47 protein-coding genes are annotated in these 57671 nt (G+C 65.2%); 25 read left to right on the forward strand and 22 right to left on the reverse strand.

Going from position 1 to position 57671, the window contains the following annotated elements; all coding sequences use genetic code 11:
* Nucleotides 1-1446 (reverse strand): wax ester/triacylglycerol synthase family O-acyltransferase (locus VN634_20705; GenBank protein HXC53318.1); only part of this gene is annotated, 1446 nt, incomplete at its 3' end.
* 256 nt (nucleotides 1447-1702) lie between these two features.
* Between VN634_20705 and VN634_20710 the strand changes: the two genes are divergently transcribed.
* The 6 genes from VN634_20710 (at nucleotide 1703) to VN634_20735 (ending at nucleotide 7216) form a co-directional block, all read left to right on the forward strand.
* Nucleotides 1703-2071 (forward strand): DUF4345 family protein, encoded by a 369-nt coding sequence (locus tag VN634_20710; protein ID HXC53319.1) that lies wholly within the window; start codon nucleotides 1703-1705, stop codon nucleotides 2069-2071.
* Between the two features lie 153 nt (nucleotides 2072-2224).
* Nucleotides 2225-3562 carry a hypothetical protein gene (locus tag VN634_20715; GenBank protein HXC53320.1) on the forward strand — a complete coding sequence of 446 codons (1338 nt, stop codon included), beginning with the start codon at nucleotides 2225-2227 and terminating at the stop codon, nucleotides 3560-3562.
* A 164-nt stretch (nucleotides 3563-3726) separates the two neighbouring features.
* A complete protein-coding gene (locus tag VN634_20720; protein HXC53321.1) occupies nucleotides 3727-4632 on the forward strand; it encodes a PhzF family phenazine biosynthesis protein in 906 nt (301 codons plus the stop codon).
* Nucleotides 4629-4841 (forward strand): DUF2905 domain-containing protein, encoded by a 213-nt coding sequence (locus tag VN634_20725; protein HXC53322.1) that lies wholly within the window; start codon nucleotides 4629-4631, stop codon nucleotides 4839-4841. Before VN634_20720 ends, VN634_20725 begins: the two co-directional genes overlap by 4 nt.
* Nucleotides 4831-5781, forward strand: a complete 951-nt coding sequence (locus VN634_20730) for a DMT family transporter (protein HXC53323.1) — start codon at nucleotides 4831-4833, stop codon at nucleotides 5779-5781. The genes VN634_20725 and VN634_20730 overlap by 11 nt, the downstream gene beginning before the upstream one ends.
* Before the next feature lie 133 nt (nucleotides 5782-5914).
* Nucleotides 5915-7216, forward strand: a complete 1302-nt coding sequence (locus tag VN634_20735) for a cytochrome c peroxidase (GenBank protein ID HXC53324.1) — start codon at nucleotides 5915-5917, stop codon at nucleotides 7214-7216.
* Nucleotides 7217-7231: 15 nt separating this feature from the next.
* On the opposite strand, the gene VN634_20740 is transcribed toward VN634_20735, so the two are convergent.
* Complete coding sequence (locus tag VN634_20740) at nucleotides 7232-8401, reverse strand: PatB family C-S lyase (protein HXC53325.1); 1170 nt, start codon at nucleotides 8399-8401, stop codon at nucleotides 7232-7234.
* 144 nt (nucleotides 8402-8545) lie between these two features.
* Between VN634_20740 and folP the strand changes: the two genes are divergently transcribed.
* The 3 genes from folP (at nucleotide 8546) to VN634_20755 (ending at nucleotide 10509) form a co-directional block, all read left to right on the forward strand.
* Nucleotides 8546-9415 (forward strand): dihydropteroate synthase, encoded by an 870-nt coding sequence (folP, locus tag VN634_20745; GenBank protein HXC53326.1) that lies wholly within the window; start codon nucleotides 8546-8548, stop codon nucleotides 9413-9415.
* Nucleotides 9416-9698: 283 nt separating this feature from the next.
* The gene (locus VN634_20750; GenBank protein HXC53327.1) at nucleotides 9699-9932 is read left to right on the forward strand and encodes a hypothetical protein; all 234 of its coding nucleotides are present in this window, start codon (nucleotides 9699-9701) and stop codon (nucleotides 9930-9932) included.
* Between the two features lie 178 nt (nucleotides 9933-10110).
* Nucleotides 10111-10509, forward strand: coding sequence for a hypothetical protein (locus VN634_20755; GenBank protein ID HXC53328.1), 399 nt, complete (start codon nucleotides 10111-10113; stop codon nucleotides 10507-10509).
* Nucleotides 10510-10520: 11 nt separating this feature from the next.
* On the opposite strand, the gene VN634_20760 is transcribed toward VN634_20755, so the two are convergent.
* Nucleotides 10521-11609, reverse strand: coding sequence for a saccharopine dehydrogenase NADP-binding domain-containing protein (locus tag VN634_20760; GenBank protein ID HXC53329.1), 1089 nt, complete (start codon nucleotides 11607-11609; stop codon nucleotides 10521-10523).
* 52 nt (nucleotides 11610-11661) lie between these two features.
* Nucleotides 11662-12222: a YqgE/AlgH family protein gene (locus tag VN634_20765; protein HXC53330.1), complete on the reverse strand. Its 561-nt coding sequence runs from the start codon at nucleotides 12220-12222 to the stop codon at nucleotides 11662-11664.
* Nucleotides 12223-12351: 129 nt separating this feature from the next.
* Here VN634_20765 and VN634_20770 point away from each other — a divergent pair, with 129 nt between their 5' ends.
* The 3 genes from VN634_20770 to VN634_20780 all read left to right on the forward strand — a co-directional run bounded on the left by VN634_20770 (nucleotide 12352) and on the right by VN634_20780 (nucleotide 15476).
* Entirely contained in the window at nucleotides 12352-13326 is a 975-nt protein-coding gene (locus VN634_20770; GenBank protein HXC53331.1) for an LLM class F420-dependent oxidoreductase, read from the forward strand.
* A gap of 31 nt (nucleotides 13327-13357) precedes the next feature.
* Nucleotides 13358-13723 (forward strand): DUF2237 domain-containing protein, encoded by a 366-nt coding sequence (locus VN634_20775; protein HXC53332.1) that lies wholly within the window; start codon nucleotides 13358-13360, stop codon nucleotides 13721-13723.
* Nucleotides 13724-13865: 142 nt separating this feature from the next.
* Nucleotides 13866-15476, forward strand: coding sequence for a hypothetical protein (locus VN634_20780; protein HXC53333.1), 1611 nt, complete (start codon nucleotides 13866-13868; stop codon nucleotides 15474-15476).
* Between the two features lie 99 nt (nucleotides 15477-15575).
* Here VN634_20780 and VN634_20785 read toward each other — a convergent pair whose 3' ends face one another.
* The 4 genes from VN634_20785 to hemE form a co-directional block, all read right to left on the reverse strand.
* Nucleotides 15576-16226: an SUMF1/EgtB/PvdO family nonheme iron enzyme gene (locus tag VN634_20785; protein HXC53334.1), complete on the reverse strand. Its 651-nt coding sequence runs from the start codon at nucleotides 16224-16226 to the stop codon at nucleotides 15576-15578.
* 305 nt (nucleotides 16227-16531) lie between these two features.
* Nucleotides 16532-17560, reverse strand: a complete 1029-nt coding sequence (locus VN634_20790; GenBank protein ID HXC53335.1) for a hypothetical protein — start codon at nucleotides 17558-17560, stop codon at nucleotides 16532-16534.
* A 444-nt stretch (nucleotides 17561-18004) separates the two neighbouring features.
* Nucleotides 18005-19438, reverse strand: a complete 1434-nt coding sequence (hemG, locus tag VN634_20795) for a protoporphyrinogen oxidase (protein HXC53336.1) — start codon at nucleotides 19436-19438, stop codon at nucleotides 18005-18007.
* A 42-nt stretch (nucleotides 19439-19480) separates the two neighbouring features.
* Nucleotides 19481-21484, reverse strand: coding sequence for a uroporphyrinogen decarboxylase (hemE, locus tag VN634_20800; GenBank protein HXC53337.1), 2004 nt, complete (start codon nucleotides 21482-21484; stop codon nucleotides 19481-19483).
* 87 nt (nucleotides 21485-21571) lie between these two features.
* Here hemE and VN634_20805 point away from each other — a divergent pair, with 87 nt between their 5' ends.
* Both VN634_20805 and VN634_20810 read left to right on the forward strand, forming a co-directional pair.
* Entirely contained in the window at nucleotides 21572-22282 is a 711-nt protein-coding gene (locus VN634_20805) for a CBS domain-containing protein (GenBank protein ID HXC53338.1), read from the forward strand.
* Between the two features lie 135 nt (nucleotides 22283-22417).
* A complete protein-coding gene (locus VN634_20810; protein ID HXC53339.1) occupies nucleotides 22418-24226 on the forward strand; it encodes a DUF255 domain-containing protein in 1809 nt (602 codons plus the stop codon).
* Here VN634_20810 and arsS read toward each other — a convergent pair.
* Both arsS and VN634_20820 read right to left on the reverse strand, forming a co-directional pair.
* Nucleotides 24148-25146 carry an arsenosugar biosynthesis radical SAM (seleno)protein ArsS gene (gene arsS / locus VN634_20815; protein ID HXC53340.1) on the reverse strand — a complete coding sequence of 333 codons (999 nt, stop codon included), beginning with the start codon at nucleotides 25144-25146 and terminating at the stop codon, nucleotides 24148-24150. The two genes, VN634_20810 and arsS, sit on opposite strands and share 79 nt — an antisense overlap.
* The gene (locus tag VN634_20820) at nucleotides 25143-25703 is read right to left on the reverse strand and encodes an FxLYD domain-containing protein (protein HXC53341.1); all 561 of its coding nucleotides are present in this window, start codon (nucleotides 25701-25703) and stop codon (nucleotides 25143-25145) included. The genes arsS and VN634_20820 overlap by 4 nt, the downstream gene beginning before the upstream one ends.
* A gap of 202 nt (nucleotides 25704-25905) precedes the next feature.
* Between VN634_20820 and VN634_20825 the strand changes: the two genes are divergently transcribed.
* The 3 genes from VN634_20825 to VN634_20835 all read left to right on the forward strand — a co-directional run bounded on the left by VN634_20825 (nucleotide 25906) and on the right by VN634_20835 (nucleotide 31261).
* Nucleotides 25906-26544, forward strand: a complete 639-nt coding sequence (locus VN634_20825; GenBank protein ID HXC53342.1) for a hypothetical protein — start codon at nucleotides 25906-25908, stop codon at nucleotides 26542-26544.
* Complete coding sequence (locus VN634_20830; GenBank protein ID HXC53343.1) at nucleotides 26541-28700, forward strand: hypothetical protein; 2160 nt, start codon at nucleotides 26541-26543, stop codon at nucleotides 28698-28700. The genes VN634_20825 and VN634_20830 overlap by 4 nt, the downstream gene beginning before the upstream one ends.
* 68 nt (nucleotides 28701-28768) lie before the next feature.
* Nucleotides 28769-31261, forward strand: coding sequence for an ATP-binding protein (locus VN634_20835; protein HXC53344.1), 2493 nt, complete (start codon nucleotides 28769-28771; stop codon nucleotides 31259-31261).
* Here VN634_20835 and VN634_20840 read toward each other — a convergent pair.
* From VN634_20840 to VN634_20850, 3 genes are read right to left on the reverse strand one after another with little or no spacing between them, the layout of a single operon-like run.
* On the reverse strand, nucleotides 31243-33507 hold the full coding sequence (locus VN634_20840; GenBank protein HXC53345.1) for a YfhO family protein: 2265 nt from the start codon (nucleotides 33505-33507) through the stop codon (nucleotides 31243-31245). The genes VN634_20835 and VN634_20840 overlap by 19 nt on opposite strands.
* Nucleotides 33504-34904 carry a sulfatase gene (locus VN634_20845; GenBank protein ID HXC53346.1) on the reverse strand — a complete coding sequence of 467 codons (1401 nt, stop codon included), beginning with the start codon at nucleotides 34902-34904 and terminating at the stop codon, nucleotides 33504-33506. Before VN634_20845 ends, VN634_20840 begins: the two co-directional genes overlap by 4 nt.
* On the reverse strand, nucleotides 34895-36055 hold the full coding sequence (locus tag VN634_20850) for an acyltransferase (protein ID HXC53347.1): 1161 nt from the start codon (nucleotides 36053-36055) through the stop codon (nucleotides 34895-34897). Before VN634_20850 ends, VN634_20845 begins: the two co-directional genes overlap by 10 nt.
* 148 nt (nucleotides 36056-36203) lie before the next feature.
* Between VN634_20850 and VN634_20855 the strand changes: the two genes are divergently transcribed.
* The 3 genes from VN634_20855 to VN634_20865 are packed head-to-tail and all read left to right on the forward strand — an operon-like array spanning nucleotide 36204 to nucleotide 39430.
* Nucleotides 36204-36944, forward strand: coding sequence for a glycosyltransferase family 2 protein (locus VN634_20855; GenBank protein HXC53348.1), 741 nt, complete (start codon nucleotides 36204-36206; stop codon nucleotides 36942-36944).
* Nucleotides 36941-37330, forward strand: coding sequence for a DUF2304 domain-containing protein (locus VN634_20860; protein ID HXC53349.1), 390 nt, complete (start codon nucleotides 36941-36943; stop codon nucleotides 37328-37330). Before VN634_20855 ends, VN634_20860 begins: the two co-directional genes overlap by 4 nt.
* Nucleotides 37331-37345: 15 nt before the next feature.
* Nucleotides 37346-39430, forward strand: coding sequence for a hypothetical protein (locus VN634_20865; GenBank protein ID HXC53350.1), 2085 nt, complete (start codon nucleotides 37346-37348; stop codon nucleotides 39428-39430).
* Nucleotides 39431-39448: 18 nt separating this feature from the next.
* Here the strand turns inward: VN634_20865 and VN634_20870 are convergent, their stop codons facing one another.
* Nucleotides 39449-40927: a sigma-54 dependent transcriptional regulator gene (locus VN634_20870; protein ID HXC53351.1), complete on the reverse strand. Its 1479-nt coding sequence runs from the start codon at nucleotides 40925-40927 to the stop codon at nucleotides 39449-39451.
* Nucleotides 40928-41133: 206 nt separating this feature from the next.
* Between VN634_20870 and VN634_20875 the strand changes: the two genes are divergently transcribed.
* Nucleotides 41134-41952 carry a TetR/AcrR family transcriptional regulator gene (locus VN634_20875; GenBank protein ID HXC53352.1) on the forward strand — a complete coding sequence of 273 codons (819 nt, stop codon included), beginning with the start codon at nucleotides 41134-41136 and terminating at the stop codon, nucleotides 41950-41952.
* Entirely contained in the window at nucleotides 41949-42095 is a 147-nt protein-coding gene (locus tag VN634_20880; protein ID HXC53353.1) for a hypothetical protein, read from the forward strand. The genes VN634_20875 and VN634_20880 overlap by 4 nt, the downstream gene beginning before the upstream one ends.
* 219 nt (nucleotides 42096-42314) lie before the next feature.
* Here VN634_20880 and VN634_20885 read toward each other — a convergent pair whose 3' ends face one another.
* Together VN634_20885 and VN634_20890 are read right to left on the reverse strand one after the other, a co-directional pair.
* Nucleotides 42315-43286 carry a DUF1566 domain-containing protein gene (locus VN634_20885; protein ID HXC53354.1) on the reverse strand — a complete coding sequence of 324 codons (972 nt, stop codon included), beginning with the start codon at nucleotides 43284-43286 and terminating at the stop codon, nucleotides 42315-42317.
* A 155-nt stretch (nucleotides 43287-43441) separates the two neighbouring features.
* Complete coding sequence (locus VN634_20890) at nucleotides 43442-45949, reverse strand: hypothetical protein (GenBank protein HXC53355.1); 2508 nt, start codon at nucleotides 45947-45949, stop codon at nucleotides 43442-43444.
* A 218-nt stretch (nucleotides 45950-46167) separates the two neighbouring features.
* Here VN634_20890 and VN634_20895 point away from each other — a divergent pair, with 218 nt between their 5' ends.
* On the forward strand, nucleotides 46168-47682 hold the full coding sequence (locus VN634_20895; GenBank protein HXC53356.1) for an alkaline phosphatase family protein: 1515 nt from the start codon (nucleotides 46168-46170) through the stop codon (nucleotides 47680-47682).
* 247 nt (nucleotides 47683-47929) lie between these two features.
* Here VN634_20895 and VN634_20900 read toward each other — a convergent pair whose 3' ends face one another.
* Nucleotides 47930-50140: an alpha/beta fold hydrolase gene (locus VN634_20900; GenBank protein HXC53357.1), complete on the reverse strand. Its 2211-nt coding sequence runs from the start codon at nucleotides 50138-50140 to the stop codon at nucleotides 47930-47932.
* 584 nt (nucleotides 50141-50724) lie between these two features.
* A complete protein-coding gene (locus tag VN634_20905) occupies nucleotides 50725-51105 on the reverse strand; it encodes a DoxX family membrane protein (GenBank protein HXC53358.1) in 381 nt (126 codons plus the stop codon).
* Between the two features lie 145 nt (nucleotides 51106-51250).
* Between VN634_20905 and VN634_20910 the strand changes: the two genes are divergently transcribed.
* Nucleotides 51251-52918, forward strand: a complete 1668-nt coding sequence (locus VN634_20910; GenBank protein HXC53359.1) for a class I adenylate-forming enzyme family protein — start codon at nucleotides 51251-51253, stop codon at nucleotides 52916-52918.
* Here VN634_20910 and VN634_20915 read toward each other — a convergent pair.
* The 3 genes from VN634_20915 to pdxH are packed head-to-tail and all read right to left on the reverse strand — an operon-like array spanning nucleotide 52905 to nucleotide 55065.
* Nucleotides 52905-53642, reverse strand: coding sequence for an ATP-binding cassette domain-containing protein (locus VN634_20915; GenBank protein HXC53360.1), 738 nt, complete (start codon nucleotides 53640-53642; stop codon nucleotides 52905-52907). The two genes, VN634_20910 and VN634_20915, sit on opposite strands and share 14 nt — an antisense overlap.
* The gene (locus tag VN634_20920) at nucleotides 53639-54481 is read right to left on the reverse strand and encodes a hypothetical protein (GenBank protein ID HXC53361.1); all 843 of its coding nucleotides are present in this window, start codon (nucleotides 54479-54481) and stop codon (nucleotides 53639-53641) included. The genes VN634_20915 and VN634_20920 overlap by 4 nt, the downstream gene beginning before the upstream one ends.
* Nucleotides 54478-55065 (reverse strand): pyridoxamine 5'-phosphate oxidase, encoded by a 588-nt coding sequence (gene pdxH, locus VN634_20925; protein ID HXC53362.1) that lies wholly within the window; start codon nucleotides 55063-55065, stop codon nucleotides 54478-54480. Before pdxH ends, VN634_20920 begins: the two co-directional genes overlap by 4 nt.
* Nucleotides 55066-55391: 326 nt before the next feature.
* On the opposite strand from pdxH, the gene VN634_20930 reads away from it, so the two are divergent.
* A complete protein-coding gene (locus VN634_20930) occupies nucleotides 55392-56819 on the forward strand; it encodes a carotenoid oxygenase family protein (protein HXC53363.1) in 1428 nt (475 codons plus the stop codon).
* A gap of 96 nt (nucleotides 56820-56915) precedes the next feature.
* On the opposite strand, the gene VN634_20935 is transcribed toward VN634_20930, so the two are convergent.
* Entirely contained in the window at nucleotides 56916-57671 is a 756-nt protein-coding gene (locus VN634_20935) for a hypothetical protein (GenBank protein HXC53364.1), read from the reverse strand.

Consider the following 57671-nt stretch of genomic DNA (forward strand, 5'->3'; position numbering starts at 1 on the left):
CGCATCGTCGCTCTTCGCGGCCGCGGCCGGCGCCTGCATCCGGCCTGCGATGGCCTGCAGCTCCTCGAATGCCTCGCGCGTGGCTTTGACGTAAGCCGCGAGGTCGGGGACGAGGTCGTAGTCCGCGTTGAAACCCCAGCAGAGCTTCCCGTCGTAGCTGAGCAGCGCGATGCCGAGCCCGAGATTGTCGATCAGCGGAACGTTCGGAAATGTCTCGAGCAGCTTGGAACCGAGCATGTACATCGGGAACTGCGGGCCCGGCACGTTGGTGACCACCATGTTGAACGGAAGCAGGCGCGTGATGTTGCGCCCGGCCAGCGACAGCAGCGTCGACGGCGTCCACTCGGCAACCTGGGTCAGCACTTCGGCGCCCACGGCGCGTTTGGACGCCTTGAGCTCGGCGGTGGTGCGCCGGATCGCCTCGAGCTGGCGGCGAGGGTCCTCTTCGCCGACCGGGAGATCGACCGTCCACGCCGACACGCGATTTCCGAACGATCCGCGCTCGTCCTCGGTGCGGACGCTGACCGGCGTCATCACGCGGAAATCGATCCGGCGCGGATCGACGAGCCGACGCTGCAGGAAGCGCCGGACCGCGCCGGTCACGACCGTCAGCACGATGTCGTTGAGCGATCCGCCGAGCCCGCGCCGGATCGCCTTGATGTCGGCGAGGCTCATCGTGAGCCAGTCGAAGCGCCGGTGCGGACCGATCTCGCCGTTGAGCGGTGTCGCCGAAGCCGTGCGGAACGATGCGCCGAGCGTTTCGGCGACGGCACGACCGCGCGTCAGCAGATCGCGCTGCGTGTCCTGAGCGGCGGCGATCAGGCTGCCGACGCCGCGCGCGGCTTCGAGTGGCAGCCGCGCCCAGTGCGCCGCTTCGTCGACCAGCAGCTCGACGCCGGACGGTGACGGCCGCGGAATGAACTGCGGAGTTTCGTGCAGGTCCTGCGTCTCGAACGGGCTCAGCAGGATCTTGAGCATGTCGACGCCGGAGACGCCGTCGATCATGCAGTGATGGACTTTCGAGATCAGCGCGAAGCGCCCGCCGGACAGGCCCTCGACGATCCACAGCTCCCACAGCGGCCGCTGGCGATCGAGATGCTGCTGCATGATGCGGCTCGAGAGCCGCTTGAGCTGAAGCTCCGAGCCCGGGCGCGGAAGCGCCGAGTGGCGGATGTGGAAATCGAGGTTGAAGCGGTCGTCGTCCACCCACACCGGCTGGTTCGTGAACGGTACGTACGCGAGCTTCTGGCGATAGCGCGGGATCAGATGAAGCGAGGATGCGAAGACGTCTTTGATCGACTCGGCATCGATTCCGCCTTCGGGCGTGGCCAGCGGGCCGGCCTCGAAGATCATCGTCGATGCCACGTGCATGTAGGCGTTCGGCTTCTCGAGGATGAGAAACGAGTTGTCGAGGGCGGTCAGGCGATCGTACGCGTATCGGGCCATGGTTTGCTCCTTCGCTGCCGCCAGCGACGCCGTCCGAAGGCGGCCCGGCGCCGCCGGAATCTGCCCGGACGCACTGCGGCACGCGCGGCCGGCCAGCTATCGCGCGGTTCATTGCCGGTCACAACCGATGGACAGGCCCGTTTCCGCCACCCGCAAGTCCTCGATAAACGGTGGCGATCGCGGATGGCAGCGGGAGAAGCTCGCGCAAAGCGGCACGTGGTCTGGCCTGCCCGACGAAAAAGGGGAGCACAAGCAGATGGATCTTCCGGTCAGCGTCAACACAGTAGGCTCGCTCATCACGCTCGGTCTTGGAATCTTCGGCCTGTTCTGGCCGCTCGCGGCTGCGCGGCTCGTCGGAATCGAGCCCGATGGCGAACGCGGCATTTCGGAGATTCGCGCCACGTACGGGGGAATTTTTCTCGCGATCGGATTGTTCGCCACCATCAATCAGACGAACGAGGTTTTTCGCGCGCTCGGAGTCGGATGGCTCGGCGCCGGCGCAGCGAGATCTTTTTCGTACGTGCACGACCAGAGCCGGTCGGTGGGCAACCTTGCGGCTATCGTGATCGAGATTGCCGTCGGGCTGTCGATGCTCGTGCCGTGGGACAGATTTGCCGGCACCTGACGTGCGGACGTCCGCGGACCTCTGAATACAGCTTCAATTCCGGCAGCTTTCCGATCTTCTTTCGCGATCGGGGGGCTTTGCGGGGAACACCCATTGTCGGATGCGCCGGGCCGGTGCGACAATCGGTGAATCCGGGGGGATGAGGAGTTGTTCATGAAGAATCCGATCCAGACCTTTCACACGAGAACGATCACCGCTGCTTTTGTCGCTGCGGCCTTGATGGCGCCGCTTGGCGCGTCGGCCGACACGATCAGCGGCACGGTCACGTTCTCGGGAACAGTCTCGTTTGCCGCACCGATTGCCGGCATCACGCTCGATGATCTGACCGTCTCGTCCGGGCCCGGTATCCAGGCGACCGGCAACGGAGAGCACTGCACGATCACATCCAACGGCAGCGCCGGTGTAGACGGCACCGGCAACTATCCGGAGGCGGGATCGCTCGCCGTCGGAATCGACATTACGAAGAACGGCAACGGCCAGTCGCCCGACGGGACGTGCCTTGTCCAGTTGCAAGCGAACGGCAACGACGGCGCCAGCGTGAGCGCACACGGCACCGTGACCGTGGAGGTCACCCTTGCCGACATCAGCGGCAATGCAGCGGTCGTGGCCGATGAGATCGTGGTGCGTCAGTCGAAGACGGTTGCAGGAGTGGACAGCGACTGCCTCAAGTATCTCAAGAAGCAGACCAAGTTCCGCGGCAAGTGCAATTACGCGTTGTGGAAGCTCGGTCCGGTGGACGGCGCGCTCAAGTGCAAGGACGAACCCGAACCGCCGGGCTGCGATCCTGCCGATTATGTTGCGGCAGTGCTCGCCCTGTCGTTCGGTGACATGAACCAGCAGACCTCGCCCGGTACTGCGTCCGCGGTCAACACCGACGCTCTCGCGGATCAGTCGAAGTGCCAGCGGTACATCGGAAAGGCTGCCGCGAATTTCTTCGCGATACGCAACAAGCTCGTCGAGAAACGATGTGTCGAGGCGCTGGCCGACAGCGTGTCGTGTCGCGACCAGGCGACGAGCGATGCGAGGGCGAAGCTCTCGCTGATCGACAACTGCGTCACGACGCAGGCGGTCGACGTCGGTTCGGGTCTGCAGATCGCGGACCTCGGCGAGCCTTGCAAGTCTGCGGCGCTGGCGGGCCTGACGCTCGACCGCAAGGCGCTCAAAGACTGCTTCGAGCTCGAGCTGACGTCCTTGTCGGACGGCGTTGTCGGTGACGTTCCGGTCTGCGGCAACGGCGTCGAGCAGGCAGGCGAAGGCTGCGACGACGGCAACGTCGCGAGCGGCGACTGCTGCAGCGCAGTCTGCGCGGTCGAGCCCACCACGACGGACACCTGCGGTGTCGGCGCGTGTCAGGCGAACGCGATCTGCACGGCCGGCGCAGAGTCGTGCACGCCGGGATCGCCAGGCATCGAAGCCGGCAACTGCGCCGACACCATCGACAACGACTGCGATGGACTGACGGACGCGGCCGATACGATCGACTGCCCGTAACGTCCTGACGTTCGGATAGAAGCCGCGAGCCTCGGACCCCTGGGTCCGGGGCTCGCGTGTTTTCGGCGCCCGGCATCGCGCCGCACTTCTGAACTGAGCACTGGCTCCTTCCGTCGATTGCCGTCGCTGTTGGCAGCGAACGCGGCCTCCGTCAGGATGCCGCGATGTCCGATCCCGATTCGAAACCGAAACTGTTTCTCGTCGACGTGTTCGCCGAGCGGCCATATGCCGGCAACCAGCTGGCGGTCGTCGTTGGCGCACCGCTACCCGAGTGGCCGACCGAGCGCATGCAGGCGTTCGCCCGTGAGATGAACTTCTCGGAGACGACGTTCGCATCGCCGTCTCCGGCCGAAGGCGCATTCGACGTGCGCATCTTCACGCCCGCCGAAGAGCTGCCGTTCGCCGGCCATCCGACGCTCGGCACAGCCTGGGTGCTGCGAAACTTTTTCTGCGGGCAAAGCTCCACAGGCGAGCTGCCGGGCAATCTCGTGCTACGGCTCGGCGTCGGCGAAGTACCGGTCGAGTTCGACGAAACGAGCTACGGCGAGCTCGTCCGCATGCGGCCGCGGCCGCCCGAGCTGCGCGAGGTGGTCGACGGCGATTCGATCGCATCGCATCTCGGCATCCCGCGCTCGGCGCTGGACCCGCGGCATCCGTGCCGGCGGGTAAGCATCGGGGTCGAGTTCGTCATCGCGCCGCTCGTCGACCTCGCATCGCTTCGCTCTGCCCGCCCGAAGTCATTGCCGGCCGGAGAGCCCGGCCAGATGCTCGGTGTGCTGGCGTTTGCGCCCGAAGCGTACGAGCCGGGCGCCGACCTGTCGGCGCGCATGTTCTTCGAAGCATTCGGCATCCGCGAAGATCCGGCGACCGGATCGGCCAATGCGTGCCTGGCGGCGTATCTTTCATCCGAGCAGTACTTCGGAACCGGCCGTGTGCTCGCGCGCGTACAGCAGGGGTATGAAGTCGGCAGGCCTTCGTGCCTGTACATCCGGGCCGAGCCTCACGACGGAACCATCGGCGTCGAAGTGGCCGGCAAGGTCGTGCTGGTGGCCAGCGGAGAGGTTGCTTGAGCGGGATTCCGCGCATTCTCGTCGTTGCGGGTCTCGTCCTCGTCGCCGCAGGGCTTGCATGGCCGCTGCTTGCGAAAATCGGCATCGGCCGTCTGCCGGGCGACCTGCTCATCGAACGCGGCAACTTCCGTTTCTATTTTCCGCTGACGACGATCCTGCTCGTGAACGTCCTGCTGTGGATCGTGATGCGGCTGTTCGGTGGAAAATAGCCCCGGGTTGCCGGCGACGCCGGTGCTTGCGGAGGCAAGCCACCTTGCAGCTGCTCCGTCCGACACGCGCATGCGATGGCGCGTAGGACGCGGAGCAATCTACGTCGTTGCGGGCGCATTCGCGTTCAGCATCATGACGTCGTTCGTCAAGATCGCCGGCCAGCGGCTGCCGAGTCAGGAAGTCGTGGCGGCGCGTGCCGTCGTAAGCCTCGTGCTGAGCTGGCTGCTGGTGCGCCGCCAGGGAATCTCTCCGTGGGGCACGCATCGCCGCCTGCTGTTCATGCGCGGGTTCCTCGGTTATCTCGCGCTTTCGTGCGTGTTCCATTCGGTGGCGGTCATGCCGCTCGCCGACGCCACGGTGATCCAGTACCTGTATCCGCTGTTCACCGCCGTGCTCGCGACCATGTTTCTCGGCGAGAGGCCGACCCTTCGTATTGCCGTCGCCGGCGTGGCAAGCATCGCTGGCATCGCGCTGGTCGCCAAGCCGTCGTTCCTGTTCGGAGTGCTGCCGTCGGCTCCGTCGGCTCTCGACGTGCTGATCGCGGTCGCGGGCGCTTTCCTTACGGCGCTCGCGTACGTCGGCGTCAAGCGGCTGACCGAAGTCGAGCATCCTCTCGTCATCGTGTTCTACTTTCCGCTCGTCACGCTGCCGGCAACGCTGCCCGCGCTCGTGCACTCGGCCGTGATGCCGCGTGGCGTGGAATGGCTGGTGCTGATCGGCGTCGGCGTGGCAACGCAGGCCGGGCAGGTCTGGTTCACTCGCGGACTCCAGTACGAAACGGCGACCACCGCGACGGCCCTGACGTACATGCAGGTCGTGTTCGCAACCATCTGGGGCTCGCTGTTCTTTGGCGAGATCCCCGATTCGCGCACGATCTTCGGGGCGATTCTCGTCGTCAGCGGCGCGTTTCTACTCGGGGTCACGCGCCGTCGTGCGTGAACACGTCTCGAGCCATTCGGACATGAAAATGCGGGAATCGGCAGCACGACACTCCTCGGGTGACGTATCGATTCCGGATCGTTTCGGCCGATGCCGTTGACAATCGCGCCGTCCGGCCGCCTCGATGGCTCGCATGATCATTGCGCGCCTTTTCACACTGATGAGCATTGCCATGGTTGCGCTACCGGCCGACGCCGCCACGTACGAGCTCACGGCTGAGCAACGCCTCGGCAAGCAGCTCTATCGCGACCGCGACCTCTCGCTGAACCGCAACCAGGCGTGCGCGAGCTGTCACCGCCTGCGGCGCACCCGCGATACGGATGGCGAACGGCAGGCCACGCCCGGCTTCGTGGATGCGCGCAACACCCGAGATGGAAGCGCCGTATCCCCGGGTTCGGTGCCCGGCCATTTCGGACACCTGAATTCTCCAAGCTCGGCGTATGCGGCGTTCAGCCCGATCTTTCACTGGGACCCCGAAGAGGAACTGTACGTCGGCGGCCAGTTCTGGAACGGCCGCGCACACGATCTTGCCGAGCAGGCCACGCTTCCGTTCGTCAATCCCGACGAGATGGCCATGCCGAGCCACTGGGCGGTGGTGACGCGGCTGAAAGAAAAAAGTCGATATGCGAGCGAATTCTCCGAAGTCTACGACATCGATCTCGACGCGATTCCCGCGAAGGAAGGCGCCTTGCCGGGCGATCCGCCGCCGTCCGGCGTCGAAGATGCGTACGACCGCATGACCCGCGCGATTGCAGCGTTCGAAAGAATCCGCCGGCTCAACCGCTTCACGTCCAAGTTCGATTTCTACCTTGCGGGCCAGACCGAGCTTACCGAAACCGAAGCCAAAGGCCTCGAGGTCTTCGAGAGCGAGACGAAGGGCAACTGTGCGGCGTGCCATCCGAGCACGATGACGATGGGCGAGGGCACAGCGATGATTCCGCCGCTCTTCACCGACTTCACGTACGACAACATCGGCCTTCCGCGCAACGTGAACATTCCGGGAAATCCTCTGCCGGATCCGGGTCTCGGAGGACGCGGCGACATCGCAGCCGAAGATCCCGACGGTCTCGAGCGCGGCAAGCACAAAGTGATGGGTCTGCGCAACATCGCGGTAACCGCGCCGTACGGGCACAACGGTGTGTTCGCGACGCTCGAGCAGATCGTCCACTTCTACAACACGCGCGACACGCTCGGACCGGTGCCGGACAACAACGATCCGGGCTTCGCCGTCAGCGGCTGGCCGGCGCCGGAGATCGCGGAGAACGTCAACGTCGACGAGCTCGGCGATCTCGGCCTTACCGCGGAGGAAGAAGCGCAGCTCGTCGCGTTTCTTCGAACGCTTACCGACAATTATCCGAAGTGGGGCGGCGATCCGCTGGTGCCGCCCGGTACGCCGTCGCCGTTTGCCGACAGCGCGTTGCCGCCGTTCCCGTAGGCTTCGCGCCAGATTTCATCGCGACGTTCTGCTGCGGAGGGCGGCGTTCATGCGCTCGAGGATCTCGATGAGGATTGCGCGCGACGTCGCGAAATTCAGACGCGCGTAGCCGCGCCCGGAATCGCCGAAGTCCTCTCCGGCGGCAAGTCGCACGCGCGCATGATCGATGAAAAATTCCTGCGGCGTCGGTTCGAGTGCAAGCGAGCGGAAATCCAGCCACGAAAGATACGTTGCCTGCGGGGGGAAATGCGTGACCTCCGGCCAGTTGCTGCGAACGTATCCGGCCACGAAGTCGCGATTGGCCTCGAGATATTGCAGCACGTCGTCCTGCCACGGCTGGCATTCGGTCCACGCCGCGGCCGTGGCGGCAAGTCCGAACGAATTCAGTCCGCCGCGAACGTGCCGGTCGATGCGCGCAAAGCGCCGCTGCAGCTCCGCGCTGCCGAAAACCGCGACGGCGCAGCGAAGTCCCGCGATGTTGAACGCCTTGGTTGCCGACGTGAGCGTGACCGTGCGCGCCGCGACCTCGCTTCCGAGCCTGGCGATCGGAACATGCGCCGAGCCCGGGTAGACGAGGTCGGCATGGATCTCGTCGGAGACGACGATGAGGTCGCGCTCGATCGCGAGCGCGGCCAGCGCCTCGAGCTCGTCCGCGGTGTGCACGCGTCCGGTCGGATTGTGCGGATTGCACAGAAGCAGCATGCGCGTGCCATCGGTCAGCTCGGCGCGAGCTCGCTCGACATCGAAGCGGTAGCCTTCTTCCGTCGCCCTGTATCGCAGCCAGACCGGCACGCGCCGGGTTGCGCGAAGCGCTTCGAGAAACGGCGGATAGATCGGATTCGGCGTGATCAGCTGAGCGCCCGTTTCGCTGAACGCCGCGATCGCAAGATGCAGGCCCTGCACGACGTCGGTCAGCACTTCGACGCGCTCCGGATCGACGTGCCAGCCGAAGCGCTCCTGCATGCGTCCTGCGAAAATCGACGGAAGCCCTTCGGGAACCGGAGTGGGCGGATAGCCGAGGTCGGATGCCGAAAGCATCGACGCGAGCGTGCGCACGATCGGCTCGGGCGCCGTGAAGTCCATGTCCGCGACCGATGCGGACAGCATGTCGCCGCTCGCGCCGGCCCACTTTGCGCAGCGACGCCGGCGCAGCGCCTCGGCGTCGATCCGATCGAAGTCCGGCATCGGTGCAGTGTAGCGCGATGCCGCGGCTCCGCCAGACGGTCGCCGACGGGCTAAACCGATCCTGTCCATAAGCAGCTACGGGTGTCCGGTCCGTCTGCGGATCTCCCGCTTGAGTCTCCGCGCAGCCTGCGGCGGAGTGGCCGCGTGCCCACCGCCGGCGTGACGATCTTCGGAATCCTCAACGTGACCCGCGATTCGTTTTCGGACGGCGGGCGCTTTCTGGATCCGCGTGCCGCGATCGACCATGCGCTCGAGCTGCGTGCGGGCGGAGCCGACGTGATCGACATCGGCGCGGCCTCGAGCCATCCCGAAGCCGAAGACGTCTCGTCGGACGAGGAAATCCGCCGGCTCGAGCCTGTGGTCGCCGAGCTCGTCTCGCGCGGGATAGCAGTCAGCATCGACAGCTGGCAGACGCCGGTGCAGCGCTACGCCATTTCTGCCGGCGCATCGTGGATCAACGACATCCGGGGATTCGCCGATCGCACCTTCTATTCGGAGCTTGCGGCTTCGACCGCGGGTCTCGTCGTGATGCATTCGATCGCAGGCGGCCCGCGGGCGACCCGCGACGAGGCGGACGCAGAGGAAGTCTATCGCGGCGTTCTCGAGTTCTTTGACCGCCGCGTTGCCGAGCTGACTGCGGCCGGCATTGCACGCGAGCGCCTGGTGCTCGATCCCGGCATGGGGCTTTTTCTGGGCGCGAACATGCAGCCGTCGCTGACTGTGCTGCAGCGGCTCGGGAAGCTTCGCGAACGCTACGGCCTGCCGCTGTTCATTTCGGTGTCGCGCAAGTCGATCGTCGGCCGGTTGGTGGAACGGGGCATCGCTGACGGCTCGGCCGAAGAGGATACCCGGCGTTCTGCTGCCGGACGCGACGTCGCGCGCCGCGACGCCGCATCGCTCGCGGCCGAGCTCTACGCCGTCGAAAAGGGCGCAACGTACATCCGCACGCACGACCCCACGCTGCTGCGAGATGCGCTTTCGGTCATGAATGCACTGAGAGACCGCCAGGATTGACGGCGATGGCATTGGCACGCGACTGATCGCGGTTCATCTCGGGCTGCGTGCAGTTCGAGTTGTTGTGTTCACCGATCCTGGTGGAGCGAATCGCGATCGGCAGTCGGGTCCGTGACATACGAAGGTTGCGCCAGGTCTGGGGCCCGGGGCGGTGGCGTAAGCTGAAAGGACAGGCCCGTGTCCGGCTTCCCGACTCCACAGTTTTCTGGGCTGAGGTCCACTGGTATGAAGCAGACGGCATCGGACGCCGGGAAATGAAGATCAAGCAGCTGCTGTTCGAAGAATGATGACACCCGCGAATCATACGCCCTGTTACGTCATGTGCATCGCGAATGGCGACTACCCGGCTTCGCTGGAGGTGCGCAAGGTCTATCGCTGTGTACCCGATGCAGAGGCGAACGAGCACGGGCTGTTCCGCGTCATAGATGATTCGGGTGAGGACTATCTTTACCCCGAGGATCTCTTCGAGCCGATCACCCTGTCGGCCGCTGCCGCAAAGCTCTTCGAGAAGCACTGAAGACCTGCCGCCTGCGGGCGCGCGATGTGCAGCCGCAGCGTATCCGGGGATTCGAAGGCGGAAGTTCGCGGTGAGCGCTGGCATCAGGTCGTTCACCGTGAAAAGTCACGGTCTCGCGATGCTGGGGGGTCCGGCGAGTCGCGTCCGAAGCAAAAGAAATCCTCCGGGGGAAACTCAGTTGAAGCCCATACGAAACAGCATTCCGCTCGCGATCCTGGCCGCTCTCGCCTGCTCGTCCGTGCCGTGCCTGGCCGGAGAGCTCACCGCCGACTACGGCTTCCCCCAGATCCGGGAAGTCTGGAAGAACGAAGGTGACGCACCGGCAAAAATGGACCTCGAAGTCACGCCGAAAGGGAACGCCATCTGTACGTTCACCGTACATCCGGGCGGATCGTCGCAGAAGTTCGACACCGATACCGGAGCGCCGCAGAAAGCGACGTTCACGGTCCCCGGCAAGGGCGGGATCGAAGTGCGTGCAGAGAAGGGCAGCCCCAAAGCCAAGCCGAAAGCCGGAACCGCCGAAGAGCCGACGAGATGCAGCTATTCGATCTCGGAAGCGCACGATCTCAGCAAGTAGCTTCGCGGGATCTAGCGCAGCTCCCATCTCACGCCGCTCGGTCTCAGGGCGTCGAGGAACTCGACGGCGGGAAGCGCCTTGCCCGTCGTCATCACGCCCGCGTCGCGTGCACGGCCGTCGGCAAGCCACATTGCGGTCTGCGTCGCAACGGCCGCGGAAGTTGCGTACACATCCTGCCCGCTCGCGACGAACAGATGATTTCCCGTCGAAGACTGGCCCTGCACGAAGACTTTCCACGGGGAGGCTGCTCGTTCGGCATCCGGCGGGTCGCGGCGCAGCACGCCGGCCAGAGCCGCGATCCGGTCGATCCGCCTTTCGGTCAGGCGTTTACGCATCGCGGGCTGCGCACGAAGCACGAGCGCGACGACCTGCGCCTGCGTTTTCGAAAGCAGCGCATGCGTGCTCGCCGATTGCAGCGAAGCGATGTCGAGCGGCAGCAGCACGGAATCCCCGCCGGGAATCTCCACCGAATGGAATGTCTCGCGCTCGCCTGCGAACGTAACGTCGCGGGGGCGCGGTGCGGTTGGTAGCGGCACGAGCCGTCCGTCGCGGAATGAAGCCAGCTCTTCGCCGAGCATGGTGAGCGCGCTGCGCACGGTGCCCATGCTCGGACGGAAACTCTCCACGAAATAGCTCGAGCTTATGGCCACGAGCGGTCCGCAGCGCTCATGCAGGACCGCGCCGCCCAGATACCCGAACGACGATTCGAGTGCCGCGCCGGTAATCACGGTCGAGCCGGTGCTGACTGCCTTGCGATGCAGCTTTTCGTACACCTGCATCTGGAAAGTCTGCTCGCCGCTGGTGTCCACATAGTGGACTCCGAGATCGACGGCCGCAGCTGCCAGCGGCATTCCGAGACGTGAAAACGGTCCGACCGTTGTGATCACGCTCTTGATGCCGCCGAGCGCCGCGAGCAGCGCCGGCCGGTCGAGGGCGTCGGCCACGCGCACTCCGGGACGCGACGACAGCGACGCGGACAACCGCTCGAGAGCCGGGCGATCACGGCCCGCAATGACGAACGGTCGAGCGGTGTTCTCGAGCGCGCGGACTACGAGACGTCCGGTATGGCCGGTCGCACCAAAGACAAGGATCGGTTCCATCGTGGCAGCAGCACTGGCGTGCGCGCGGCGCGCCGCGCTGGACGGACCGGAGTTAGTGGATGCCGTGCGCCGGAGCCAGCGCCGCCGGCGAAATATGCATGCGCTTGAGTGCTTCTTCCCACATCCGCTCGGGCGGAGTGTCGAACAGGAAGTCCGCATCGACGTCGCTGTTGACCCACGTCGTCTCTGTCAGCTCGCGCTCGAGCTGCGCCGGGCCCCATCCCGAATAGCCGAGAAGGAAACGCACGCGCCGCGGCGGATGCTTGGCGAGCTCGCGCAGCGCGTCGGGCGCCGACGTGATGAAAAGACCTGGCAGGATCTCGCGCGTCCCCGGGCCGGCCAGTCCGTCGACTCTTTCGTGCAGGATCCATCCGGTTTCCGGCTGTACCGGACCTCCGGACCACGCGACCTCGTCCGACGTTCCGTGCCAGTCGACGTCGATTGTTTTCAGCAGATCGCCGACCGGCGTCCGTGTCGGCCGGTTGATCACCAGGCCGAAGGAGCCTTCCGTGCGATGCTCGATCATCAGCACGACCGAGCGATCGAAATTTGGATCGCGAAGCTGAGGCATCGCGATGAGAAGTCCCGGGGCGACGTGCAGCTCTTCCACCATGGCTGAATCTGTACACACCAAGTGGTGCTCCGGCAAGAGCCGCTCTGGGCGAAACTGTTGCTTCCGCGGAGAGTGTGCGGATAGCTCCCGGTCCCGGCCGCACTACCCGGCCGACAGGCGGAGGTTCGCATGGAATACGGTGTGCTCGTTCCTCAGGGGTGGCGGCTCGATCTGATGGGCGTCGACGGCGACGCCGCCAAGTGGAAGACGTGCGATCGCGTCATTCGTGGCCTCGATAAGGCAGGATGGAGCTCGCTGTGGGTCTACGACCACTTTCACACGGTTCCGCGCAAGGAGATCGAGGCGACGTTCGAAGCGTGGACGCTGATGTCGCACATGGCTGCGGTGACGAGCCGCGCGCGCATCGGCCAGCTCGTCACGTGCAACGAGTACCGGCACCCGGCCTATCTCGCCAAGATCGCCGCGTGTGTAGACGTGATGAGCGGCGGCCGCCTGGATTTCGGCATCGGCGCGGGCTGGTTCCAGGAAGAATTCGGCGCCTACGGCTATGACTTCCTGCCCATCGGCGACCGCCTGCGCCGTCTTCGCGAGTCGCTGGAGATCTTCTGCCGGATGTGGGGCGACGAGCCGATGGCGAGCTTCGAGGGCAAGCACTTCCAGCTGAAGGATGCCGTCTGCCAGCCGAAGCCGCTGCAGCGCCCGCATCCGCCGATCGTCATCGGCGGCAAAGGCGAGAAGGTGCTGCTCCGCCTGGTCGCACGCTACGCCGACATCTGGAACTACAACGGCGGCCGCGCCGACTTCCCGCGCTATCGCGAGATCCTGAAGAACCACTGCCGCGAGGTCGGGCGCGATTTCGACGAAATCCGGATCACCGCGATGGCGGGCGGGATCTGTTACGAGAACGATGCCGAGAAGGCGGCGTTCTTCGAGAGCATCGCCGCACAGGGGCATCGCGAGGAGAATCTGCTCAACTTCGTCTCGTGCAAAGGTTCGCGCGACGAGTGCGCGGACTTCCTGCGCGAGTACGAGAAGCTCGGCGTCTCGGGCATCGTCTTCTACTTCAACGACATCGCGTCGTTCGGCAGCGGCCGCTCGCAGGCCGAGAGGTTCCAGGCCGAGGTGTTTCCGCTCGTCGGGTGATCCGGCGGCGCGCTTATGTCAGACAGCAGCCATGCCGCGCAACGTTCTTGGTGAACCGCTCGCTACTTGTTCGATGGACCCCGAAACCGGATTTTTCCGCGATGGATGCTGTCGTACGAGCGAGGAAGACGTTGGTCGTCACACGGTGTGCGTCGAGGTCAGCGCCGAGTTTCTGGAATTCTCGCGCTCGCGCGGAAACGACTTGTCGACGCCGCGGCCCGAATTCGGATTCCCGGGCCTCCAGCCCGGAGACCGCTGGTGTCTGTGCGCTCCGCGCTGGCAGGAAGCGCTCGAAGCCGGTGCCGCGCCGCACGTCATCCTGTCGGCCACCGACGAGAACGCTCTTGAAGATGTCGCGCTTGACGATCTGAAGCGGTTCGCCATCGATCTCTGCTAGCGCTGAGCGCGGTCCGAAGGTTCGTTCTGCGCGTGTTCGTCTGCTGTCCTATCGACGGACATGGTTCGAAGTGACCGCTTGAACCTCTTATAAGCAGGCCGTGATAACGCGCATTGGCGAGTCCGCAATCGAGGGGGTGAACATGATGAACCGATGGCTGCGGAACGTGGTCGTGCTGTCGGCCGCGCTGCTCGGTCTGTTCACATGGAATTCCGGGGCCGACGCGGCGGGGATGCTCGAAGAGCCGCCCCAGTACGGCATCTACTACGATCGCTACGAGCCGACGTTCTACACCGGATTCGCCCCGCGCATTCAGGATCCGCACCGGCTTCACCTCGAGATCGGCCGCGGCAACCAGCTGCGCGTGACGGCCGTTCTCGGCGACAACGAGCTGCAGAGCTACGCGAAGGACCTTCTCGCTCGCCAGAAGACGTACCGGACGCTGGTCGACAGCGGCCGCATCGTGCTGACCCAGAACCGCGGGCTCGAGCAGTTCGAGAAGACCCTGAATGAGGCCGGCGTCGCCGACGCCATCGCGCACGAGGAGTGGCACCGCGACAAGACCATGCGCGAGCGCAACCTCGCGCTGATGGAGAAGCTCAATCCGGGGCGGGTATTCCACATTCACCTGGACAGCGAAGATCTGCTTCGCAGCTGGGCGGCCCGCCTCAAGCCCGAAGACAGCGTGAGGATGACCGACCAGCGGCGTGTCGAGCTACTGAACCTCATGCTGCCGACGCGGGTGCACGTGCTCGAAGTGACACCGGCAAACGCCGCCGCCCTCGAGCATCTCGTCAGGCTCTGCGCGGAGGCCAGGGGGACGGAGCCGCGAGGCGCGCGCGACGAATTCCGCGCTCTGCTCGGCCGCGTGTCCGACGGCGTCTACCAGATGGACGACGACAAGGCGGAGTTCATCGAGTTCACCGCGGTCTATCCCGTCGGAACCCTGAACGACACGGTCCCCGTCAAGGGCAAGCGGATTCCGCTCTATCCGACCACGGGTCGCCGCGCGCTGGTGGTGCACCAGAGGACGCGCGTCGTCGATCATATCCCGGAAGATGCAATCTACAGTTACTCTCCGTGGCTCCCGTACATCCACATCGGCACGCGCATGCACGACGCACTGCATACGCTTTTCTGGCGAATGAACCCGCAGCAGACGTCGTTCCTCCCGGCCGCCTGGCGCAGCGCAAAGAACCCCGACGGCAAGCCCTACGAGTATCTCTGGCTGCTCTCGCGCGGTCCGATGTCGCACGGCTGCACGCACGTGAACGCGGGTCATCTCGCCGAGCTTCGCCAGATGCTGCCCGCCGACGAAGACAAGCTCGCGCAGGTGGATCTCTTCCTCGACAAGTCGGAGCTCTACGATGTCTTCGACGTCAACGGCGACAAGGTGCCGGAAGTCATCGGCGTGAAATACTGGATCGCGTACTCACTGCAGAACAACAAGCCCGACGCGCTGCGCGCTCCGAACGAACGCTGCGCGTACTACGACTGGCTCTACGCCGGAGATCTCAGTTGCCGCGAAGGCGGCGAATCGCGCTTCGCCGCGATTCGCGCCGGCGCTTTCGAAGGGCGCAAGTCGGTCGAAGGCCCGGAGTACCGTGACATCGCGTTGTGGGAAGCGCGTTACGAGCCGGAGAAGGTCCAGTTCTACCGTCTCGTCGACATTCCGTTCGCGCGCGAGCTTCGCAGGGTTGGCGCGGATCGCACGTTCCCCGGACTCGAGTCTGCAGCGCCGTCGCGGCGCTGAGTGCCGGGGCGGCGGAGGCGAGGCACATGTGCATTTCGTCGCCACTCTGCGGCGGAACGGGCGTGCGATTACCACGTCGAGTGTCGTCGATACGGACAACTATCGGGCGCAGCGAAACCCGATGAGCCCTGATGCGAAGGATGGCAGTCTTCCGCCAGAGACCGCGAGCGGTCCGGCTTTTGTCGCAGAGACCAGCGAGCCCCCGCGCGTGAGCGCACCGGGGCCGACGCCGAGCGTACTCGCGCCGACGAGGCACATCGCATCGTCGCTGAAGCTGGCCCAGTCCGCGCACGCCGTAGAGCGTGGTACCCAGTCCGCAACCCACTCGTCGAGATTGCCGACCATGTCGAAGGCTCCGCGTGAGGATACGCAGTTGCTGCGTGTACCGGTGGAGACCAGACCGGGGCCGGCCGCCGACGTGTTGCAATCGGTCGTTCCGTCGTCCGGTCCAGCGTCCGGCGTACCGTTCGCGCCCACCTGCCACTCTGCACTCGTCGGTAAACGCTTCGCGGAATTGGCGCACGCCTCCTGTGCCTGGAACCAGCTGATGTGCGCCGAGGGCAGCTCCGACGGCAGGCTCACGGCGTAGATGTCATTGGCGCAGCTCTGGCCGTCTTTCGTGCATGGGGCGTAGTCTTCGCCCGCCGTGCCCAACTGCACGGCACCGCCGCTCGTCAGCTCGGCGTGCGTAGCTTTGCCAAGTCGGATGTCGCTTACCAGGATCGCGTTCGTGGTGGTCGGATCCGGCACGCGCCAGACGCTCTCCTCGTATTTGTCCAGGCATATCGTGCCCGCCGGCACGGCGTCTGCGCTGCATCTCCTGACGGGTAGTCTTGGAAAGCCTGCCGCTGCGGTACTTGCCGCACCAATCACCTGAGCGATCACAAGAAAGATTTTCACTCTGCTCTGATTCATCATCGTCATCGTCCTTTCCAATCGATCGTCGTTACTCCGCGAGATGCTTCCTCGAGACGCGTTCCGTCTCGCGGAAGCGCCGGAGGTGGGCCGGCGCCATCGGCCAAACCCACTCCCGGCGTCCGCCCCGTCGCAGCGCGCTATCGCAATGTTCGCGACCGCCCCTGCTCACAGAATCCCTTGAACGTTTGCTGGAGCGCTTTCACACTCGAGAATCCCATCGCGCGCGCAGCCGCTTCAAGGCTGCCGAACTGCTCGGTCAGCGCGAGGACGCTCCTGCCGTGACAGTTTGCGGTACCCGGGAGTCCAGCTTCCGGAACGGTATCGCCCGCCAGCGAAACGGCCATGTTGAACGTCCGCAGGGGAACGTCGCCAATGATGTCCGTACCGATTCGCAGCCAGTCCGGCTTCAACGCGGAGTTGCGGATCCACGCCTGCAGGTCGCCCACGAACGGCGTCCCGGGGGGCACGAGCGGCTTTGGTGTCGACAGGAAGAGGAACTGGCCGGCGGCGACCTCGACCTCCGGGCGGAAGAAATAGTGGTCCGCCGGCAAGACGACCGGAGGCGTGAAGGTGATCGTGATCCGAACCTCTTCACCGCGCGCTGCTCCGTCGCCATGAGTCAGGTTCGCGGGCGCCGGGTTGACGCCGTCGGAGACCGAGTTCAGTGCCTGGAAGCTCGCGTTCAGAACTTCGGCACGGAAAGAGAGTGTTCCTCTCTCGCCGTCGCGTGTCGCGCTGCCGATCTCGACGTCCGCCGGCGAATTGGCCCGCGAGGGGACCCTCACGACGGGGAGCACGACCGAGTCGTTCGGGAAAACGTGGTAGAACTCGACCTCGACGTTGTCGATATCCGTCAGGGCAGTTCCCGTCGGAACCAATCCTTCGATCGTCGCCTGGGCGATCGTAGTAGTCTCGGTCAGGATGAAGTCATCGGCGGTCTCGGTCTCAAGGTTTCCTTTGCCGACAGGCTGCGACAGCGTTCCGAGCAGTCCGTCGGGCGTACCGGTGCTGAAGAAATACGGATCGGCTGATGCAGCCCTCGCCAGCGACAGCGAAGCGATCATCGTGGCAACTGCCACACCGACACGCAGGCGTGCCGGTACGACCGCGGGCGTCACGCCGTCACAGATTCTCCGAAGTTTCATGGTCGTGTGTGATTGAATCATGACGGTCTCCTTCTGATTGAGTTGGGTTGGAGCTTGCACGGAACCGCAAACAGCAGGGTGCGGTCCGGTCGTGGCCGCGAGGTTTTGGATCCCGCGGCGGGTCCATTCGAGAAGGCAAGAAGCAGGGCGCGGTGTGCGGCCTGATTCTGCGGTGCGCTGCATTTCCTCATTCCATCCTCCGTCCGCATTCGATGTTGCGACTATCGGGAACTACGAATGGATGGTTGGAAGGTTTCGCTCATCTCGACGATGAGGCGCGCGATGTGCAGAGGCGCCGCGTCCATCGTTCGAGCAAGATTGAAGGGTTGCGAGCTGCGGTGTGGCGCCGCTCAATGAGCACCGCGAGCTTGCACGTCAAGAGAACGCGCACAGCGCGGCCGTGTCGCCATTGGAGTAGCGCTCCATGGCCGCGTCCGAACTGTCAGCGGCCGGGTCGTGAAGAGCCTAAGCGCGCCCGAGCGCCGTCACGAGCCGCTCGGCTGCAGCCTCCCCCGACCGCACACAATCCGGAATGCCGACGCCACGGTAAGCCGCACCGGCGAGCGCGAGCGTTGCAAAGCGCCCCGCCTCTTCTTCGATGCGTGCAACGCGCTCCAGATGCCCGACGTTGTACTGCGGCATCGAGCGCGGCCAGCGCGTGACGAGCGTTTCGGTCGGCCGCGCATGAATGCCGACGAGGTCGGCCAGATCGCGATCGACTCCGGCAAGGATGCGGTCGTCGGGCATGTCGTAGACTTCGGGGAACAGTGCGCCGCCGACGAAGGCGCGCAGCAGAACGCTGCCGGCCGGAGCGCGCCCCGGATATTTGACGCTGCTGAACGTGCACGCGAGCAGCGTGCGCTTTTCACTTGCCGGGACCACGAACCCGAAACCGTTCAGCGGATGCGTGATCGCATCGCGCCGGTAGACGAGATTGACGGTCGCCGACGACGCGTACTCGATCAGGTTGAGCGAGCGGGCAAGCTCCGGCGCCACGCCTTCGAGCATGCGCGATGTCGCGTAGGCCGGCGCGGCAATGCAGACGGCGTCGGCCGGGATCACGTCGTCGAGCGTGAAGACATTCCAGCGGTCGCCTTCGCGTTCGATGCGCTCGACCGCGACGCCGTTCCGGATCGCGCCGTCCGGCAGCAGCTCGCGCAGCCGCTCGGGCAGAACCGACAGTCCGCGATCGAGCGAAATGAACAGCGAGTAACGCGGCCCTGCCGCACTGCCTTCGGCTGCATCGTCGCCGCCTCGCGCCGCGCGGCGCCGCGATTCGATGAGTCCGAGGATCAGGCTGCGGTGCTTGCGCTCCATCTCGACGAATCGAGGCATCGTGGCGCGCAGGCTCAGCTTCTCGGGATCGGCGGTATAGACGCCGCCGACCATCGGCTGCGCGGCGCGCTCGAGCGCCTCGCTGCCGAGCCGCCGCCGCACGAACGACGCGAGGCTCTCGTCCGCCGCATCGCTGCGGCGCGGAAGCACGAGGTCGGCCGCCATGCGCAGCTTTCCCGCCCACGAGAACAAACCTGTCGCCGCAAAAGGTGACAGTCGCGACGGCGCCATCATGTAGAAGCCTTCCGGGATCGGATGCAGCTTCTTGCCGAGCGCGACGAAGCTCTGGCGCGACTCGTTCCTGGTTCCGACGATGCGCGGCCCGAGACCGATCTCTTCGCACAGCGCACGCGCCCACGGTTTCTCGGTGATGATCGAATCGGGGCCGAGCTCCATGACGCAGCCGCCGCGATTGACGGATTCGATCACTCCGCCGATGCGCGCCGAGCTTTCGAGCACAATGATTTCCGCATCGAGCTTGCGCTCGGCGGCAAGCCGGTGGGCGCGGTACGCCGCTGACAGGCCGGCGATGCCGGCTCCGACGATGACGATTCTTTTTGTCACCGGCCGGCTCGGCTCGTTCGTGAGTTGCTGGATCCGGACAACTCAGGCCTTCCCGGAAAGCTCGTGCACGGCCTCGACGAGTGCGATCACGTGATCGACGGGCGTCCCGGGGAGAATGCCGTGTCCGAGATTGAAGATATGACCAGGGCGGTCGCCGACCTCTTCGAGCACGCGCGCGGTTTCGCGCCGGATCACAGCCGGATCGGCGAACAGGAGCACGGGGTCGAGGTTTCCCTGCACGGCAATGCCCGGAAAACGCTCGAACACCGGGCCGATCGCGACGCGATGATCGACGCCGATCACCGAGCAGCCGCTTTCGACCTGCATGTCGAGGAGCGTCGCCGTATCGGTCCCGAACTGGATCAGCGGCACGTCTTTCGGAAGCAGCGAAGTCAGCGTCTTCATGTGCGGCAGGACGTACGTGCGGAAATCCGATGGCGCAAGGCAGCCGACCCAGCTGTCGAAAAGCTGCACGGCCTGCACGCCGGCGGCGATCTGGCCGTTCAGATAGGCCGCAACCGCGCGTACGAGCTTGTCCATCATCGCATCCCACGCGCCTTTGTCTTCGTAGAAGAAGCGCTTGGTCTGGATGTAGTTGCGCGAGCCGCCGCCTTCGATCACGTACGACGCGAGCGTGAATGGCGCGCCGCTGAAGCCGATCAGTGGAATGCCCGGCGCGAGCTCGGCGCGCGTCCGGCGGACCGCGTCCATTACGAACGACAGCGATTCGAGCGGATCGATCTCGCGCAGCCGGTCGACGTCCTGCGGGCCGCGAACGAGCGCGGAAAGGCTCGGACCGTCGCCATGCACGTACTCGAGTCCAAGGCCCATCGGCTCGAGAATGAGCAGGATGTCCGAGAACAGGATCGCGGCGTCGGCACCGATGCGTTGCTGTGCCTCGACGGCGACGCGCGCCGCAAGCTCCGGTGTCTTGCACAGCTCGAGGAACGGCGCACGGGCGCGTACCTCGCGATACTCCTGCATGTAGCGGCCGGCCTGTCGCATGAGCCATACCGGCGTGTATGGAACAGCCTCGCGCCGGCATGCGCGCAGGAACACGCTGTCCTGAAGCGCATCGGCGAGTGCCGGCACTTCGGTTGCTGCTCGCGGCTGCTGCGTGATCGTTGCGGTTGCGTGGCTGCGACGTGCCGCTCGCATCCTGTCGCGGCGCGCGATGACGAGCGCGGGCGCCAGGTCGGCGCCTTCCCTGATGAGCGTGCCGAGCTTCGGATGCGACGGCTCGAAGTCGACGGCGAACCCCTGCTCGCGTAGCGTCTCCGTGCACAGCGGGCCGACCGAACCGACGACCACCTCGCTGACTGCGTCGCGGAAGCGATCTTCGAGACCAAGCCCGCGAACCACTTCGAGAAGATTGTAGACCTGGTTCGAGCTCGTAAAGAGCAGCACGTCCACGGTGCGTGCGAGAACCTGCCGGATCGCATCTTCGAGCGGACGGCGGTCGTCGGGCAGCTCCCAGCGATACACGGGAACTTGCGTGACGAGAGCTCCGCGGCGCTCGAGCTCACCGGCCAGATCGTCGTTGGCGACACCGTACTGCTGGATCGCGATTCTCGCACCGCGAAGCTCGATCGACTCGTCGGCTTCGTCGAGCGCCAGCAGCAGCTCACGCCAGGTGTTCGGCTCCGGGACCGTGATCGTGATCGCTATGCCGAGCTCGCGCAGTGCCTGGACCGGCTTCGGTCCGCGTGCAACGACCGTCGTTCTCGCGAGCGCCTCGACCAGCCGCGGAAGCTCGAAACGGGTCTTCCACACCGAGAACAGCGTCCGCGTTCCGACGCCCGTCAGGAACAGCACGATGTCGATGCGCCCGTCGAGCAGGTCGCCGGCAAATGTGAACGCGGCCTCGTTCGACTCGAGCGGGACTTCCTTCATGGATGGCGCCGAAATCGCGACGCCGCCGGCCCGCTGGATCAGCCTTGCGGTGTCGGCCGCCATGCGGCTCTCGAACGACACGACGCGCAGCCCGCCGTAGCCGCGGCCCGATCGCGCGATGGAGTTGTCTTCTTCGGCTTCGGTTTGCGTCATCGGGTCGGTGATTCTCTGTGGTTGACGCGACGCGCCGCCAACGTCCATTCGGCTTGCGGGCACACCCTCGCCCGCGCACTGGCCTGAATGTTTCAAGATCGGTCCGGGACGGCAACCGTGGTGCGCTGCCCCGAATTCGATATTGACCGCGCCTTTGCGGAGTGCGTTACTTCGGCCGCGCACCATGCGCGGGAGGCCTGCGAATCCCGCCGCGGTTTTGCGCCGGGAAGGCTTGCGGATTCCGGTTTGAGCCGCCGCGAGCCGGTAGGGAAGAAACCCGTGCCGATCAGGCCCGTACTGGTCAGGCACGCTGATCGGACTGCTGATCGAGCAGCCGATCAAGAAGGAGAAACGCCGATGCAAGTCCGCGACATCCGCAAGAGCACTCCCGCCCAGCTTCAGACGATCTCACCCGACCAGAAAGTCAGTGAGGCCGTCGAGCTCCTCTGCAAATTCAACATCGGCGCCCTTCCGGTTCTCGACCTCGAAGGTTCCCTGGTCGGCATCATTTCGGAGCGCGACGTCCTCAGGGAGTGCTGCAAGGAAGATCCCAGGACAGCGCTCCAGCAGAAAGTCCGCGACGTGATGACCCGCGAAGTCATCATCAGTGTCCCGGACGACACGCTCGATTACGTGATGCGCGTGATGACCGAGCGCCGCGTCCGCCACCTGCCGATTATCGAGAATCGAAGCCTGGTGGCCATCGTCTCGATCGGCGACGTCGTCAAGGCCCAGTACGAAGAGAAAGAAACCGAGATCCGTTTCCTGCGCGACTACATGCAGGGCGCGCTGGCCTGATGGCGCGGTAAAGGCGCCCGTCCAGATGGCGCGCCGCCAGCGGCGCCCGTCGAGATAGCGCGCCGCTGGCGTCCGACAGGCGTCCCTCTGCGCTCGCGGCCTCGCGGCGCGTGGCATAGACGTGCCGGCAACGGCATGTCTGTTCGCACACTGATCGCTGCCGCCATTGTTCTAGCCGGTTGCCACCTCGATCCCGCTTCCGCGCCGCCGCGCCGGTGCGAGACCGGCCGTCCGCTCGCGGGGGCCGCAGCCTTTCCCGACGAGATCGCACGCAGAATTCAGGACACCCGCGTTCCCGCCGAGGCGCACGCGTCGAAGTCCGCGCGCTGCAATCGCCTCGTGCTCGAGCCGTCTCCGTTTGCGCTGCGACATTCCGTCGATCCGGTCGACTGGCGTGCCTGGTCGCCGGAAGTCCTCGCCGAGGCCGAACAGCACAAACGCCCACTTCTCGTGCTGTCGGGGTCTTCTGCGGCGGACGTGCCCGCGTCGTTTCTGGGGCGCAAAGGCCGGCGGCGCCGCGTGGCGCATCAGATCAATTCGCAGGTCATTCCTGTGCTCGTCGATCGCGACGAGCGGCCGGATGTCGACGCGTACCTGATGCAGGCAACCGAGGTCCTGACGGGCGGCGGAGGCTGGCCCGCGGTGGTTTTCCTCGAGCCGCACGGTGGCCCGTTCGCCGCATATTCGTGGGGTGCAGCCGGCGCCGGCGAAAAGGATTTCGCAACCGTCGTCGAGCAGACGCTTCGCCACATCACGCTCGCCGGTACGCCGGCCGAACGCGCCGATGCGACGTTCGAGAAGATGCAGAAGCGCGTCGCGATCGATTCATCGGGCCCGCTGCCGGACGCGGCCGGCGTCGCGGCGTCGCTCACCGGCTATCTTGCAGCGTCGTACGACGCTGCAGCCGGCACGTTCGGGCCGCCGCCGCTGTTTCCGCGCGCGCCGGCGCTGTCGTTCCTTCTGCATGTCGAAGGCGAGCGCGAGCGGCCGCTCGCGCGCCAGATGGCGTTTTCGGTGCTCGAAAAGCTCGGCGCGAGCGCGCTCGAGGATCCGGCCGGAGGATTCTTCCGATATGCGCGCGGCGCAGGCTGGCACGAGCCGGCCGAAGGCAAGCCGCTTGCCGATAATGCGGCGCTCGCGTCGGCATTTCTCGAAGCTGCCGAGATCGGCAATCGCCAGGATCTTCGCGAGGACGCGCGCAGGATCGTCGACTTCCTGATGACCGATCTGCGCCTTGCGGACGGTGCGTTTGCCGTGTCGATTACCCGCACGGCGCCGGCAGCGGCGGAAAGAAATGATGCCGTGCTCGCCGATGCCAACGCGCTGGCGATCTCGGCGCTGATACGGGCTGCGCGCGTGCTCGGCGAGCCTCGCTATGCAGACGCTGCAAAGGCTGCGGCCGCATTTGTCGACACGCATCTTCGCAGCGGCGACCGCATCCGCCACTGCGTGTACCGCGACGGCCGGGCGTGCGGGTCGAGCGACGGTTATCTGTCCGATCACGCGCTCGTCGCACTGGCCTACCTCGATCTCGATGCGGCCTTTGGCAACGACTGGCTCGCCCGCGCGCGCACGATCGCTGACGCATTGCCCGCGCGTTTCGAGCACGCATCGAGCGGCGGATTCTTCCAGACCGCTTCCGACGGCGAGCTGCTGCCGCTCCGATGGAAACCGGTTCTCGATACCAATGTACCGTCGGGGAACGGGGCTGCGGCGCTTCTGTACGAAAGGCTCGCCGCACGCACCGGAGAGCAGCGCTACGGCGAGATCTGCCGGCGCACGCTCGCGGCGTTCTCGAACGTGCTCGCGCTGCGTCCGCTCGCCGCACCGTCACTCGTCACCGCGCTCGGAGAGTGGAGCCGGATCTATCCCCGGGCACCGGGTGCCGCCGATGCCGCGAGCGTGCCGCCGCAGCTCGAACCGGCGCCGGCCGTGCATCCGTAGCAGTGCCGTGCGGTCTGGATCGCCGAGCGGTTGAGCTCGGCGAACGAATCGATCGTCCACAGCGTCTGGCGCGCGCCGCGATGCTCGAGGGCAATCTCCTCCATCTGGTGGAAATCGCAGTCATGGAGCGCGCCGTCCCACGCCACGCTGACGAGGCTGCGGCACATCAGCGAAGGAACCGTTTCCGCATTGAAGTGCGATACCAGCAGGCTCATGTACCGCTCGTCGTCGCCGCTGCGCGCAAGCATCTCGGCGAAACGCTTGATCGGAAGATTCGTGATCGTGAGCAGGCGGTCGAAGCTGATGCCGAACAGCCGGTCGAGCTCTTCGCGATACTTCGCTTCGAGCTCGCGCTCCGAAGGAGGAAGAAACGCGCCGACCGGATTGTAGACGAGGTCGAGCGACAGCCGGCCCCCGAGGCCGTAGCCGATGCTGTTCAGCAGCCGCAGCGCCTGGATGCTCTTGTCGAAGACGCCTTTGCCGCGCTGGCGATCGACGTTCCCGGCGGTGTAGCACGGCAACGAGCACACGAGCGCAACGTCGTTGTCGTGGTAGAGCGCCGGCAGGTGGCCCATGCCGGGCTCGAACAGCACGGTCAGGTTGCAGCGCACGATCACGCGCTTTCCATGCGAACGTGCGGCTGTGACGAGCTGCGGGAAGTGTGGATTGAGCTCGGGGGCTCCTCCGGTGATGTCGACCGTGGTCACTTGCGGTGAACCGGCGAGCAGATCGGCAACTCGCGACGCGGTCGCGGCGCTCATGATTTCCGTGCGTTTCGGACCGGCATCGACGTGGCAGTGATGGCAGGCCTGGTTGCAGAGCTTGCCGACGTTGATCTGCACGGTCTCGACCACGTCGCGCACGAGCGGCCATTGCGCATGTTCGTGCAGCGTCTGCTCGAATGTCGGCTGAGCGGTCACTTCTTCTCCAGATGAACTTCGCTTACGCGCACGCGCTGCGACGTAAAGCGCGGGACTTCGTCGTGGAAGAAGACCATCCGATAGCTGTCGACGCCGCCGGCCGGAATCGCCTTGACCTCCTGGGGATGGGTGTGACCCTCTTCGTCGGGCCGCATCTGTTCGGCGCTGCGGTTGAAGCCTTCGACCGAGTTGACCACGTTGCCCTTGTCGTCGAGCAGCTCATAGCGCAGCACGATGTACTGTACCGGCGCATCCCCCTTGTTGCGGAGCTCTCCGCGCATCACGAAAACGCTTCCTTCGCCGAACGGCGAGGCCGGCGTCGAGCCCATGAACAACTCGGACAGGTTATCCCACGAAGAGGCCGTGCTTGTGATCTCGATGCGGTTGATTGCCTGCACCTCCGTTGCAGGCTCGGGAGGCTTCGTCGTTTCGCCCGCTGTCGCGACATGCGGTGTCACGATTGCAAATGTGACAACTACCGCGAGTGACACAGTGCGCCGCGAGCGAAGGATTCGCGCCGGCCAGACGTCGAAGCGTTCCCTGGAACGATCAGCCATGATGGAAACTCCTCCTGCGGCTCCTGCAACCACCTCTATCGGTGTGCTGAACGGGGGTTCAGGCCCTGCTCAGCCGCGATCCTCGACAAAAAGACTCGACGCCAGCACGCCACGATGCGCCTGCGATGACAAGGTGCATTGGAAAGCCGGTTGTCTTGCTCTCATACGGGTGCCATGAATGCTGGCGTCAGGGGGTAAAAGCTTGGCTGAGCCTTCCATCGCATCAATAGAGGAGAGCGTTGCATCGTCTCGCGCGTCCACGCGATCCCGCATCGCCGTGGCGCTCGTCAGCCTGGCGGTGATCATCGCAGTTGGTGTGGCTGCGGCCAGGGCAGGTTCGTGCCGCGTCCTCGTTGCGCTCGGTTCGGTCGATTTCGAGCCGTCACCGGCCGGTCTTTCGGCGCGCGTCTCGGGCAACTGGGAGTTCGACAACATCATTCAGGTCGTCAGCGGCCTGTCGTACAACGTGGTGCTCGTGCGCGAAGATCATTTCGTACGGCTCCATTATCCCGAGGGTTCGTTTTCCGGAATCGTTCCCGGCCTCGGCTCGCGAATCGATGCGGGCATCGACGGCAACGACATCATCTCGATTGAAGCCGCCGGCGTGAACGAGCCGGCTGCACGCTTCGTCAGTCTCGAGGCGCAGCGCCTCAAGGTCTCGAGCCCGGTTCCCGAAGGCGATGGCCCGATCAGTGTGATCGCGTACATCGTTCTCGACGGCGATTACGTTACTCCGATCATCAGCAACACGATCACCCGACCTCTCGAGCCGGTGGCCGTCCCGGTTCCCGACGAAGGCGATCCGGCCGATCCGACGCCCACTACGCTTCCGCCGCAATGAAGACGAGAATCGCAAAAGCGCACGAGCGCAGCCGCCTGCGACGTCGTCTCCCGATGCGACGCTCGTTCGCATTCGCCGCGGTGCTGGCTGCAGCTGCGCTGTCGACGATTCTTCCGCAGGCGGCGCACGCAGATCTTTGCACGAACGTTGCGCCGGTCTTCGAAAACGATCCGTGCGATCCGGCGACCGGCCCGTACCCGATGCTTCCGAACCTTCCGCTCGTGCTGCCGCTCAAAGGTCCGGCCGGGCGATGGAGCGACGGACCGCCGACGATCATCCCGGACTTCACGGGCGACGTCGATCTCGCGGTCCGCGTCGGATCGCTTCCGTCGAGCACCGAGATTCCGCCACCGGCCGGAAGCGCGGCCAATCCGTCGCTGACGCAGGTGGTCGCCGGCGGCGGCGGAAGCGCCCAGGGCAGCTCCACTGCATTTACCGTGTTCGTGACCGATGGACCGGGAGTGACGACCTACGGTCTGCCTCTCGCCGGACTCGATGAGCGGCCGGTTGCGGTCTTCGGTTACGCGGATCTCGACGGCGATGGTTCGATCGGACCGACCGAGGTCGACGGCTCGGCGGACAACGAGCTCGAAAAGCAGGAAGCGATCGCGCACGTCGGCCGTCAGGTCGGACAGATCTCCGGCGACCGCTTCTCCAACTCTCTCGCCGTGCGAATCGGCGCGCCTGCGAGCATCGGCGGCCTGCGCATCGGGCTCGTTGCAGGAATGTACACCGGCGACGATCCGGGCCAGCTGTGGTCGAACGGCACTCCGATCTTCACGAGCTGGCCGTTCTTTCCTCCGCTCGATCCTCTGCAGGTCGTCTATCTGACGGAAGCCAATCCGCCGGATCCGAACGGACCGAACATCCTTTTCTACCAGCCGTCCGAGTTCCTGCTGCCACCGCCGGATACCGAGTTCCTCGTCAACAGGTTCGCGGTACCCGCCAACGGCAGCAATGCATCGACGGACCAGTTCATCTCGATCAGCGGTCCCGCCGTCGGCGCGAGGCTCATGCGCGACGTTGATCCCGGCAACTACACCGCAGCGTCGCGCCTCAACATCCGTCCGGCACCGGCCACGACCGGCCTCGCCCGCAAGCTGGTCGCGCCCGCCGGAGAGATCGCGATCCGCTCGGGCCTCGACGTCAAGGTTCGCCTGATGCCGGTCGACAGTCTCGGAAACATCGCAGATCCGGGTCCGGACGGCGTTCCGGCCAGATTGCTTGCCGAAGGCGGCCTGAAGATCCTCGCGCCCGACACGGACGGCGACCCGTACGGTGAAACGATCACGGTTTCGTCGGCGCGCGGGACGGTCGTGCGACTCGGCACCAGAGGCGTCGAGGGCCGTACGCGCGTGACGCTTTATGATCCGCCGCCCGCCGTGCCGGTCGGCCTCGACCAGGCGCTGGTCTTCGTGACTACCAGCGGCGACGTCGACGCCGACGACGACGGCGTCCTCGACGATGGCGACGGAAGCGGCACGATCGGCGACCGCCCGTGCTCGGCGGCCGATCTCGCCGCATCAACGCCGTGCGACGACAACTGCCCGAACGTCGTCAATCCGTCGCAGAGCGACAGCGACGGCGACGGGCAGGGCAACTGCTGCGACGGCACGTGCGTGCTCAACGACGACGGCTCCGGCTGCATCGAATGCCCGGAGGCCGCGTCCCGGTTCCGCTCGCTCAGCAGCCGCGCGAAGACGGCGATCCGGCCGCGCATCGGCCTCAAGCCCGACCGCGTCGGAATCCGCACGGTGCTCAGGCTCGAGGAAGGTCAGGACATCGCTCCCGACAGCGAGCAGGTCGAGGTTACCGTCGCCGAAGGCGATCGCCTCCATTATTTCGTCCAGCTTGCCGGCGCCTTCACGCTCGTCGACGACAAGCCGACGTACGAGTATGAAGATCCGACGGCTTCGATCGGCGGCATCTACCGCGCGCGTCTCCGTCATACGGCACGTGGATTCCGCGCGCGCTTCCAGGCCCGCCAGCTCAACCTCGTCGACACCCAGCCGGCCGAAGAGCTCGCGAGCGGGCTGGTGCTTGCGATCACGATCGGCGACGACACGTTTACGCGCCACATGAAGTGCGCATCGTCGCTGAGTGTCGTCCGCTGCGTCAGCACAGACGTCGCCGTAACCCCGCCGCCGACGCCGTAGCCCAGGCATCCCCGCCGCATCTCGTGGCGTTTCGCCGTAGCGCACGGCAGCGTAGTATGCCGCAAGCGATGGCAACCGGCGCCGCGAGCATCCGTCCCCAGACTGTGGCGTCTTCGCGTCCGCGGCTTCTCGCGCCGGGAGCCGCACGTGTTGCTGCCGTTACGATCGCGCTCGTCATCGTCTCGATCTGCGGCTTCAACTCGGTGCGCGGCATCGGCAGGCCGTTTCCCGGGTTCTTCGTCTGGGAGAATCTTTTCGTGCCGGCCATCGGCGCGTCGTCGTGGAGCGGCGTAAATTCGGGGCTCCCGTATCATTCGTGGCTGATCTCCGCCGACGGCGCCCACCTCGAGACCGCGGACGATCTTGCGAGGGTGCTGCGCGGCAAGCGCGCGGGCGACGTCGTGCACTACGAAGTCGATCGCGCCGGCCAGCGGCAGGCCGTCGCCGTGCCGGTCGAGATCTTCACGATTCGTCACTACCTCGAGAGCACCGGCATCTTCCTGTTCGACGCGCTCGCGTTGATGACGCTCGCGGTCGTGATGCTTTATCTGAAACCGGTCGGCGGGGATTCGGCATCGCTGTCGCTGTTCGCGACGATGCTGGCGCTGTATCTGGCCACGGCGATCGATCTTTTCGGCCCGTACAATTTCCGCGAGCTGTATTTCTTTTTTGCCGGCGCTGCGCCGACGACGGCGTTCACGGTGCTCAGCTGGTTCCCGATCGCCCGCAGGCGGCGAAGCTGGGAGACGCCTGCGCTGTGGGTCCTCGGCGCCGCATCGCTTGCGTTCGGTGCGGCATCGAACTGGGCGTTCTTCGAGCACCGCGAAACGCTGCTGGCGCTCGACCGCCTGTTCCACGTCTATCTCGCCACGAGCATCCTCGGCTCGATGCTGTTTTTCTCGTGGCACTTTGCGACGTCGCACGACCAGTACGTACGCCAGCGTACCAAGGTCGTGCTGCTGTCGAGCCTTGGCGCTTTCCTGCCGGCGCTCGCGCTGGTGGCCGTCTACGCCGGCATGGCCGCAATTCCATTCAACGTGCTGACGATCTTCTTCGTCGCGTTCCCGCTCGGCATCGGTTACGCGATCGCGCAGCACGACCTCTTCAACGTCGACCGCCTGATCAAGCGTGCGCTCGCGTACCTGCTGCTGAGCGCAGCGGTGATCGGCAGCTACGGCGTCGTCATCTCGCTGCTCGAAGTCGTCTTCGAGGACCTGACCGGCCCGGCCGAGCGCCTGACGTCGGGACTGATCGTGCTGATCCTGCTGATGCTGCTCAACCCGAGCCGCGACCGCATGCAGGCCTTCATCGACCGCCTCTACGACCGGCGCCGCTACGAGTATCGCGACGTCGTGCAGAACGTCTCGCGGCGCTTCAGCTCGATCCTCGATTTCGAAGCGCTCGTGCGTACGGCGCTCGAGCTGATCGACGAGACCGTGCAGCCGCTTTCGGCCGAATTGTTCACGATCGGCGAGGGCGGCGTGCCGGTTCGGCGTGGCGCGCTTCTTTACGACGGCGGGCCCGGCTCGAGCGGACGTATCGTGGTGACCGACCAGTCGGCGCCGGAGCTGGCGCCGGTCGTCGACGAGCTGCGTGAATCGGACGTGTTTCTCGGCGCGATGGCGACGAGCCGCGAAGGCAGCGCCCGGGTGCTTGCGACCGGCATGCGACTCGAAGATCGCGAAACCGGATTTCTCGTGGTCGGCCCGAAGCGCGCGGGAGGCTATCACACCGGCGACGACGCCGAGCTGCTGCGCACCATGTCCGACCAGCTTGCCGTCGCACTCGAGAACGCGCAGGCCTACGACACGATCGGCCGTCTCAACGTCGATCTCGGCGCCAAGGCGACGGCGCTCGAGCAGACCAACCGCGAGCTGCGCGACGCGCAGGACCAGCTCATCCGCGCGGAGCGACTTGCCGTCATCGGCGAGCTTTCCGGCGCAGTGGCGCATGCGATGCGCAACCCGCTCGCGGCCATCAAGATGGCCGCCGATTTCGGCGGCATGGAATTCGAGCAGCATCCGGCTGGAGAAAATTTCCGCGACATCAGCTCGGAGGCCGGAAGGCTCGAGAAACGCATCCGCGACCTTCTCGATTTCTCGCGGCCGTTCGAGCCGCGGCCGGAGCGGGTCGATCTTCACGCGGTCGTCGCTCGCGCGGTCGACGTGTCGCGCGGAAAGGCGGCGCAGAAAGGCGTCGAGCTTGCGCTCGCCGGTCAGCCCGGTGGCAGTCCGGCGAACGTCGACGTGGGGCTTTTCGAGCAGGTCGTGGTCGAGCTCGTCGCCAACGCGATCGATGCCTCTCCGGAACGTGCGCGCGTCGAGGTCCGCACCGGGAACGATTCCGGCTCCGCATGGGTTTCGGTTGCCGACAGCGGACCGGGAATCGCCGAAGAAAAACGCCCGCGGATCTTCGACCTGTTCTTCACGACCAAGAAAACCGGGACCGGATTCGGCCTGGCGACCGTCAAGAAAATCGTCGATCGCCATGGCGGCTCGATCCATGTCGACACCGGCGAAGGACGCGGAACGAAGTTTACGATTCAGCTTCCGCGGGTGTGACGCTCGCGCCGCGTTCCCGACACCGCGATCGCAACCAGAAGCAGCAGTGCGGTGGCCGCGCTCGTCGCCGCGCCGATTGCGAACGTGCGCGGCCAGTAGTCGAGCTCGACGCGCGAGGTTCCTGCGGGAACTTCAATGCCCTGCACGAGCCCGTGCACGCGGCGGATCACGGCAGCCTTTCCGTCGGTGGTCGCGTGCCAGCCGGGAAGATCCGCCTGGCTGATGACGAGAAAACCATTCGCGCCTGCAGGTACTTCTGTTTCGAGCACGATGTGTCCCGGCCGCTCGTCGACGATTTTCGGCATCGATGCGATTGCGGCGACCGGCCCGGGCGGGAGCGCGGAGCCTTCGCACGACACGAGCGCGGTCGCGGCGGGATCCGGAGCGCCGGTCTGCAGGCTCGCATCGATTTCGGCGGCGTTGCCGCAGCGCACGACCGAGACGAATCGGAAACGGGCGAGTGCATCATCGCGCCGCGCGAGCCGCGCGTCCGGATATTCGGAAGCAATCCGGTAGACCGCCCGATCGAGCGGCGGCCAGAACGCTTCGCCGCGCCGGGTCTGGATCACGTACGGACAGGAAAGCAGTGCGAGCGTGCGATCGGACGCGGCGAAAAATCCGCGTCGGAACGTGACCTCTTCTTCGACCATACCCGTGGCCGCGGCGAGCTCGCTCCACAGGTAAGGACCGGCGCCGTGCACGGCGGGAACTTCGAACTCGGTCCCATAGTCTCCGAGCAGGAACGAAGGATCGCGCTTGAGAAAGAAGTGACGCGGCGTGAGCACTCTCGCGCCGGGGTCGAGATCGTCCGCGATCGCGGGCCGCGCGCCGGAGATATCGGCATTCGCAGGGTTGCCCGCGATGAGCGGCGCTTCGTTGATTCGCAGTGAGACCGCCGTTGCGACAATCGCCAGTGCGACCGCGATGCGCGGCCATCGCGCAGACGGCGCGAACGCCAGCATCTTCGACGCGCCGAGCGCCGACAGGCCGGCCATGGCGAACGACAGCTCGAACAGATGCTTGAACGGATGCCGGAACGCGCTCAGCACGGGAACGTGCCATGCCCACGCGCTGACGGGCGTTGCATCGCCGATCGACAGCAGAAAACCCGTGATCATCAGCAGCACGAAGAACAGCGCGATGCGCGTGCGCGAGAAAAGGCCGGCGAGCGCCGCCGCGACGGCGGCGGCACCGAAGTGATACGCAGCCGCCGGCGGAAACTCCATGCCGCTGGCCGTCGACGGAATGATCCAGCCGAGCACCATCGACGGCGTCGCGGCAAGCGACTGGAAGACTTCGAGCGGAAGCGATCCCGGCCGCCGCGACAGCGATTGGAGCTCGAGCGCCGGGACAAGCTGCACGGCCGCGAGCAGGATCCCGGCCACGTAGATCGACGCTACGACGGCGACCGGCCGGAGGCCGCGCTCGCCGCCGAGAAGCGATGCGCCGTACGCGACAGCGACGAGCCCGCTGTAGAAGCTCAGCTCCGGAAATCCGGCGAGCCATTGCAGCGCCACCGCGAAGGCGCCGACGGCGATCCATTTCGCGCGGCGCGCCGCGATGATTGCGGGACGCGCCGGATCGCTCGCGTCGCGCTGATCGCTCGCCGCACGCGCCGGGTTGTGTGGATCGCTTGAAGCGAAGTGCACCGCCGCAAGGATCAGCGGAAGCCACACCGCGGAGTTCTGGATCTGGATGTACCACGCGGCAAACCAGCCCATGGTTCCCGAGCACGCGAAGACGAGCGCACCGAGCACGCGCGCCGGCCGCTCGAGCCCGATCGCGGCGAGGAACACGTACATGAAAAGCCCGGCGAGCAGCGCGTGGAGCACGGCCACCAGGTCCATGGTTCGAAACGGCGAATCGGCGTCCGCTCGAAGCGCGGTGGCATCACCTGCGCTGCCCTCGCCCTGCGGAAGATGCATCCAGAGAAACGGTGCGTTGCCCGGATACAGCGCGCCCGCAGTGGTATCGGCGGCGAGCGGCATCCCTGCGCGCTTGTACGGATTCCACAGCGGGATGTGGCCGCGCGTCCACTGCCGTGCGGCCTCGATGCGCAGCGGCGCCGCGCCGTCGAGGTTGTCGTGATGCGCGGTAAGCGGCAGCGGTCCGGCGTTCAGCGCGAGCGGTATAGAAAGATGCGACGAGTGCACGCCGATGATACATGCGCCGAGCGCGAGCAGCGCTACGACGTCGCGGATTAACCTCCGTCGATGATTCGAATCGTCCGGCACGTTTCGGATCACTCGGCGTAGCCAAGGGCCTTGAGGCTCTTCAGCTGGTCTTCGCCGCTCATCGGCGGTGACTTCGGCGCCTTGAGCCCCGTGCCGAACGCCCACGCTTTCGGAACGCCGGCGGGATCCGGGTCCGTCTCGCAAAGGCGAAGGAGCGATTTCGCGGCGTCGGAGACTTCGCTCCACGGCTTGATCGTCAGCTCGTCGGGGTCCGCGGCGAGATCGTAGCGGCGCAGCGTCGATCGGCAGTTGCCGGGGCGCACGCCGATTACCCATTTCATGTTGCCGCGGATCGCAGCGCGCCACTGCTCGTCGCCGTCGCGCGCGCTGAGCGACGCTTCGGTGTAAACGGTGCGATCGGCTGCAATGCCTTTGCCGCTTCGAAGATCCACGTCCGCCATCGGGGCCGGCCGCGGCAGGCCGAGCGCAGCGAGGACGGTCGGGGCGATATCGATGCCGCTCGTCGGCAGCTCGGACTTGCCGGCGACGACGCCCGGTCCGCGCAGCATCAGCGGCACGCGAACCATCTCCTCGTAGACCTGCACGGCATGACGGAACCAGAACTCATGGTCCATCATGCTCTCGCCGTGGTCGGCGGTGAACACGACGAGTGTGCGATCGGGATCGAGCTGCATCCCGTCGAGGAGCCGGCCGATCTGAGAGTCGGTGTACGCGATCTCTTCGTCGTAGGCGTCCACGTACGCGAGGCCGTCGGTTACCCCGGGCTCACGCTCGTAGGCAAGCACCCGGTCGATATCGATCGGGATCGGCGACGGATGCGTGAACGTCCGCTTCCAGTCGTCCGGTGGATGGTACGGTCCGTGCGGGTCCATGTAGTGGACCCAGAGAAACAGCGGGCGCTCGTCTTTCTTTTCACGACGCGCACCGAGCCACTGGAGCACGGCGTCGGTCGTGTGCGCGGCGTTGCGCTCGAACGTATCGGCGCGGTAGCGCTCGCGTTCGTCGACGAAATCGTCGTAGTACTGGAAGTGCGCTCCGAGCGCGCTCGCCTCGCTCGTCAGCATCATGTTCGAAACGAAACCGGCCGTCTGCCATCCCTCCGGAAGCATCTCCGGAAGCAGGCGAAGCTCGCGCGGCACGATCTGCAGAAGCATCCGCACGCGGTGCTCCTGCGGCATCTGACCCGTGAGCATGCTGACGACACTCGGAGTCGTCGAGGCTTCGGACGACCACGAGCGCAGCCAGATGCGGCCGTCCTTTCCGAACCATCGGTCGAGATTCGGCGTGGTCGGTCGCGAACAGCCGTAGAGTCCGACGCGGTCGGCGCGCATCGTGTCGACCGAAATCAGCACGACGTTCTGCGGCCGGCTGTCCGGATGGCACGCCGATGCTGCCAGCACGATCATCAGGCCGAACGCCTTCGTTATGGTGCGCCGCGCTAGCTCCATCGCCGTTTCCACGAGAGTACCGGCCGTTCGAGCACAAACCACGACAGCGCCGCGACGGCGAACGTCGCGGCGAAACGAACAGCCAGCGTGGCGCCTGGCGCCAGGCCGGTCATCCACGGCGACAGAATCAGGAACAGCGGCCAGTGCCACAGGTAAAGTCCGTACGAAATCCGGCCGATCGCCACTGCAGGCGCCATCGACAGGATCCGTGCGAAAGCTCCGCCGGGCGCAACGCGAAGCTCGAGGATGACGAGCATTGCTGCCGCTGCCGCAAGGCTGAATCCTCCGCGGTACATCCAGCCGGATTCGGTCGTCGCGTGCGAGAAGAGCCATGCGAGCACCAGCGCTGACGCAGCGGCCGCGAAACCCACCGCGGTTCTGCGCGATGCTGCCATTTCGGCCACCGGCCTCTGCCCGAGCAGCAGCGCGAGCAGGCAACCGGCAAGCAGCGCTTCGGCGCGCGTGTCGGAGCCGTGAAAAACGCGCGCGAACGATTCCGGCCCGCTCCACAGCATCGCGCGCGCAAGAGCCGACACAAGCGCTCCGGCCGCGACGATCCAGCACGCCGCGCCTCGAGAAACCGATCTCAGCAGCCAGCCGAGCACGAGCGGCCACACGATGTAGAACTGCTCCTCGATTGCGAGCGACCACGTGTGCGACAGGAACCCGAGCGGCTCGACGATGCGTGCGACCTGCGCCCAGTTGGCGACGTAAAGAAGCGTCGTCACGATCTCGCGCCGTATCTCGGCGACCTGGCCCGGCAGCGGGAACACGTTGCGCATCGTCCAGAATTGAAGGAACGCGACCAGCAGCAACAGCGCCGGAAACAGTCGCAGCGCCCGTCGCATGTAGAAACGGCCGAGATGGATTCGGTTGTTCGCGGCACGGGTGCCACTCGTGTCCCGCTGACCAGGGGCGCCATTCGTGACCGCCGCATCGCCGGAGGCGAAGTCGGCCGCGAGCAGGGTCGTGATCAGGTAACCGCTGAGCACGAAAAAAATGTCGACGCCGAGGAACCCGCCCGGAAGGAGCGGCACCCCGGCATGGAACAGCATGACGGCGAGGACGGCGATCGCGCGAAGACCGTCGAGCGCCGGCTGATATGTCAGCGGGACGGGCGGCTGCGGGCTGGTGGCGGAAGTGCGAGTCACGAAATCCCGAGCGCTGCGGACGGCCGAATACGGCATCGATGGCGGCAATGCCATTGTGCCTGACGACGGTGGGCAAAGCGCGACATCTGATGGTATCTTCGGCCCGAGGTCACGCCGCCAGCCATCGAGGCGCTGCGCTCAGGCGAATATGCCCCGCCATCTCATCATCATCCCGGCCTGGAACGAGGCGCGCTCGATCGCCTCGGTGGTGGCCAACTGCAGGGCGTCGGCCCCGGATTTCGACGTGCTGGTCATCGACGACGGTTCGTCCGACGGCACCGCCGCGATCGCGGCGGGCGCCGGCGCCGCGGTGCTGTCGCATCCGTTCAACATCCGCTACGGGGCGGCGCTTCAGACCGGTTATCTGTATGCGCTGCGCAACGGCTACTCGCTGGCCGTCCAGCTCGATGCCGACGGACAGCACGATCCCGCCGACGTAGTCCGCCTGGCCGCGCCGATCCTTCGCGGCGAGGCCGATCTCGTCGTCGGCTCGCGATTTCACGCCGCGTCGACGTACCACATGCCGCGCCTGCGCAGGATCGGCAGCGCGTGGTTTCGCTTCCTCGTGCGCGTGCTGAGCGGCGTAAAGCTCGGCGACCCGACCTCGGGCCTGCAGGCGCTCCATCGCGACGTGCTCGAGCTTTACTCGTCCGACGAATTTCCGCTCGACTACCCGGATGCCGACGTGCTGGTGCTGGCCGCGCGCAGCGGTGTGCGGATCACCGAGGTTCCGGTCCAGATGCGCGCGGAGATCGGCTCGGCGTCGATGCATTCCGGCATCCGCGTGCTGTACTACGTCTACAAGATGACCCTCTGCGTGATCGTCAACTCGGTTCGGCCGGTCGACAAGCGCATCCGCACGGCCGAGAGCCGCCGGGAGGCCGCATGACGGAGGAACAGCTTCGCGCGCTGCTGCTCGCCGACTCGGACACGACCGCGGTCCGCGTGGTCGCGCTGACGGTTGCGCTCGCGCTGTTCTTCGTCGTATTCGACGCCGTCCGCCGGCGCCGGCTCTCCGAAAGCCTCACGCCGATCTGGCTGACGTGCGCGTTTGCCGTCCTCGTCCTCGCCGTCGACCTCAAGCTGCTCGAAGCGATGACGCACCTGATCGGCGCGTGGACGCCGAGCTCGACGGTGTTTTTCTTCGCGCTGCTGTTCCTGCTTGCGATCTCTCTGTCGTACGGCATCGTGCTCACGCGTCTCGGCCGCCAGGTCACGCGCCTCGCGCAGGAAATCGCGATGCTGCGCGCGCGGATCCGCGATGATGAAGAATGACGTGAACCGGCGGCCATGAGGCACGACGACCGCGAGCTTGCCACAGGGCTCCTTCTTTCGTGCGCCGCCGCGGTCTGCGGCTTCGTCGCCTGGTCGTGGCCGGTTGCGCTGCATTTCTCCACGCACACGCCGGTCATCGTCAGCGCCGACCGGCCGCCAACCCAAGCCGCCGACTCCGATCTCGAGAAACCGAAGGCGGGTGAGAGAACCTCCACCGACTGGGACCTGATTCTCGCAGGCGACCAGAGCCTGTCGCTGTGGAACACCATCGAGAACGCGCGGGCGCTGACGAGCGGCCGCTGGAACGAGCTGCTCTCCGCAGGCCAGTGCTATCCGATGCCGCGCGCCAGCACGCTCGGCGAGCACATGATCGAGACCGGCATCGATGCGGCTCCGTGGTGGATCGTCACGCGCGATCCGGTCGCTTCGTACAATCTTGCGCTTGCGACTGCGCTCGTCATCGCCGCGAGCGGGATGTTCCTGTTCCTGCACTTTCATACGGGCTCGGTTGCGGCGTCGGTTGCCGGCGCGATTGCATTCGCATTCGCCGCGCCGCGCCTCGCGGATCTTTCGTACCATCCCGCGGTGGTCGGCACGCACTGGATGCCGTGGGTGCTGTGGTCACTCGACCGGCTGCTTGCAAGGAGCTCGGGCGCGCGCGTCGCGTTCTTCGCCATGACGCTGCTGCTGGCGTCACTCGTCGGATCGTATCCTCTGCTGTCGATCGCGATCTTCGGCGCGGCATACGGCGGCGCGAGAGCCGCTGCGCGCTGGCGCGATGGACAGCTGAGCGCGCGCTCGCTGGCTGCCGTTGCCGTCGGTGCACTGCCGGCGGTGATCGCGGTCGCGGCGCTGCTCGCGACGTATGCACGCGTGCAGCACGACTGGCTCCTTGCTTCGCACCCGGAGGCCAAGTTTCTCGCGGGAGTGACCGACTATCTGCCCGGCGGAATGCTGTCGATCGGCAAGCTCGCGTTCACCGGGCTGATTCCGCTGGTGCTGATCCGGCGCGATGCGGGCCGGAGCGCAGTGGTGCCGCTCGCGATCGCGACGGCCGTCGCATTCCTGCTGGCCACGTGGATCCCGCTTCCCGGCACCGACTCGAGCCTCTACGAGCTGCTCGGCGAGTACGTGCCGCTTCTCGATTCGGTGCGTGCGCCGGGAAAGATCGCGCTCGCGGCAGGCTTCGGAATGCAGGCTCTCGGAGCGATCGGCTGGAGCCGCCTGCTGCTCGGATTCGAGCCGCGGATCGCAGCTGCCATCGCGACCGTCCTCGTCGTGTTCACCGGGGTCGAAGCTTCGCTTCCGGTTGCGCGCGGAGTGCTCGGAAGCGCGGGGACGCGCACGCTTCGCGAGATTGCGCCGCCGGCCCAGCGCATCGAAGCGTTCGATGCTGCGCTAGGCGAAGCCCCGCTGCGTCAGGCCGTGCTCGACCTTCCGTCGGGACGCATGGTCAAGGCGGCGACCGCGCTCGTCGATGCCGCGTATCACGGCCATCCGACGTCGGCGTGCTACAACTCGCTGGTTGCGCCGACGATGCGCGCGGTGCTCGAGCTTGGCGCGCGCAGTCACTCTGCGCGCGGCGTCGCAGAGCTCGCCGCTGCCGGCTTTGGTTTCATCGTGGACCGTGATCCGTCGCCGTACGCGGCCGACGCGTTTCCAGCGCCGGCGCGTCTTGTCGCGTCGCAAGGCGGCGCGTCGATCTGGGCGCTTCCGGCGCCCGCAGAAGCTCATCACGATGCTGCAAAGCTCGAGATGACGCTTGCCGGCGGAGCCACTCGCCGCGCGGCGTTCGACCCCGAACCGCCATACGAGCTCGACGTCGATGTGACCAACCGCGGAGAAGCGATGTGGGCGCTTGCGCCCGCCCGGCCATTGTTCGCCGAGGTCGAGCTCGCCTCGGCCGACGGCAAAGCCGATTTCCGCTCGCGTGCACGCGGCATGCTGCCGCTTGCGCTTGCTGCCGGCCAGACGACGAGAGTCGTTTTTGTTTTGCCGCAGGCTCCCGAGCCCGGCGTCTACAAGGCGGCGCTGTCGCTCGAAGGCTCATCGCGTGTCGTCCGCTCGGACGACTTCCACTGGGTCGCCGCCGCGCGCTGAGCCCGGCGCTGGTCCCGCTCAGCCGATCTGGAATTTCTCGAGCCGGTAACGAAGCGTGTCTTTCGACATGTCGAGAAGCCGCGCCGCGACCGTTCGGTTTCCGTCGGCGTGCTCGAATGCCTGGCGCAGCGCGAGCGCCTCGATGGCTTCGAGCGAGATCGGTCCGTTCGAGAAATCGAGATGGAAATCCTCGGGCGAGCGGATGGCGCCCGGCGGGCCGGGCTCGGCGGGCGTGACGTGGACTCTCGCGTCGGCGAGCGAGAACAGGCTGATGTCGCCCGCATCGATCGTCTTGCTCTGGCACAGCACGACGGCGCGCTCCATGGCATGCGCGAGCTCACGCACGTTGCCGGGCCACGAATACCCGAGCAGCGCGGCTTCCGCGCGTTCGGTGAGCGCCGGCGGGTCGAGACCGTATTCGGCGGCGTGCCGGGCAAGGAAATGCTTCGCGAGCAGCACGATGTCGTTGCCGCGCTCGCGCAGCGGCGGCGACTGGATGCGAAAGACATTGATGCGGTGGAACAGGTCGGGCAGGAAACGGCCTTCGCGCACTGCACCGGCAAGATCGAGATGCGAAGCGGTCACCACCGAACACTGCAGCATCCGGTCGCGCGTGCTGCCGAGGCGGCGAAGCTGGCGCTCATCGATGACCTTGAGGATCTTGGCCTGCAGATCGAGGCTCATGCGGCCGATCTCGTCGAGGAAGATCGTCCCGCCTTCGGCTGCTTCGAACAGGCCGGGCTTGGACTTGACCGCTCCGGTGAATGCGCCGCGCTCGTAGCCCATCAGCTCGGCTTCGAGCAGATGATCCGGCAGCGCCGCGCAGTTGATCTCGATGAACGGACAGTCGCGGCGCGGCGCCGCGCGGTGCAGCGCGCGTGCAACGAGGCCTTTGCCGGTTCCGGTCTCACCGGTGATGAGCACCGTCGGTCCGCCGCCGCCGCGTTTCTCGTGCGACGCGAGGCGCAGGATCATCTCGCGCAGCGAGCGGATCGACGGCCATTCACCGACCAGGCCGAGGCTCAGATCGTCTGCGTCCGTGCTGCGTTCGTCCGGGCCTGCCGTCTCGCTTCCGTCGCCGGCACGGCCGGCCGCGAAATCGCGGTTGCGGTAGTAGTCGAGCTCATTGCGAAGTCCCTTGCTCGCAAGCGAACGCTCGATGATCAGGTTGAGCTCCTGCAGGTTGACGGGCTTGGTCAGATAATCGCTCGCACCGGCGCGCATTGCGGCGACCGCGTCCTCGACTGTGCCGTGCGCAGTCAGCAGCACGACCGGCACTCCGGGAAAAGATTCCTTGACGCTTTTCAGCAGATCGAATCCCGTCATTCCGGGCAGCCGGTAGTCACTCAGGACGATGTCGGGCTCGCCTTCTTCGATGAAGCGCAGTCCTTCTTCGGCGGTCTCGGCCGCGCGCACAGTGTGTTCGAGTCGCTGCAGCGTGCCGGCAAGGTAGCGCCGCAGCACGTCTTCATCCTCGATCAGTACGATGTCGGCCATCGGTGGGTCCCCTGCGTTTTCGTGGTCGTCACAGCGCGCCTGCAGACGAGCCGTCTGCATGTAAGCTCCCCGCGGACAGGCCGCGGGGACGTGGGCATTTGCCCACACCGCGGGCTTCTGCCGGACGCCCCGCGCCAGGCCGACAGGCTAACCCGGCGGAAAGCCAGAAAGAAGGGTCTGGCATGGTGGTTGCTCAACTATCGGCCATGACGTCCCTTCGTACAGATGCAGCGCTCGCGTCCGTCCATGCGGCTCGTCCGGCCGCGGGTACGGCAACGGGCACGCCAGGAGGGGCCGGCCACGGTCGCTCCGGAGTCCGCAACCAGATCCTCGAAGCTGCCGTCGGCGAATTCGCCGAGAGAGGCTTTCAGGAAGCGTCGCTCGCGGCGATCGCCCGACGGGTCGGCGTAACGGCCCCCCTCGTGCTCTATCACTTCGGATCCAAGGCCAACCTGTGGCGCCAGGCGCTCGAAGTGTTCAGCGCAAATTTCTCGGCTGTCATCGACGAGGCCATCGACGACGGCGCATCTCTCGACGGGCGCGAAGCGTTCCGGCTGGTGGTGCGGCGCCTCGTCCATTTCTTTGCGGCCAATCGCGCTGCGTATCGACTGATGCGCGACGAAGGTGGATCGGAGAGCGGCCAGAGCGAGTGGTTCGCTTCGCGCAGGCTCGGACCGTCGATCAAGCAGATCGAAAACGTCTACCGCCGCGCCGTCGACGAAGGCGCGCTCCGACCGGCGCCGTTCGAGACGACGTTCTTCATGATTCTCGGCGCGGTTTCCTGCTACCTCGAATCGCGCGGCCTGGTGTCGCATCTTTTCGGATCCGCCGAACAGGGCGCGGACTGGATCGACAACTACGCCGATCAGGTTCTCGGGCTCTGTTTCGACGGATTGTCCGCCGGTACTCGCCGCGATCGGCCGATGCTCGCCGCGCTGCGTGCCGCCGGTACTCCGGTTTCCAACTCAACTGGCTCCAGCGGCGGCGCCGCTGGCAATCACGGCAAGGAGGCTCGTCTCGCATGACCACGCAGGTCGCATCGGGTCACGAAGAAATCACTACACTGGCCGACGCACTTCCGTCGGTCGTCGCGCTGCTCGGCGGCGTTCCGGTTCTTACGGTGCTCGTCATGACCGCAGCCCGCTACGTCGCGAGCGGAACGTTCTGACCGGATAGCCGGAGCCGGATTTCGGCGAAGGCGTCAGAGTCGGGGGAGGAGGGCGACAGCACGGAAGCGTTCGAAGCGGGGGCGCATTCTCGACCGCATTTCGTATGTCGTGAAAGAGCCGGACACCGGGGGTGTCCGGCTCTTGTTTTTTGTGGAGCGCGGCTCGGTGCTGCCGATGGCTGTGACCTTGTCGATTTCCCGGGGGCTGGCTCGGGTCACTCAGTACAAGTCACGCACCGCGCGCGCCGGCTCGGAACGGTACTTGTCCCACTCGCGGATACGAGGATAGAGGGGAACGAGCTCGACCGCCCAGACCTGGCTCTTCGCGGCTTTGCTTGTCGTGCGACTCCAATGGATCTCATCGGAGATCGGCCCGAAGAGAGGGTCGATGCAATTTTCGTTGAGATTGCAGTGAAGCAGATCCAGCAGCGACTCGAGCTCGGCGTGCTTCCCCGTCGTTCGCAGTCCGCCGCTTGTCGGCAGCCTCCAATCGCAGTGGCCGGCGAAGCAGCGGTGATCGCCGCGGCAATCGTTAAGATCGGCGAGGAAGCTCGTGAACACCGTACCGTTCGGCCATGTGGTCGAGTAATCCTTCGTCCACGTGTAACGATCGGCCACCGTATCCGCCGTCTTCTTCTCCCATTCGAGCTTTGTCTGATGGTCGATGACCGTCAGTCCCGTATCTTCGAACCGCGGGCCGTCGTACAGCCCCGAGCACAGCGCGCCGCTGCAGGGCGCAGTGCAGTCCCGCAGGGTGCGAACACAGGCGGTCTCGGACGTATGCAGTCTCAGAACGCATAGCCGAACGCAGGCCATGTCGTCCGGCAGGCAAGTCGCGAAGCACGCGTCGTACTCCGCAAGCGCTGGCGCGTAGCATGCGTCGTACGCAGCCTCGCAGGTGCCGAAACATTCCTCCTCACAGTCGAACTTCGATGTGCAGCTCACGCCGCTCGAATCGCAGTTTCCGGCAGGCGCGGGCAGCGTCGTCGTGGTCGTCGGCGGCGCACAATCGCAGACCGGCAGACCCGCTGCGCCCACGGCCGACCGAAGACACGCCAGCGCATCGGTAACGGATACCGCTTCACTACCGGTAAGACGGCAGATGCATTCGGGGTTGCAGGCCGCCGTATGCACCGCCGCGCGCAAGATGAAGAGGCAATCCGTTCCGTACGGGATATCAGCCCCGCTCACCGGGGCTCCGCAGGAGGGCACGCAATTCGAGGCGAGCGCGAGGCGCGGGATCGCGCTCATGGCCAGCAGCAGAATTGCCAGCGCAGGGGCACTGCGTTCTCGCTTCCGTGTGCTCATCCTGGTTCTGCCGAGAATGACGGATGCCATCACATGACTCATCGTGTGGCCGACCGCGAACCGATCAGCAGGGCCGTTCCCCCGAGATACAGCACCGCAGCCAGCGCTGCGACCGCCGGAAAGCCGATCGTCATGGCCAGCAGCACCGCCAGCGTCGTTCCGATGACGGATCCTACACCGTTGATGCCCCACGCCCACGGCACGAGGCGCGGATGTTCGCGCGAAATGCAGGCAATGCCGAGCGGCATGAACATGCCGAGCGTGAGGCCGATCGGCATCTGGGTCGCGATCGCGACGAGAATACGCAGATGGAGATCGAGCGGCAGCGCCGATTGGAAGAGCCGCGCGAGGCCGAGGTCGTAACCGACGACGACGATCGCGACGATGATCGAGAGGCGGCGCAGAGCCCACTCCGGCCGATCGCGGAACCGGCCCGAGGCGAAGCTTCCGATGCTGGAGAACAGAAGCAGCGCGAAGATCGTGACCGACAGTGCATAGGTGGGCGAGCCGAGGAACAGAACGAACGACTGGACGAAGCTGATCTCGATGAACATGAACCCGATACCGAGCGCGAGAAAGTAAGCCAGGAACGACATCACGCGCGGGGTTTCGAGGCCGGCACGCGCTCCTCGCCACAGCGGCAGCAGCACGAGGAGGGTGCCGAGCACCAGCGACTGCACCAGCATCAGCACCATGACGATCTGCCCGATATACGAGCCCGGCATGATGAGGTTCGAATTCATAGTCACAGAGAAGCGTGTCCACTTGCCGACGTTGTAGAAGAACGGGTTGCCGTCGCGCGTGGCTTCCATGTTGAACCAGGAAGAGTTGAGCAGCTTTTGCCGTATCGCCTCGTCTGGCCCGAGCACGTTCGACAACACCAGGGACGGTGTGCCGGGCGCGTACAGCACCGTGAAGCCGTTTTCGTCGCAGAACGACCGGATGCGCGCCAGCTCCTCCTCGGTAAAAGGACTCTTCTTGACCATGACCGACTCGCTGCGCGCGACGGAGCCGGGATTGCTCATGCCGATGGCAACGATGTGGCGGCTCGGATCCTTGACGCCTTTCTCGGCGAGCGCCCGATAGCCGATGAGCCCGAGTCGCGTTGCCAGCGGCGGCAATTCGCCGTCGATGACGACGTCTCCGACCACCGTGGTGACCAGCCCGTCGGGCGAGAGGTGGTCGATGTAGTCCTGCATCGCTTCGACCGTGTAGAGATAGCTCTCGGCGAGCACGTACGCGCCGCTCGCCTGCGCGGCGAAGGTATCGACCGCGGTGATCTGGACGAGGTCGAACGTCTGGTCGGTCTTGCGGACGAAGTGACGGCCTTCGCTGGCAACCAGCGTGACGTCGTCGCGATCGTAGAATCCTCCGGTGAACTCGCGAAGCCGGTTCTTCAGCAGGTTGACCGTTTCGGGCTGGAGCTCGGCGCCGGTCACGTGCCGTGCTCCCTGTTTGATCGCGTTGAAGAGGTCGATGCCGCCGCCGACGCCGATTGCGAGCACGTTCGGTTGCCGGGCGACGATGTACGGCAGCCGCAGGATGTGATGCTCGAGCATGCGAAACTCGGACTGGACATCCCCGTGATAGAAATAGATCTCCGAGCCGTTGCTGCCGTCGTACATGAGCAGCGCGGCGACCGGCGGCTTGTCGCCCTGCCACGAGGTGCTCAACCCGTTCGTGCCCCAGAACGACATCGTCGTCGGGGTCTTCCACCCGAACGCATCCACGCGGCTCAGCGGCGTCCATTTCCAGAACTTGTCGGTACGTTCGTCGTATGCGGCCGTGCCCGGGCCTTCCGGAGTGAAGAACGTATGGTTTTTCGTGCTGGTGATGCGGATCGGCACACGATTGCTGGCCGGTACGGCAACGACGAAAACCGCGGCGGCACAGGCGGCGATTGCCAGCGCGGCGCGGCGCCGATTGTCCGACCATTCGAGCGCTGCCGCAGCGACGATCATCAGTCCGGCGGCGGCACAGATCACGCCTGGTATGCCGACAGGCTCAATGCCGAGTACGACCAGCGAACAGCCGCACGCTGCGCCGAGGAGATCCCAGAAGTAGAGGCGGCTCATCCGTTCCGGATACGCGGCAAACGGAACGCCGATCGCAAAGCCGGCCAGAAGAAACGGCGCGCCGACGATGACGTAATAGACGAAAAGGCTGAAGGAGAACTTGAGCGGCTTCAGCAGCAGGTTCGGAGCTTCGATCGGGAACTGTGCGAGGAAGGCAATCCCGGCGGTCGTCCCCAGCGCTGCGACGAGAAGTGCGCCCGACAGAAAGCGACTGCCGCGCTTTGCGAGGAGATCAGGCCAGGCCGCCACGATCGCGCCGCTCGAGCCGAACCCGAGCAGCGCGACGCTGATCGTCAGATACGCGAAATGGTACCAGATCGTGTACGAGAACAGGCGCGTCAGCGAAACTTCGAGCATCAGCAACGCCGCTGATACGAGGAAGACCGAGACGTAGAGAGACCAGTGCGGACGGCGTCCCCAGCCAGCTACGTGCAGTGCCCGGTCGTCGTGGCTGGCCTCAGGATCTGTCACGGGATCATCTGCTGGGTATGACGATACTCGGGTGCGTGTTCCGCGAAATCCGACGTCGTCGTTTCATTTCTGGTTCGATCGGATTCGCTGTTTAGCCCCGACCCGCGGCAGACACCAGCGCGTACATCGTCGAAGCAAGCTGCAGACCTGGACGGGTTGACGGTGGAGGGGCTGTTTGAAACACAAACGGCGTGGGTGATGTCGGCGCACGCGTTCTCGTGATTGGTCTTGATGCCGCCGAGGCATCGTTGCTGCGCGCGTGGGCACGCGAGGGTTATCTGCCGACGATGCGACGGCTGCTCGAGACGGGTCATGCCACGGACCTCGTGTCGCCGGCCAACCATTTCCCGGATGTCGTCTGGCCGATCCTGTATACGAGCCGCGGTCCCGGGCGCATCTCGCCCTACTTCTTCATTCGGCCCGATTCCGACACGGGAAAGCTCGAGCTCGTGCATCATGAGCTGTCGGGCGCAGAACCATTCTGGCGGACGGCGTCAGAATGCGGAATGTCGTGCGCAGTCATCGACGCTCCGAAGATCGGCCCGCAGCCGCCGATCGGCGGCATCCAGCTCGTCAACTGGGGTGGACACGCGAACACCGCTACGCCGACGTCGCATCCCGTCGATCTCGCCGCCGAGGTCCGTACGAAATACGGGCGTTATCCGGTACGCACGTGCGACGATCATGGTCCGGGCATTGCCGAGTATGCGCGCGTGCGTCGCGACCTGCTTTCGGCAGTCGCGCTTCGCAAGCGCCTGCTGATCGATCTTCTGCGATCGCGCTCGTGGGATTTGTTCTTCGGCGTTTTCTCCGAGACGCACTGTGCCGGACATCAGTTCTGGCATCTTCACGATCCGTCGCATCCACGGCATCCGCCGGACGCGGGTGGCCTGCGATGGGCACTGCGTGACATCTACCAGGCGGTCGACGCCGCATTGGGCGAGGTCATCGAGGCCGCAGGTCCGCTCGTGCGCGTGGTAGTGTGCTCGGCGCACGGGATGGAGCCCGAGTATCACGCGCGCGAGCTGCTTCCGACGTTATTGCAGTGGTGGGGAATGCGGGACGCGACCGACCGCATTCCGGATCCTGCGCGCGAACGGAGCCAGCGGCTGGAGCAGCCGGTGCTCCAGCGTCTTCGTGCGGCGGTCCCGTTGCGCTGGCAGTACGCCGTCAAGCACCGCCTGCCGAAGCGGATCGAATCCGAGCTCGTGTGCCGTTTCATGGGTGCGCTCAAGCTCGACGTGCACGCGCGCGCATTCTGCGTCCCGAACAACGATCTCAATCCTGCGGTCCGCATCAACGTGATCGGCCGGGACCGGTTCGGGAACGTAGCGCCCGGAGCAGAGTACGATCGTCTCTGCGCGTTTCTTCTCGCGCGCATGCGCGAGCTGATCAACCCGGCCACCGGCCGCGCGGCGCTGGTGCATGTCGACACCATTCATGATGCGTACGACGGCGAGTATGTCGCGACGCTTCCTGACATCGTCGGGTTCTGGAACACCGAGCGGCCGCTCGATGCGTTATACTCGCCGGGTTACGGGACGATCGTCGGTCCGCATCAGGATCATCGAACGGGCGGGCATAGCGAGACCGGGTTTCTTGCGATCTCCGGTAAGGAACCGGCGCTGCGATCCGGCCCGAGCGATGTGAGAGATGTTGCGCCGACGGTGTTGCAGATGCTCGGGGTGCCGATTCCGGCGGGGATGGAGGGGGAGTCGCGCGTAAGAGTATGATTGCTACAAAGCGAATCGCAATGGCAGCGCCCGGGCAGGTCGGCAGACTCAGTCTGAAAAACAGTTAGGCGACAGCATCGAAGCGTTCCAAGCTCCTGCGCATTTTCGACCGCATTTCGGAAGAACTAAATTCGGGTTCGCCGGCGCCGCTGCGACCCTGAATAGGCCCCACGAGCAGCAACAACTTGCGGTGCCGACCCGTTCTGGACAACGAGGACGCGCGAACAACGAGCCAGATTGAGATCACTCACGTGACATCAAGAAGTATGACGGCGCAGGTCAGCGCGAGAAGGATGGACAGTGCAACTGTCCATGTCGTCGCCAACAGCAAGATGAAACAGGCGCCGATGCCAAGGACGACAATCGGCGCGAGTCGGTGAAGGAGCCTCGAAACGAAGGTGAACCATCTGGTCTCGGGTTCCAAGTTTCCCGGCGGGATGATCGAACCAAGTACAGCGAACTCCGCCAGTGCGCCTAGATTCTCGCTCGCGAGTGGTGCGCTATGCCCGCCCTTGTACCAGAGATACTCATGCTTCTGGACGCCGTTGAGTCGCGTAAATCCCTCGTACCCCCCAGTGCCAACGTCCTTCATCCCTGCACCGCGCAGGAGGCTGCAAAGCCAGCCGACGGGCCAATCGTATGCGCTACAATCCACCCGCAGTGACTCGAGTTGTCCTCGGCGGACGCGCTCCTCCCAGTCGTAGTCCGCTGGCAGTACCGATCCGACTAGAACCGCGCGACGGAATTTCATGGCGGGAATCGCGCGCAAACTCTCCCCGAAAATGTAGGTTCCATTGCTGTGTCCGATAAACGAGAACGATGCGTGCGGATGCCGAGCTAAGGCCTGGCTGTAGGCATCTCGAAACCACTGAAGCTCCCGCCTTCGTGTCATCGGTATGGCAAATCGAAGGGCCGATAGGAAAGGGTATCGCGGATCGATAACTTCCACGTGCGGCCAAGTGGAGGCTATCTTCTCGAGGGTATCCTTTACCCATGTTTGATTGTTCGCCCGAATCCCATGAACCACGAACACAATGTCCTTCGGTTCTGACTGCGGTTCTTCGGATCTCACGTCACTTCTTTGCCGAACAAATGCCTGCCGTAGTAAGGCGTATCTGTCATCTGCGCTGGAGCCGACCCCCAACTCGAACACGTTGTGGTGTTCGGCCCCCGGTACCTCGATATGGTGCGCAGTGGGAAACTGTTCGACATCGATACTGTCTTCCCGTTCGATAAGATCGTCGCGAGTACCTAGCAATTGTACAACCAATGGCGCGGAGTCACCCAACGTTGAGAAATACCGAATCCATTGGATGCGGACGTCCGTGATGAAATCGGATCCTCGAAGTAGATCCCATGCCAGACATCTCCTGAGAATCGGGAATGCTCTGGCAAACCACGCACCCACGCGATTGCGAAGTCGCGATTTATTATCCACGCCGCGGTTGATACCGGCGAATAGTATAATGCGGGATACGCAGCCGGCCCATTCCGTACGTCGCCTCGGCCGGTCATCTGCTGCGGAAGCATCAAGGTAAGCCTTCCGAACCAGCAAGCCGCCGAGACTATGGCCCACGAGAATCACGTCGGTAAACGGCCCTCGCGCCTGCCACAGTTGATCGATATGGGCGCGAAGATCGCGAGCGACATCTTCGACTTCCGCGAAGCTGTACCAGCTTTGCCCATGATCCCAGATCGACCAGTAGGCGTCGGCGAGTGATTCCTCCTTTTTCAAGCGCTCAACCAATGGGGTCCAAGGTTCGATCCGACGCGCCAGACCGGGAACCAACACGACGAGTCTCGGAGCGGGTCGGCCGTCGGCCGGAGGCTCGAACTCGACGATGACAAAGTAGCGTTCTCCTGGCTGAACGTTCGCGATGGAGACCTCGAACGTTTTGTCCCCAGTCTTTCGCGGCGGAGGTGCTCCGCGTCGCTCGACCTCCCTCGCATTTCGCATGACCTCTTCGGGATCGAGGACGTTCTGGCGCGGATGTCCCTTGTAGCAAAGCGCTTCCGCCACAGGTCTATGACTCACTATGCGAAGACGATAGCGCGCGGTAGGAACGCGAGATGCGATGGTGAACTGCTTGTACCGAGGATGCGCAACACCGGGCGGCGTCCACTTATAGCTGTGGGTGTAAACTATATTGGGCTGGATTGGTATGGAACGAGGTCGCCAGTAAATGCGAATGGAGTTCTTGTCGGATGCAACATCGACGATCTCGGCATCATCAGATTCATACTTGAGTTGCTCGAAGTCCTGGTCCAGCGAGGCAAAAATCTCGTCGTAGAGTTCGTCTGTTCTGGGCATTCGCGAGTACAAAATCTCGCGTGTGACGTCCAGGGTTGCGCTGCCATTTGCGCGGATGGTCCAGCGCACATCGGCGTTGGGATGGGTGAACGGGGGCGGCCGACGCGTAAAGGGAAAGAACTCGAGAAGCCGAGACAAATTGCCCATCAAAACGGTGCCTTCCTCACGAGAGGGTCCGTCGCGAAAGAACCAGCCAGACGGAAAGCGTCGGTACTACTCGACTGCCCGACGTTATGGCAAACGAAAAACCGCCTTCTGTGCCTGTCTCACGATCCAAGCTGTGACTTCAGCTACAGGCTCGGCCGGTTTACTACGATCAATTTCGAATGCGGAGTTACTGTGACGGGGAGTTGGGAACGTGTGCAAGCGCGGCGACCCATCCCGCGCACAACAATATCGCGGCGATCAGTGGCACCGGTCATGTTCGGGCCCGACGAATCGCTCAAACGACGGCCTACTGATTCGCACGAGGCGGCACACTTCCCGCCCGGAGTCTTTGCCAAAGCCGCCCATCCTGGAGCCACATTTCCGCCCCAGCGCTCGACGCACGGCGTCTGATGACCCCGGTACGATTCAGTCCGATTCGTGGCCATATCGCTGATTGCCGCGGCACCCCAGCGAGTGCGGTTAGCGTCGGACCAGGCTCGGTCTGCGAGAGAGGAAAAATAAGGCGAGGTAGAGGCGCCCGCGTGGTTACGGTTGGGTCAGGCGCTCTCCGCACGAAGTGGAAGCTACTTCGCTCGGAGCATCTCCTGATACTTCGAATAGTTCACCGCCAGCAGATAAACCGTCGCCGCCCCGACGAACAATCCCGGCGCCGCTTCGGTCGAATCGAGCAGCACGTGAAACAGAACGATGTTGAGCGCCACCGGCGCGAGCACGACCGCGGCAAGCGCGACGAACCTCCCAGTCAGAAACGCGAGCCCGCACACGATCTCGACGATCGCAATCAGCGGCAGCATATAGCCCGAGCCTACCAGCCCCATCATGAACGCCATGCCGGCTTCGTTGTGCGGCGGGTCCGGCATGAAATGCAGGAACTTGTTCAGTCCCGCAACGACGAGCAGGAGTCCGAGCAGCCATCGGATGATGCGGGTAGCGAGTGATTCCATGCACTCATCCTTGCGCGCGGACGCCCTCTTGTCGATCCGTGCGCGCACGACAAAATCGGGGACAGACACCGATTTCCCGAAATCGGTGTCTGTCCCCGATTTCGCGGTTGTTGCGGCGCGGGCGGACGGCCGGTAGGGTCCGGCCATGTCGATCACCTACGAGCAGATCGTTGAGCAGATGACCGGGCCCGGCGGGCCGTTCGAGATCGTCGTCGAGACGGTCGGCGGCCGTCCGATGAAGAACTTCAAGAATCGCGAGCGCTCGCTGCGCGAGAAGATCGCAGCGGCGGCGCAGCGCGGCGACCAGGTTGCGATCGTCTACGGTGACCGCCGCATCAGCTACGGCGAGCTCGCCGCACTGTGCTTCGGAGTCTCCGCCCGCCTCGTGAACGACCACGGCCTCGTCAAAGGCGACCGCGTCGCAGTTCTTGCGGTCAATCGTCCGGAATGGCTTTTCGCGGCTTTCGGCGCGACGTCGGCGGCGGCCATCGGCGTTGCGCTCAACGGCTGGTGGCAAACCGACGAGCTCGAATACGGCCTCAATGATTCCGGCGCACGCTTTCTCGTCGTCGACGACCGGCTGTATGCGCGCGTCGCGCCCGTTCTCGGAAAGATCCCGACACTCGAGAAGGTCTTCTACATCGGCGAGAACGCGCCCGCCGGAACCATCCCGTTCTCGTCGCTGCTCGATCCGACCGACGTCGTCCCCGACGCACCGATCGACGAAGACGATCCGTTCATGATCCTCTATACGTCCGGAACCACCGGCCGTTCGAAAGGCTGCATCACGACGCATCGCGGAACCATCGCGCAGGTGCTTGGCATCATCTTCGCCGGACTTGCCGGCTCGATTCTTTCCGGGAAGGAGCTGATTCCGGCCAGCGGACAGGCGGCGAGCCTGCTGTCGTCGCCGCTGTTTCATGTCGGCGGCCTGCACTCCGGCGTCTGCACGCAGATCACCGCGGGCGTCAAGATCGTTTTCCTCGAAGGCAAGTTCGATCCCGAACGCGTCATGCAGACGATCGAACGCGAAAAGATCACGATGTGGCCGGCGATCCCGACGATGCTTCATCGCGTCGTGCACTCGCCGGACATCGCGAAGTACGACCTGTCGAGCCTGCGAAGCGTATCGTTCGGCGGTGCGCCGACGTCTCCCGAGACGATCGATCGTGCGCGCGAAGTGCTGCCCGTCGAGCCGACGTTCGCCAATGCGTACGGCCTTACCGAAACCCACGGTGTCGCGACCGTCAACGGCGGCAAGGATCTGCTCGATCGCAAGACCGCGGCAGGACGACCTGCTCCGGTGCTCGACTGCAAGGTCGTCGACGAGCACGGGGGCGACGTCGCGCCCGGTGCTCTCGGCGAAGTGCTGTTCTACGGCCCGACCGTGACGCCGGGCTACTGGAACCGTCCGGATGCGACGGCCGAATCCGTGCGCGACGGATGGCTGCATACCGGCGACCTCGGCTATCTCGACGCGGACGGCTTCCTGTTCATCGTCGATCGCGCGAAGGACATGATCCTTCGCGGCGGCGAGAACGTGTACTGCGTCGAGATCGAGAACCTGCTTGCCGAGCATTCCGAGATCGACGAAGCGGCGATCATCGGAGTTCCCGACGCGGAGATGGGCGAGCGCGTCAAGGCGATCGTGCGACGCGTCCCCGGATCCGCGCTCGATGCCGACGCGGTTCGCCGCCATGTCGCGTCGCGCATGGCGTCGTTCAAGGTTCCGGAGATCGTCGAGTTCACCGATGAGGCGCTTCCGAGAAACCCGGCCGGCAAGCTGCTGAAGAACGAGCTCAGGAAGCTCTGAGCTGCGACACAGCTGCGAACGAATCGCTGCCGCGATACGACGCAAGCACGTCGCGCGGCCGTCCCGCAGCGGCTACCACGCCGCCTTCGATCCAGATGCACCGATCGCAGAGCTCATGGATCGCCGCTTCGTCGTGCGTGACGAGCACGCACGTGCGATCCGACCGGATCCGCTCGCGCATCGCGGCTGCCGATTTTTCATGGAAGGCCGCATCGCCGGTTCCGAGCGCCTCGTCGAGCAGCAGCAGGTCGGGGTCTGCGTGATACGCGACGGAAAATCCGAGCCGCGCGCGCATGCCGTCCGACCACGTCGCGATCGGATCGTCGATCACGTCCTCGAGCTCGGCGAACGCGACGATCGAATCGAACCGCGCGGCGACTTCGCGGCGGCGCAGTCCGAGCAGCATGCCCGACAGCGTCGCGTTTTCGCGGCCGGTCAGTTGCGGAAGGAAGCCAACCTGGAGGCTGAGCAGCGACGATCGTACGCCCGGCGCACGCTCGACCGTGCCGCGATCGCATCCGAGAATGCCGGCGAGCACGCGCAGCAGCGTCGTCTTTCCCGCGCCGTTGCGTCCGATGATGCCGAGCGTCTCGCCGTGATCGACGTCGAACGACACTCCGCGCAGCGCCCAGCGGTGACTCGCGCCGCGCGTGAAGATCCGGCCGCGGATCAGATAGCGCACGGCGACGTCGTCGACGCGCAGAAGTGGAGCGGCGGTGATCATGCCGGCAGACGCGGATACAGCAGCTCGCGGCGAGCGACGAAGCGCTCGACGGCGAAGATGGCGAGGAGCGAACCAAGTGCGATGAGCGCGAGCGAACCATAGTCGGGAGACTGTCCGAGCATCAGCGTGCTGCGCCATGCATCGAGCAGGACCGCCATCGGATTGATCGCGAGCCACGACCGCAGCGGCTCGCCGACGCGCGAGATCTCGAAGAACACGCCCGAGACGAACATCCCGAAGCGGAGCGCAACGTCGAGCCCGACGAGGATGCTGCGAAGAAACGGCACCAGGGCCGCCGTCCACAGCGCAATCGCCGCAATGAAGACGAACTGGACGCCGAGCACGAACGGAAGCGAAGCGAGCGACGAGAGCGGAGCGAGGCCGTCGAGCCGCAGGAACACGAGCAGCATCACGAGCCCGACCGAGAACTTGACGGCATCGGCAAGCAGCATCGCGACGGGGAAAATCAGCTTCGGCACGAACACCTGCGTCGCGAGCGGCTGATTGGCGAGGATCGACGGCGCCGCGCGCGAGACGCTCTGCGCGAGCCATCGCCACGAGACGAGGCCGCACAAAAGAAACGAAAGGTAGTGCTCGACCGGAGAGCCGAGGATCCCGCGGAACAGCACGTAGAGCAGTCCCATCTCGAGCAGCGTCTCGATAGCCCACCACAGGTAGCCTACGTAAAGACGTTCGGATTCGACGCGAAGCTGGCAGTAGGTCTGGTAGAGCAGGATCTCGCGCCAGCGCGCACTGTCATGCGAGGAAATCGGGGACAGACACCGATTTCCGGAAATCGGTGTCTGTCCCCGATTTCCTAACCCGGCGAGGGAGCTCAAGGCTGGAGGATCTCCGATTTCCACTGGGGTGCGCCGGCGGAGCGCTTCTTCGTGAACAGCTCGCGCTTGTGAAGTCGCGGCTCGGCGCGCGTCCAGAACTCGATTGCATCGGGAGCGACGAGATAGCCCTTCCAGTGCGCGGGGCGCGGAATGCTTCCGTCGGGGAATTCGTTTTCGAGCGCAGCGTAGCGGCGCAGCAGCTCGCTCCGCGATGCGATCGGATGGCTCTGGTTCGATGCCGCGGACGCGTAGCGGCTCGCGACCGGCCGCTCCTGCCAGTACTCGTCCGCTTCGCCTGCGGAGAGCGTCGAGACTTTGCCCTCGATGCGCACCTGCCTGCCGGTGACGTCCCAGTAAAAGACGAGCGCAACGCGATCGTTGCCGGCCATGTCGATGCCCTTGCGGCTGTTCGCGTTGGTGTAGAACACGAGGCCACGCGCGCTGACCTCTTTGAGAAGGACGTAGCGGGCAGACGGGCGCCCGCGGGAGTCGACCGTGGCCAGGACCATTGCGTCCGGCATCGGCGCGCCGGCCTTGGCCGCCGCCCGGATCCAGGCTCGAAGTCGGGAAATGGGGTCTGTCATCGCGCTCGAGGCCCCCGAAGGGCATGGGCAGCACGCCCCGGACCACCTCCTTCTAGGAAGATGCGTCCGGGCGGTCAAAAAAGCCGTTGACTTGTTAGTGTTAACTGCGTTAACTTTGTCCTCGTCTTCGAGCCGACTGGCTGGTCCCGATCGATTCCTGGACCTCGCGCCGGCAGCAGATCAAACCGTTCGAATCATCAGCGCACCGCCACGCGCTGCGGTGCCGGAAAAAAAAGGAGTTCAGCATGAGCGGAATGGAAACGGCCACCTCCTCTTCAAGCAGGGCATCTGCCGCAACTTCTTCAAGCCCCGCAACCGCTGCGACTTTGCGACCGGCTTCCGGCCTCGATGCCCGCCAGTTCTGGATCAACACGTGGCGGCCGTCGACGACGCAGACTTCCTACGACCTCACCGATATCGAGGGAGAAGTGCCGCGCGAGATTCACGGCACGCTCTATCGCAACGGGCCGTCCCAGCAGGTGCTGCCCTCCGAAGGATCGCGTGCGCTTCATCTGTTCGACGGGGACGGCCTCGTGCATCGGCTGCGCATCGACGACGGGCGCGTGTCGTACACCGGCCGGGTCGTCGAGCATCCGAGCACGCTGCGCGAGCGCGCCGAGGGACGCTTCTGCATGAACTCGGTCGGCGTCACGGTCGCCGACCCCGTCGATCCGTTCCGCATCCAGCCGAACACGAACGTCGTGTTCCATGCGGGCAAGCTGATGGCGCTGGTCGAGAACGCGTATCCGTTCGAGATCGACCGCACGACTCTCGCACCGGTCGGCGTCAACGATTTCCAGGGAAAGATGCTCGGCATGAGCACGAGCGCGCATCCGAAGATCGACCACCGCACCGGGCAGATGATCATCCACGGCTACCAGCCGTTCGAGCCGTATCTCCAGCTCTATGTCGTCGAGCCCGACGGCACCTGCTCACTCGCCGAGAGTGTGGATGCGCCGTTTTCCGCGATGGCGCACGACATGGCGATCACCGAGAACTACGTCGTTTTCATCCTCGGCGCGATCCACTTCGACGGGCTCACCATCATGAACGGCGGCACCTTCAAGGAAGCCGTCACATGGAAACCCGAGCTCGGCCTGCGTTTCGGTGTGCGGCGCCGCGAAGCCGGCGCGCAGACCCAGTGGTTCACGGCACCAACGCCCGGCTACATCTTCCATCCCGGCAACGCGTACGAAGAAAACGGCAAGATTTTCATGGACGCGTGCACGTATCGCGACGGCGCCGCGCTGCTTGCGACGCTCGAACGTGCGCGCGACGGTCGTCCGGTTCCGGGATTCTCGGCCGTGCCGTTCCTCTACGAGCTCGACCTTGCGACCGGTGTCTGCAGCGAGCGCCAGCTCGACGAGCGCGGCGCGGAGTTCCCGCGCCTCGACGACCGGCTGGTCGGCTACAAGAACCGTTACGGATACGCCGCACTCGATCGCAGCGCCGGCGGCGATCCGGCCGACACGTGGTCGACGATCGTGCGCTACGACCGCCAGGGCGGCAGCAACGCGGTGCACGACTTCGGCAAATGGCAGTGGCCGAGCGAGCCGGTGTTCGTTCCGCGTCACGCCGATGCGGCCGAATCCGACGGGTTCGTGCTCACGATCGTCTACGACGGGCTGAGCGACGGCTCGTACCTCGCGATTCTCGACGCACAAAACCTCGCAGCGAAGCCGCTTGCCAAATGCCGGCTCGAGCACAGGATCCCGATGGGATTCCACGGTAATTTCGCCGGCGGGATTCTCTGAGCTTCTGAAAACAGCGATGTTCGCGCGCGCAGCGCGAACAAAAAAGGCCCGGGTGGTTAACACCCGGGCCTTTTTTCATGACGCGGCTATACGGTCTCAATCCAGATCGTCGTTGTCTCCGTCATCGTCATCGCCGTCGTCGCCGCCGGTGCCGATGCAGTGATCGTCGTCATCGTCATCGCCATCGTTGACGCAGAGCGTGGTCGTCGTCAGTCCGATTCCGCCGAGCGTCGTCGTGGTCACGCCCGGAATACCCTGCAGCGTGGTCGTCGTCGGGGCGAGTGTCGTCGTGGTGTTGCCGTCGTCGTCGTCATCGTCGCCGTCTCCACCATCGTCGATGTCGCCGCCGCCGTCGTCGTCGTCGCCATCGTCGATGTCACCGCCGCCGTCGTCATCGTCGCCGTCGTCGCCGCTCAGCGTCGTGGTCGTCGGCTGGCCGATTCCGCCAAGCGTGGTGGTTGTGGTCTCGCCCGGCATGCAGTCTTCCGCACATTCGAGGCGACCGGGAAAGCCGACCGCGGCGCGCAGCACGCGGAGCGCGTCCTTCGGCGTAACCGATCCCGAGTTGTCGACGTCGCATTCACAGTTGCCGTCGTCGTCGCTGCCGTCGTCAACGCCATCGTCGTCATCGTCGCCATCATTGCTGTTGTCGATGTCGCCACACGGCGTGTGGGCGACAGAAGTTTTGAGGATCACCAGAGCATCAACCGAGGCCGGGCGGTGTCCATTCGAGGCGGGCTGGCCGCAGTTTCCATGATTGGCACTGGCGATCGCCGGCGCCATTGCCATGGCAACGAGCAGTCCGCCGGCCAGGGCAAAGGTTTCGAACATTCGAGGGGTTTTCAGTTCCAT

The sequence above is a fragment of the Candidatus Limnocylindrales bacterium genome, from assembly GCA_035571835.1.
Taxonomy (GTDB): domain Bacteria; phylum Desulfobacterota; class Binatia; order UBA1149; family CAITLU01; genus DATNBU01.

Excerpts from the sequence above, each read along its gene's own strand:
- VN634_20710 (HXC53319.1), top strand. The coding sequence starts at position 1,703 with ATGGATCTTCCGGTCAGCGTCAACACAGTAGGCTCGCTCATCACGCTC.
- VN634_20715 (HXC53320.1), top strand. The coding sequence starts at position 2,225 with ATGAAGAATCCGATCCAGACCTTTCACACGAGAACGATCACCGCTGCT.
- VN634_20720 (HXC53321.1), top strand. The coding sequence starts at position 3,727 with ATGTCCGATCCCGATTCGAAACCGAAACTGTTTCTCGTCGACGTGTTC.
- VN634_20735 (HXC53324.1), top strand. The coding sequence starts at position 5,915 with ATGATCATTGCGCGCCTTTTCACACTGATGAGCATTGCCATGGTTGCG.
- VN634_20740 (HXC53325.1), bottom strand. The coding sequence starts at position 8,401 with ATGCCGGACTTCGATCGGATCGACGCCGAGGCGCTGCGCCGGCGTCGC.
- VN634_20750 (HXC53327.1), top strand. The coding sequence starts at position 9,699 with ATGATGACACCCGCGAATCATACGCCCTGTTACGTCATGTGCATCGCG.
- VN634_20760 (HXC53329.1), bottom strand. The coding sequence starts at position 11,609 with ATGGAACCGATCCTTGTCTTTGGTGCGACCGGCCATACCGGACGTCTC.
- VN634_20765 (HXC53330.1), bottom strand. The coding sequence starts at position 12,222 with ATGGTGGAAGAGCTGCACGTCGCCCCGGGACTTCTCATCGCGATGCCT.
- VN634_20770 (HXC53331.1), top strand. The coding sequence starts at position 12,352 with ATGGAATACGGTGTGCTCGTTCCTCAGGGGTGGCGGCTCGATCTGATG.
- VN634_20775 (HXC53332.1), top strand. The coding sequence starts at position 13,358 with ATGCCGCGCAACGTTCTTGGTGAACCGCTCGCTACTTGTTCGATGGAC.
- VN634_20780 (HXC53333.1), top strand. The coding sequence starts at position 13,866 with ATGATGAACCGATGGCTGCGGAACGTGGTCGTGCTGTCGGCCGCGCTG.
- VN634_20790 (HXC53335.1), bottom strand. The coding sequence starts at position 17,560 with ATGATTCAATCACACACGACCATGAAACTTCGGAGAATCTGTGACGGC.
- hemE (HXC53337.1), bottom strand. The coding sequence starts at position 21,484 with ATGACGCAAACCGAAGCCGAAGAAGACAACTCCATCGCGCGATCGGGC.
- VN634_20805 (HXC53338.1), top strand. The coding sequence starts at position 21,572 with ATGTTTCAAGATCGGTCCGGGACGGCAACCGTGGTGCGCTGCCCCGAA.
- VN634_20810 (HXC53339.1), top strand. The coding sequence starts at position 22,418 with ATGTCTGTTCGCACACTGATCGCTGCCGCCATTGTTCTAGCCGGTTGC.
- VN634_20820 (HXC53341.1), bottom strand. The coding sequence starts at position 25,703 with ATGGCTGATCGTTCCAGGGAACGCTTCGACGTCTGGCCGGCGCGAATC.
- VN634_20830 (HXC53343.1), top strand. The coding sequence starts at position 26,541 with ATGAAGACGAGAATCGCAAAAGCGCACGAGCGCAGCCGCCTGCGACGT.
- VN634_20835 (HXC53344.1), top strand. The coding sequence starts at position 28,769 with ATGGCAACCGGCGCCGCGAGCATCCGTCCCCAGACTGTGGCGTCTTCG.
- VN634_20845 (HXC53346.1), bottom strand. The coding sequence starts at position 34,904 with ATGGAGCTAGCGCGGCGCACCATAACGAAGGCGTTCGGCCTGATGATC.
- VN634_20855 (HXC53348.1), top strand. The coding sequence starts at position 36,204 with ATGCCCCGCCATCTCATCATCATCCCGGCCTGGAACGAGGCGCGCTCG.
- VN634_20860 (HXC53349.1), top strand. The coding sequence starts at position 36,941 with ATGACGGAGGAACAGCTTCGCGCGCTGCTGCTCGCCGACTCGGACACG.
- VN634_20865 (HXC53350.1), top strand. The coding sequence starts at position 37,346 with ATGAGGCACGACGACCGCGAGCTTGCCACAGGGCTCCTTCTTTCGTGC.
- VN634_20870 (HXC53351.1), bottom strand. The coding sequence starts at position 40,927 with ATGGCCGACATCGTACTGATCGAGGATGAAGACGTGCTGCGGCGCTAC.
- VN634_20875 (HXC53352.1), top strand. The coding sequence starts at position 41,134 with ATGACGTCCCTTCGTACAGATGCAGCGCTCGCGTCCGTCCATGCGGCT.
- VN634_20880 (HXC53353.1), top strand. The coding sequence starts at position 41,949 with ATGACCACGCAGGTCGCATCGGGTCACGAAGAAATCACTACACTGGCC.
- VN634_20900 (HXC53357.1), bottom strand. The coding sequence starts at position 50,140 with ATGGGCAATTTGTCTCGGCTTCTCGAGTTCTTTCCCTTTACGCGTCGG.
- VN634_20905 (HXC53358.1), bottom strand. The coding sequence starts at position 51,105 with ATGGAATCACTCGCTACCCGCATCATCCGATGGCTGCTCGGACTCCTG.
- VN634_20910 (HXC53359.1), top strand. The coding sequence starts at position 51,251 with ATGTCGATCACCTACGAGCAGATCGTTGAGCAGATGACCGGGCCCGGC.
- VN634_20915 (HXC53360.1), bottom strand. The coding sequence starts at position 53,642 with ATGATCACCGCCGCTCCACTTCTGCGCGTCGACGACGTCGCCGTGCGC.
- pdxH (HXC53362.1), bottom strand. The coding sequence starts at position 55,065 with ATGACAGACCCCATTTCCCGACTTCGAGCCTGGATCCGGGCGGCGGCC.
- VN634_20935 (HXC53364.1), bottom strand. The coding sequence starts at position 57,671 with ATGGAACTGAAAACCCCTCGAATGTTCGAAACCTTTGCCCTGGCCGGC.